Source organism: Microvirga arvi (assembly GCF_016892765.1).
Classification (GTDB): Bacteria; Pseudomonadota; Alphaproteobacteria; order Rhizobiales; family Beijerinckiaceae; genus Microvirga; species Microvirga arvi.
This window is the reverse complement of sequence record NZ_JAFEMD010000012.1, coordinates 1-57,671: the sequence shown is the minus strand read 5'-3', so window position 1 is coordinate 57,671 and position 57,671 is coordinate 1. Positions and strand designations below refer to the sequence as shown.

41 protein-coding genes are annotated in these 57,671 nt (G+C 60.1%); 17 read left to right on the top strand and 24 right to left on the bottom strand.

The features are described from left to right. Positions 1–124 precede the first annotated feature (124 nt). The gene (locus ILT44_RS09660) at positions 125–682 is read left to right on the top strand and encodes a histidine phosphatase family protein (protein WP_204239358.1); all 558 of its coding nucleotides are present in this window, start codon (positions 125–127) and stop codon (positions 680–682) included. Positions 683–750: 68 nt separating this feature from the next. Here ILT44_RS09660 and ILT44_RS09655 read toward each other — a convergent pair whose 3' ends face one another. Both ILT44_RS09655 and mfd read right to left on the bottom strand, forming a co-directional pair. After that, positions 751–978, bottom strand: coding sequence for a hypothetical protein (locus ILT44_RS09655; RefSeq protein ID WP_204239357.1), 228 nt, complete (start codon positions 976–978; stop codon positions 751–753). Positions 979–1,077: 99 nt separating this feature from the next. After that, positions 1,078–4,413, bottom strand: a complete 3,336-nt coding sequence (gene mfd, locus ILT44_RS09650; protein WP_204239356.1) for a transcription-repair coupling factor — start codon at positions 4,411–4,413, stop codon at positions 1,078–1,080. Between the two features lie 360 nt (positions 4,414–4,773). Between mfd and ILT44_RS09645 the strand changes: the two genes are divergently transcribed. Further along, on the top strand, positions 4,774–5,931 hold the full coding sequence (locus ILT44_RS09645) for a L,D-transpeptidase family protein (RefSeq protein ID WP_204239355.1): 1,158 nt from the start codon (positions 4,774–4,776) through the stop codon (positions 5,929–5,931). 28 nt (positions 5,932–5,959) lie between these two features. Here the strand turns inward: ILT44_RS09645 and ILT44_RS09640 are convergent, their stop codons facing one another. Together ILT44_RS09640 and ILT44_RS09635 are read right to left on the bottom strand one after the other, a co-directional pair. Beyond that, positions 5,960–6,334, bottom strand: coding sequence for a hypothetical protein (locus ILT44_RS09640; RefSeq protein ID WP_204239354.1), 375 nt, complete (start codon positions 6,332–6,334; stop codon positions 5,960–5,962). Positions 6,335–6,417: 83 nt separating this feature from the next. Then, positions 6,418–6,618, bottom strand: coding sequence for a hypothetical protein (locus tag ILT44_RS09635; RefSeq protein ID WP_204239353.1), 201 nt, complete (start codon positions 6,616–6,618; stop codon positions 6,418–6,420). 375 nt (positions 6,619–6,993) lie between these two features. Here ILT44_RS09635 and ILT44_RS09630 point away from each other — a divergent pair, with 375 nt between their 5' ends. Together ILT44_RS09630 and ILT44_RS09625 are read left to right on the top strand one after the other, a co-directional pair. Then, positions 6,994–8,430 (top strand): protein adenylyltransferase SelO, encoded by a 1,437-nt coding sequence (locus tag ILT44_RS09630; protein WP_204239352.1) that lies wholly within the window; start codon positions 6,994–6,996, stop codon positions 8,428–8,430. Between the two features lie 240 nt (positions 8,431–8,670). Next, the gene (locus ILT44_RS09625; RefSeq protein WP_204239351.1) at positions 8,671–9,522 is read left to right on the top strand and encodes a hypothetical protein; all 852 of its coding nucleotides are present in this window, start codon (positions 8,671–8,673) and stop codon (positions 9,520–9,522) included. A 171-nt stretch (positions 9,523–9,693) separates the two neighbouring features. Here ILT44_RS09625 and glgA (ILT44_RS09620) read toward each other — a convergent pair whose 3' ends face one another. Continuing rightward, positions 9,694–11,220: a glycogen synthase GlgA gene (gene glgA / locus ILT44_RS09620; protein WP_204239350.1), complete on the bottom strand. Its 1,527-nt coding sequence runs from the start codon at positions 11,218–11,220 to the stop codon at positions 9,694–9,696. 250 nt (positions 11,221–11,470) lie between these two features. On the opposite strand from glgA (ILT44_RS09620), the gene treZ reads away from it, so the two are divergent. From treZ to glgX, 4 genes are all read left to right on the top strand, one after another. Beyond that, on the top strand, positions 11,471–13,294 hold the full coding sequence (gene treZ, locus ILT44_RS09615; protein ID WP_204239349.1) for a malto-oligosyltrehalose trehalohydrolase: 1,824 nt from the start codon (positions 11,471–11,473) through the stop codon (positions 13,292–13,294). Continuing rightward, complete coding sequence (locus tag ILT44_RS09610; RefSeq protein WP_204239348.1) at positions 13,291–18,141, top strand: malto-oligosyltrehalose synthase; 4,851 nt, start codon at positions 13,291–13,293, stop codon at positions 18,139–18,141. The genes treZ and ILT44_RS09610 overlap by 4 nt, the downstream gene beginning before the upstream one ends. Before the next feature lie 155 nt (positions 18,142–18,296). Further along, on the top strand, positions 18,297–20,543 hold the full coding sequence (gene glgB / locus ILT44_RS09605) for a 1,4-alpha-glucan branching protein GlgB (RefSeq protein WP_204239347.1): 2,247 nt from the start codon (positions 18,297–18,299) through the stop codon (positions 20,541–20,543). An 81-nt stretch (positions 20,544–20,624) separates the two neighbouring features. Further along, complete coding sequence (gene glgX, locus ILT44_RS09600) at positions 20,625–22,832, top strand: glycogen debranching protein GlgX (RefSeq protein ID WP_204239346.1); 2,208 nt, start codon at positions 20,625–20,627, stop codon at positions 22,830–22,832. A 22-nt stretch (positions 22,833–22,854) separates the two neighbouring features. On the opposite strand, the gene glgA (ILT44_RS09595) is transcribed toward glgX, so the two are convergent. The 4 genes from glgA (ILT44_RS09595) to ILT44_RS09580 all read right to left on the bottom strand — a co-directional run bounded on the left by glgA (ILT44_RS09595) (position 22,855) and on the right by ILT44_RS09580 (position 26,869). After that, positions 22,855–24,303, bottom strand: a complete 1,449-nt coding sequence (glgA, locus tag ILT44_RS09595) for a glycogen synthase GlgA (protein ID WP_204239345.1) — start codon at positions 24,301–24,303, stop codon at positions 22,855–22,857. Next, on the bottom strand, positions 24,300–25,583 hold the full coding sequence (gene glgC / locus ILT44_RS09590) for a glucose-1-phosphate adenylyltransferase (RefSeq protein ID WP_204239344.1): 1,284 nt from the start codon (positions 25,581–25,583) through the stop codon (positions 24,300–24,302). The genes glgA (ILT44_RS09595) and glgC overlap by 4 nt, the downstream gene beginning before the upstream one ends. Before the next feature lie 149 nt (positions 25,584–25,732). Next, positions 25,733–26,059, bottom strand: a complete 327-nt coding sequence (locus ILT44_RS09585; protein ID WP_204239343.1) for a DUF2934 domain-containing protein — start codon at positions 26,057–26,059, stop codon at positions 25,733–25,735. 195 nt (positions 26,060–26,254) lie between these two features. Beyond that, positions 26,255–26,869: a DedA family protein gene (locus ILT44_RS09580; RefSeq protein WP_204239342.1), complete on the bottom strand. Its 615-nt coding sequence runs from the start codon at positions 26,867–26,869 to the stop codon at positions 26,255–26,257. Between the two features lie 255 nt (positions 26,870–27,124). On the opposite strand from ILT44_RS09580, the gene ILT44_RS09575 reads away from it, so the two are divergent. Continuing rightward, positions 27,125–28,516: a phospholipase D-like domain-containing protein gene (locus ILT44_RS09575; RefSeq protein WP_204239341.1), complete on the top strand. Its 1,392-nt coding sequence runs from the start codon at positions 27,125–27,127 to the stop codon at positions 28,514–28,516. A 3-nt stretch (positions 28,517–28,519) separates the two neighbouring features. Here the strand turns inward: ILT44_RS09575 and ILT44_RS09570 are convergent, their stop codons facing one another. Beyond that, positions 28,520–29,464: a lysylphosphatidylglycerol synthase domain-containing protein gene (locus ILT44_RS09570; protein WP_204239340.1), complete on the bottom strand. Its 945-nt coding sequence runs from the start codon at positions 29,462–29,464 to the stop codon at positions 28,520–28,522. 100 nt (positions 29,465–29,564) lie between these two features. Further along, the gene (locus ILT44_RS09565; RefSeq protein ID WP_204239339.1) at positions 29,565–30,338 is read right to left on the bottom strand and encodes an endonuclease/exonuclease/phosphatase family protein; all 774 of its coding nucleotides are present in this window, start codon (positions 30,336–30,338) and stop codon (positions 29,565–29,567) included. A 473-nt stretch (positions 30,339–30,811) separates the two neighbouring features. On the opposite strand from ILT44_RS09565, the gene serA reads away from it, so the two are divergent. The 3 genes from serA to ILT44_RS09550 all read left to right on the top strand — a co-directional run bounded on the left by serA (position 30,812) and on the right by ILT44_RS09550 (position 33,557). Beyond that, positions 30,812–32,059, top strand: a complete 1,248-nt coding sequence (gene serA, locus ILT44_RS09560) for a phosphoglycerate dehydrogenase (protein ID WP_204239338.1) — start codon at positions 30,812–30,814, stop codon at positions 32,057–32,059. Positions 32,060–32,440: 381 nt separating this feature from the next. Further along, positions 32,441–32,746 (top strand): hypothetical protein, encoded by a 306-nt coding sequence (locus ILT44_RS09555; RefSeq protein ID WP_204239337.1) that lies wholly within the window; start codon positions 32,441–32,443, stop codon positions 32,744–32,746. A gap of 199 nt (positions 32,747–32,945) precedes the next feature. Continuing rightward, positions 32,946–33,557 (top strand): hypothetical protein, encoded by a 612-nt coding sequence (locus ILT44_RS09550; RefSeq protein WP_204239336.1) that lies wholly within the window; start codon positions 32,946–32,948, stop codon positions 33,555–33,557. Here ILT44_RS09550 and ILT44_RS09545 read toward each other — a convergent pair. From ILT44_RS09545 to ILT44_RS09530, 4 genes are read right to left on the bottom strand one after another with little or no spacing between them, the layout of a single operon-like run. Next, positions 33,543–34,502, bottom strand: coding sequence for a Rossmann-fold NAD(P)-binding domain-containing protein (locus ILT44_RS09545; RefSeq protein WP_204239335.1), 960 nt, complete (start codon positions 34,500–34,502; stop codon positions 33,543–33,545). The two genes, ILT44_RS09550 and ILT44_RS09545, sit on opposite strands and share 15 nt — an antisense overlap. Positions 34,503–34,514: 12 nt before the next feature. After that, a complete protein-coding gene (locus ILT44_RS09540) occupies positions 34,515–35,477 on the bottom strand; it encodes a pyridoxal-phosphate dependent enzyme (protein ID WP_204239334.1) in 963 nt (320 codons plus the stop codon). After that, positions 35,474–36,871 (bottom strand): M20/M25/M40 family metallo-hydrolase, encoded by a 1,398-nt coding sequence (locus ILT44_RS09535; protein WP_204239333.1) that lies wholly within the window; start codon positions 36,869–36,871, stop codon positions 35,474–35,476. The genes ILT44_RS09540 and ILT44_RS09535 overlap by 4 nt, the downstream gene beginning before the upstream one ends. Before the next feature lie 15 nt (positions 36,872–36,886). Continuing rightward, the gene (locus ILT44_RS09530; protein WP_204239332.1) at positions 36,887–37,999 is read right to left on the bottom strand and encodes an aminotransferase class I/II-fold pyridoxal phosphate-dependent enzyme; all 1,113 of its coding nucleotides are present in this window, start codon (positions 37,997–37,999) and stop codon (positions 36,887–36,889) included. A gap of 152 nt (positions 38,000–38,151) precedes the next feature. On the opposite strand from ILT44_RS09530, the gene ILT44_RS09525 reads away from it, so the two are divergent. Both ILT44_RS09525 and ILT44_RS09520 read left to right on the top strand, forming a co-directional pair. Next, positions 38,152–39,267 carry an aminotransferase class I/II-fold pyridoxal phosphate-dependent enzyme gene (locus ILT44_RS09525; RefSeq protein ID WP_204239331.1) on the top strand — a complete coding sequence of 372 codons (1,116 nt, stop codon included), beginning with the start codon at positions 38,152–38,154 and terminating at the stop codon, positions 39,265–39,267. Positions 39,268–39,299: 32 nt separating this feature from the next. Further along, complete coding sequence (locus tag ILT44_RS09520; protein WP_204239330.1) at positions 39,300–39,908, top strand: helix-turn-helix transcriptional regulator; 609 nt, start codon at positions 39,300–39,302, stop codon at positions 39,906–39,908. On the opposite strand, the gene ILT44_RS09515 is transcribed toward ILT44_RS09520, so the two are convergent. The 3 genes from ILT44_RS09515 to ILT44_RS09505 form a co-directional block, all read right to left on the bottom strand. Further along, positions 39,899–40,732, bottom strand: coding sequence for an inositol monophosphatase family protein (locus ILT44_RS09515; protein ID WP_204239329.1), 834 nt, complete (start codon positions 40,730–40,732; stop codon positions 39,899–39,901). The two genes, ILT44_RS09520 and ILT44_RS09515, sit on opposite strands and share 10 nt — an antisense overlap. A gap of 47 nt (positions 40,733–40,779) precedes the next feature. Next, positions 40,780–41,616, bottom strand: coding sequence for an aldo/keto reductase (locus ILT44_RS09510; RefSeq protein ID WP_204239328.1), 837 nt, complete (start codon positions 41,614–41,616; stop codon positions 40,780–40,782). A gap of 103 nt (positions 41,617–41,719) precedes the next feature. Next, positions 41,720–42,700 carry a S1C family serine protease gene (locus ILT44_RS09505; RefSeq protein WP_204239327.1) on the bottom strand — a complete coding sequence of 327 codons (981 nt, stop codon included), beginning with the start codon at positions 42,698–42,700 and terminating at the stop codon, positions 41,720–41,722. 306 nt (positions 42,701–43,006) lie between these two features. Here ILT44_RS09505 and ILT44_RS09500 point away from each other — a divergent pair, with 306 nt between their 5' ends. Further along, positions 43,007–43,234, top strand: coding sequence for a hypothetical protein (locus ILT44_RS09500; RefSeq protein ID WP_204239326.1), 228 nt, complete (start codon positions 43,007–43,009; stop codon positions 43,232–43,234). 1,204 nt (positions 43,235–44,438) lie between these two features. Here the strand turns inward: ILT44_RS09500 and denD are convergent. From denD to ILT44_RS09480, 4 genes are all read right to left on the bottom strand, one after another. Next, a complete protein-coding gene (denD, locus tag ILT44_RS09495) occupies positions 44,439–45,419 on the bottom strand; it encodes a D-erythronate dehydrogenase (RefSeq protein ID WP_204239325.1) in 981 nt (326 codons plus the stop codon). 123 nt (positions 45,420–45,542) lie between these two features. Further along, positions 45,543–46,553, bottom strand: coding sequence for a TRAP transporter substrate-binding protein (locus tag ILT44_RS09490; protein WP_204239324.1), 1,011 nt, complete (start codon positions 46,551–46,553; stop codon positions 45,543–45,545). A 35-nt stretch (positions 46,554–46,588) separates the two neighbouring features. After that, complete coding sequence (locus ILT44_RS09485; RefSeq protein ID WP_204239323.1) at positions 46,589–47,872, bottom strand: TRAP transporter large permease subunit; 1,284 nt, start codon at positions 47,870–47,872, stop codon at positions 46,589–46,591. Continuing rightward, complete coding sequence (locus tag ILT44_RS09480; protein ID WP_204239322.1) at positions 47,869–48,411, bottom strand: TRAP transporter small permease; 543 nt, start codon at positions 48,409–48,411, stop codon at positions 47,869–47,871. Before ILT44_RS09480 ends, ILT44_RS09485 begins: the two co-directional genes overlap by 4 nt. Before the next feature lie 441 nt (positions 48,412–48,852). Here ILT44_RS09480 and ILT44_RS09475 point away from each other — a divergent pair, with 441 nt between their 5' ends. Together ILT44_RS09475 and ILT44_RS09470 are read left to right on the top strand one after the other, a co-directional pair. Next, positions 48,853–50,052 carry a mandelate racemase/muconate lactonizing enzyme family protein gene (locus tag ILT44_RS09475; protein ID WP_204239321.1) on the top strand — a complete coding sequence of 400 codons (1,200 nt, stop codon included), beginning with the start codon at positions 48,853–48,855 and terminating at the stop codon, positions 50,050–50,052. Between the two features lie 38 nt (positions 50,053–50,090). Further along, positions 50,091–51,467, top strand: a complete 1,377-nt coding sequence (locus ILT44_RS09470; RefSeq protein WP_204239320.1) for an FAD-binding oxidoreductase — start codon at positions 50,091–50,093, stop codon at positions 51,465–51,467. Positions 51,468–52,029: 562 nt separating this feature from the next. On the opposite strand, the gene ILT44_RS09465 is transcribed toward ILT44_RS09470, so the two are convergent. Both ILT44_RS09465 and ILT44_RS09460 read right to left on the bottom strand, forming a co-directional pair. Further along, positions 52,030–54,138, bottom strand: coding sequence for a PAS domain-containing hybrid sensor histidine kinase/response regulator (locus ILT44_RS09465; protein ID WP_372441146.1), 2,109 nt, complete (start codon positions 54,136–54,138; stop codon positions 52,030–52,032). After that, positions 54,135–57,671: response regulator (locus ILT44_RS09460; protein ID WP_204239318.1), on the bottom strand; the 3,537-nt coding region annotated here is incomplete at its 5' end. The genes ILT44_RS09460 and ILT44_RS09465, both read right to left, overlap by 4 nt.

Below are 57,671 nucleotides of genomic sequence, written 5' to 3'. Positions count from 1 at the left end.
CTCTGCTACTTGTCGGCGTTTCCGGGGCCGTAGATTCGCTCCGGTGCCGTTTGTCTTTGAGACCTGTAGGCCTGCTTTATGAGACAACATTGAGGCAGCTTGGCTGTCGCTTCGGAGGCTTGCCATGCCGTTAGCGGTGGCTCTTGTGATCCTTATGCTGGCAGGCTGGACGCAACCCGGCCGCGCCTCCGATGAAGCTTGGCAGGCGCTCCGGCAGGGAGGCGCGGTGGCTCTGCTTCGTCACGCCCGCGCGCCCGGAACAGGCGACCCGGCTGATTTCCGGCTCGATGATTGCGCGACCCAACGCAATCTCTCCGCAGAAGGCAGGCAGCAGGCCCAACGCACAGGAGAGCAGTTCAGAGCACGGCAAATCCCTGTCGAGCGGGTGCTCTCAAGCCGATGGTGCCGCTCCCTGGATACGGCCCGCCTGGCCTTCGGATCCATGACGGAAGCGGCGGCTCCCCTGGATTCATTCTTCTCGGGGCGCGAGCAGGAACCTGCCCAGACACATGCTCTCCGCCAGATCGTCGAGGGCTGGCGCTCAAACGGAGTTCTGGTGCTTGTGACCCATCAGGTCAACATCACGGCATTGACCGGCATCTTCCCTAGCGAGGGAGAAGTGCTGGTGCTCAAGCCGAGGACGGAGATCGGCTTCGATGTCGTCGGGAGACTGCGTCCTTGAGGCGCTCATCAAGGAATGGAGCACGAGAGTGATCCCAAAAGTGCACATCCACTTTTGGGTTTGATGCCCTAGCCTTCAGCTCGGAGCTGGTCGACGACGCCCTGGCTCATATAGGGGTGGCCCGCTTCGTTGAGGGCGCGATCCAGGACCTCGATGGCGACAAGGATCTTGGTGAGCTCTTCAGCCATTTCGACGGATGGAAGCGGCGCCTCGGAAAGCTGCCGGGCCATTTCCCGGCGCCGCTTCACGAGGCTCTCCCGCGCCGCATTCAGTTCTTTGATTTCCTCCGAGGTCATGGGCTCCTCACGCTGAGTGTCATTTTGAGGGATAAGTCCTGTGGGCTGAATCCGTTCGCAGATAATGCATATGAATCAAACTGCAGCCTACTGTCTTACTCATGGCTCCAGGCGGGCAAGCAAGTCCAGGATACGCTTCTGACGCTTCTCTGGATCCTCGTCCGACGCTGCAGAGATGAGCCTCTCTCCGCTCCAGTGCATCTCTCCTTGTGATGAGCCGATCAAATCCTCCAACGGAAGCCTTTCAGCGGCTCCCGGCCTGAAGGTCAGGGCGATTGCTTGGGGGCCAGCGTCGATTCGGGCAATTCCAAGACGATGACAGAGCTGCCTCATGCCCGTGAGAGCCAGCAGATTCTTTAGAGTTTCCGGGATCGGGCCGAAGCGATCTTCGATTTCCTCCTCCAGGTCATCAATCGCTTCAGAGGGCCCCATCCGTGCAAGCCGGGCGTAGAGGTTGATCCGAACTTCCGGCTCGTTCACATAATCGACCGGAATCGAACCTGTCAGACCGATGTTGAATTCAGGCGTCCACTCATCCTCATAGGTCTGCCCGCGCAGCGCACGCCTCAGCATGTGCTGGTAGAGATCCGCTCCAATCAGCTTCATATGTCCCGCCTGCTCCTCACCGAGGAGGGTTCCGGCCCCGCGCTGATCGAGATCCTGTGCGCTGATGGCGAAACCGGCTCCGAGGCGATCGAGAGCTTCCAATGTGCGCAGACGCTTCTCGGTTGCTTTGGGCAACTCCTGCCCTGGCTCCGTCAGCAGATAGGCAGTACCTCGAATGCGACCGCGCCCGACGCGTCCTCGCAGCTGATGGAGCTGAGACAAACCGAAACGATCGGCCCGCCACACCAGCATGGTATTGGCGCGGGGAACATCAAGACCACTCTCGATGATGTTCGTGGCGAGCAGAACATCGCCTTCGCCATCCGCAAACCGGACCATGGCCTCGTCGGTCTCTGCGGGCGGCATCTGTCCATGTGCCACGACAACCTTCAATTCAGGCACGATCCTTGCCAGTTCCTCACGCATCGGTTCGATGTCTTCCACGCGTGAGCAGACCACAAAGCTTTGTCCGCGCCGGCGTCGCTCCCGCATGAGCGCCTGACGAAGGGTCGCAGGGTCAAACGCCGTGAGGAACGTACGGATGGGCTGCCGCCGGGCCGGAGGCGTTGCGATGACGCTCAGCTCCTGCAGCCCCACCAAGGCAGCCTGCAAGGTTCGCGGAATGGGCGTCGCGGTCAGGGTCAGCACGTGCCCGCCCGACGCCATCGCCCGGAGCTTCGCCTTGTGAGCCGCACCGAACCGTTGCTCCTCGTCTATGATGACAAGACCGAGGTCATTGAAAGCAATACCCTTGGCGGCCAGTGCATGGGTTCCAATCACGATCCGCACGGACCCGTCAGCCAAGCCTTTCTTCACATGCCGAGCCTCGGCCGCCGTCACGAGCCGGGACAGATGAGCCACCTCGATGCCGAAGCCTGCAAAGCGCCTCTGGAAACTTCTCACATGCTGGCGTGCCAAGACCGTGGTAGGAGCGATTACCGCCACCTGCCTCCCTGAAAGCGCCACAACTGCAGCGGTCCTCAGGGCAACCTCGGTCTTTCCGAATCCCACATCGCCGCAGACGAGACGGTCCATGGGATGGCTCGAAGCCAGATCATCAAGAACGTCTTCAATGGCGCGCAACTGGTCCGATGTTTCCGAGTACGGGAAGCGGGCCACGAAGCGTTCATACTCGCGGGTCGGCGGCACGAGCGGTTCCATCTGCACCGCTTCGCGAGCTTTGACCAGTTTGTTCAGACGTTCCGCCGTCTCCCGTATCTCGGCCTCTATCTCAGCCCGTCGCGCCAACCACGATTCGCTTTTCAGCTTATCGAGCTGAACAGATTCGGACATTCGCCCATAGCGCCACACGCGCCTCATCTCTGTAGCAGGGATCATGAGCGTCGTATCACCGGCATAGGTGAGTCTGATCGCATCGCTCATGCCTTCGGTGCCGACGCTGATGGCTTCAGTGCCTTCAAGCAGCCCAAGTCCATGGTCGATATGAATGACCGCATCGCCGATTTGGAAATGCAAATCAGTGAACTGGTGAGCGACAGCCTTGATCTCCTGCCCCGTCCCGCTCGATGCGCGGCTTCCGAGGACATCGGAGGCGGTGATGACCGCAGTCCCGCTTCTGTCATCGATAAAACCGTTCTTGATATCGGCTTGAAGCGCAAACGAACTCTTCGATGCCCCTGCGATCACCTCGTTCCAGCTCCTGGCCGCTGCGGGGCTGACCTGCATCGATTGAACGCGGCGCTTCATACGGTTCAGATCATCCTTCGTCGCGGCAACGAGAACGATTTTACGATTGCTGCCGACCTGCGTTTCTATGAAGCTGGCAAGAGCCCGTGAAGCCTTCGTCGCCGTTGCGAAACGGGGTATGACACTTCGCTGTGAGTCTTCTCGGGACGAGGCGTGGATGAATGTCAAGCGGCGTTCAAACAGGATCTGCTGCCACTCCTCATCTCCGATGAAGAGCTTCTCGGGAGCAATTGCAGAGCCTCTTACCGCACCCGCCGGCCGAAGTGCTGTGCGGGCTTCATGTGCATCTGCAACCTGCTCCATCACAAGCTTGCGCCGCTCCGCCGCTCCTGTGCCGATCACGACGGAAGCGTCAGGCCAGTAATCGAAAACCGTTTCGAGAGACGGGTAGTATTCCGGCAGCTGATGCTCTATTCCATCGAATCGTTCGGGTGCGGCGTTGTCATCAACCTTCCTCTCGAACAAGATCTCGGATGCGGGATCCAGTTCGAGGCTCTCGACGTCGGCTTCGGTTCGCTGGGAAACCGGATCGTACGAGCGGATAGCAGTGATGACCTGCCCATCATGCTCGATGCGGTAGGGCAATGAACTGCTCGCCGGGAACAGATCGACTACTTGGCCGCGAAAAGCAGCCTCACCGGGTTCATCCACTCTCTCGTCGAGGATATAGCCTGCGCGCTCGAGATAGTTTTCAAGCTCCGCCTGCGCGAAGACCTCGCCCTTCCTGAGATGATAGCTCGCCTCTTGCCAGATATGTTGCGGCGGCACCCGCTGAACGATGGCAGCAGCACTGGCGATCACCACCTGCTGGCCTTTTGCCGGCTCGCTCAGGCGCCGTAGGACGGACATGCGTCGTCCCATCGCCTCGCGGGAAGGCGATGCGCTGCCATAAGGAAGACAATCCCATGGCGGCAGAAGACAGACGTCTAGATCCGGGGCAAGACCTGCCAGGGCTTGCGCAAGCTGCTCCGCCTGGTTCTCCCCTTCCGATACGTAGATGATTTGCCCTTGGCCTGTATTTGCGAACTGCTCGATCAGCCGGACGGCATGGAGACCGATGGATGATGGCAAGGTGAGGTCGATCCGCCGAATGTCCTCGGAGGGAGCGGGCGTCACGTGCATGGAGAAACTCGTGCGGCGAGAGGGCTGAAGCCAGGGACAACGCATATGGCCTGGACCAGTTGCAGTTTCATCGCCTTCACCCGCTGCAGCACTTTGTAAACCATCCTCGCCCATAGTCCCGATATGACCTACCGGAATGCAACAAGCCTTACTTTCGGCCTTGGATTGGCCCTTTTCTTTCACGCGCCATGGGGGAGCCCGAACGGGGCCTGGGCTGCTTCTCAGTCCACGTCCCCGGCCGCTCCGGCCCAAGCATCACCGAGCACCTCTGCACCTGTAGCAGGGATGGAGCTGCGGCAGAAAGCTGCACTTCCGGCTTCTGTAAGTTCCGAGCTGCCGGCATCACCGCCACAGATCCCCGTGGCAACCATTTCGCAGGACAACCGACCGACCCTGGATGGAAGCACCTTCATCAACACGATGCGTGCGGCATGGAACTACAAGCGCATCGCCGAAGCGGGTGGTTGGCCTTCGCTCCCGGTCGGAACGGTCTTGAAAGCAGGCGACAAGGGGCCGCTGGTCCCCATACTTCGGCAACGGCTCATCCTTGAGGGCGACCTCTCCGCCGACCTCTCGACCAGCACGGCTTTCGATGCCGCGCTCACCGGCGCTGTCAAACGGTTCCAGGCGCGCCATGGGCTATCCGAATCGGGCGCCGTACGAGCAAGGACTCTGGAGGCACTGAACGTTTCAGCGGCAACGCGTCACCGCCAGCTCACGGCTTCCGCGCAGCGGCTGGCAAGTTCCATCTTTGCCTTTGGTGATCGGTATGTCGTCGTCAACATTCCGTCCGCTGCTGTGGAAGCAATCGAGCAGGGACAGGTCGTGCGCCGCTACGTCGCGATCGTCGGCAAGGTCGATCGCCCGTCGCCTCTTGTCGAGACGCGCGTGACGGCGGTCAATCTCAATCCAACCTGGACCGTGCCGGTGTCGCTGATCAAGAAGGACATCATCCCTCATGTGCGGAAGGATCCGGATTATCTGCAGAAGATGAAGATCCGCATTCTGGACGCCAAGGGACAGGAGGTCGATCCGAAGACGATCGACTGGTCGACACAGAACGCTGTCAACTACACCCTTCGGCAGGATCCGGGTGCGATCAACTCCCTCGGACAGATCCGCATCGACATGCCGAACAAGCATGCCGTCTACATGCATGACACACCCAAGAAGCAGCTTTTTGCTCAGGACATCCGCTATCACTCCTCAGGCTGTGTTCGTGTTGCCGATGTGGGCGAGTTCGCTGAATGGCTGCTGCGCGGCACCAATGGGCCATCAGGCCAATGGACGAAAGCAGGCATCGACGCTGCCATTGCCAGCACGGCACGTCAGGATATCCGCCTCGACAGGCCTATCCCGGTCGCATGGGTCTATCTGACGGGATATGCGACGGCAGATGGCACGGTGCATTTCCGGAATGATATCTATGGACTCGACGTTCCGAAGAGCGAGCCTGTGCCTGAGCCGGAAGTCATCGACGTGCCGGCGACGGCATCCATCAAACCCAAGCGCTTGTAAGCAGCCCACACCCTCACAAGCTTGCCCGTCAAGAGCCCTGTCTGCGCAGCAGGCATCCCGAGGACGGAACGGGCATCCGGGACTTGCGTGCCTCGAACACCGCATCCTGGAGCATGTCGATGGCGGCTATGGCTTGAGCCCGTGAGGTTGCAATCGAGGCCGGATCACGCCGGGCGAAGCGATCCGTCGCCTGAGCAAGCCGTCTGCAGCGATCCTCTACCATGCGCCTTGCCTCCTGCAGGCGCGGGTGGGGAGATCCTGGGCAGTCCATCTCATCGCAAAAACGCAGGACATCGCGCGTGAGGTTTTCTCCCGAATAAAGTCCTGAATAGCTGTCGATCATGCTGCGAAGATATCCGATGGAATAACGGATTTCCTGCCGCAAAATCATATCGTCGCTCATCGCGCCCTCCCCTCCGTCAGGAGCTGCATTCCTGCCTGCATCGGCGATGAAGTGGGTATGCCCCACAGGTCTCTAAAAAGTGGTTAGCCCTGCTTTCCAGACTGCTGTTCGGAAAGAATATCGGCGGGCGGAAGAATAGGTTGTCCGGTGCGTTCCGTCACCGTCAGAGGGGAGAAGAAGATCTTCTCCAGCAGGGGACCCGCCACGATTCCTGCAACGAATGTGAATGCAGCCACGATCAAGCCGATCCGTCCACAAAGGCTCAGCACATCCTTCAATGCCATAGACCCGCCTCCCGCTTGTTTCGTTGAAGGGAAGCTTAAGAGACGATGGTGCGTCAGCCAATAGACCAGAGCGCAAGATCGTTCCGGCATCGGCTGTAGCAGCTTGAGCAACCGACCGGAACACTCGGGAACCAAAGAGATTTTGGGATGCTGATCAGAGGTTAAAAAAATTTACCGGCTTGGGACGAATACCTCCCGTCAATGCATGATTGAAACTCTGTAGCTCAAACTCACTTGAATTTTAAGTTCGTCGATTCCTCCAACGCCATGGCTTTCTATGGAGCATCCGGATTGCATACGCCGCACCGACCCGATCAGGTGAACATTTCAGCATTGTTGGCTTTATGATCAGGTGAATGGAATGGAGTTGCCCGGATGCCCTACGCTCCTGTCTTTTCTGCCTCGAAGCGCCATGAGGAGCTCGGGCCCGACTTCTACGACATCGTTCAACCGGCAAGCTTTCCGCAGCATATCCTGCGCTACCGCAACCAGCGTTGGGCAGAACGGGTTGGTCTCGGAGTTCTGACGGACCAGGAGTGGATCGAACATTTCGGTGAGTTCAAACCGCTTCCGGGAAGTTTTGAGCAGCCGCTTGCGCTGCGCTATCACGGTCACCAGTTCCGAGCTTACAACCCTCATCTCGGTGACGGACGTGGATTTCTCTTCGCCCAGCTCAAGGATGCTGAGGATGAAAGGCTTCTCGATCTCGGCACGAAAGGAAGCGGTCAGACGCCTTGGTCTCGTCATGCGGACGGCAGGCTCACGCTGAAGGGCGGTATACGGGAAATTCTTGCGACGGAAATGCTGGAAGCCCTCGGGGTCGAGACATCGAAATCCTTCAGCCTGATCGAGACAGGCGAGGAACTCGAAAGAGGCGACGAGCCCTCTCCCACACGTTCATCCGTTCTGGTCCGGCTCAGTCATTCCCACATTCGCATTGGGACATTCCAACGCCTTCTGTATCTCAATGAACCCCACAACATCCGCAAGCTGCTCGATCATACCATTCGGACCTACTTGCCCGACGCCTGGCGCGAGAATGAAGCCGCACGTGCGGAGGCCTTTCTCGAGCATGTCTGCCAGAGCGTTGCCCGGATGGGAGCACAGTGGATGACCGCCGGCTTCGTGCACGGCGTGCTGAATACTGACAACATCAATGTCACAGGAGAAAGCTTCGATTACGGCCCCTGGCGTTTCCTGCCGCACTACGATCCAGCTTTCACAGCTGCCTATTTCGACGAGACGGGCCTCTATGCTTTTGGACGTCAGCCTGACGCCCTGCTGTGGAACCTGTACCGTCTGGCGGAATGCCTTCTCCCTCTGGCTCCGCAGAATGCTCTGGAACAAGCGCTTGCCGCCTTCGAGCCTGCCCTTCATCGTGAATTCGCGCATTCAATTCTGCGCCGCCTCGGACTCGAGTCCAGAGGTTACGAATACGATGGTGCCTTGTCGAAGGCGCTATGGACTTTCCTTCACGAAACTCGCGCTCCCTTCGAACAAACCTTCTTTGATTGGTATGGCGGAAGCCTGAGCGCACGACGTGCGGAGGCAAGTCCGTCAGCGGCTCTTTATGCTCATGAATCCTTTCGAGCTGTCAGCTCAGCTCTCGCTGGCTATGAGCCGCGAACAGGGGTCAACCTTGATCATCCCTACTTTGAACGGACTGCTCCCTGCACCATGCTCATCGATGAGGTTGAGGCAATCTGGAGCCCCATCACAGCTGAGGATGACTGGTCGGCTTTCTCGGCTAAGCTCGGCAGCATTCTTGAGATGGCACAAGCCTATCAGGGGAGCCGCTTCGCTGAACCTTGATCTAAGCTCTTTGGCTGGCTTTCATAAGCCAAGCTATATACCAAGCATAACTCAATCATATTGCTAAGCATCAAGTTCATGTAAGCCAAGCAAATTATATAGCCGACAAAAGTTCCTTTGCCTAAGCGATTAGATTTTTATCAGACCTCGGGAACGTTATTCCTATACCTGCGTCTTTTAGCCAAGCAGGCTGTCTATAGGCAGCTACACATCAAAATTGGCAAACTTGTAGGTGAACACATGAAGCGTTCGCACGCTCTCGCTCTGTCTGGCGCGGCCCTTATCCTTGGTTTTGCGGCCCCGTCCTATGCACAGACTCTCAGGCCTGGCCCGGTATGCGTACCAGCCGTCGCCAACCCATCCATGTACCATGACTGCCGCCTTCGGATCGTGCAGGGGCAGGAGGTCTGCACTTGCGCCATCCGGCCTCAAGCCTTGCGCAGAACGGATCGCCTCTCGGATCAGCGCGATGCAGTGACCGGCTCGATCGGGCGCAACCCGGCGATCACACCCGGCGCCGGCAGCCCGATTGTTGGCAGCCCGATCGTCGGCTCGCCCGGGACCGTCACCGACGGACGCGCTCCGAGCCGTGGGGGCGCTGTTGCAGGCCGTGGCAACTCAGGAACCGGCAGCAACGGCAGCACGGGCGGATCGACCGGCAATGGTCAGACGCCGGGCGGCACGGGCAGCACTGGCGGAACCGGCACCAACGGTGACGACGGCAACGGCGGAACCGGTGGTACAGGTGGCAACGGTGGAACGGGTGGCCATAGCGGAGCCGGTGGTAAGGGCAACAACGGTATCGGCAATGGCCCAGACCGTGGTGAGCCCGATGGTCCGAAGGGCACCGACCCGTCCAATCCTGGCAATGCTGGCGGAAACGGCGGCGGCAAAGGTGGTGGTAAGGGATCAGACCACGGCGGCAGTAAGGGCAACAACGGCCTGGGCAACGGTGGTGAGCCGAGCCAGGGCGAACCTGATGGCCCCAAGGGTTCCGACCCGTCTAACCCCGGCAACGGTGGTGGACGCGGGCCGGGTGGAGATAAGGGCGGTGATGGCGGTCGCGGCGGAAATGGGGGCGGCAAAGACTAAAGTTTTCTAGCTGCAGAACAGAACCCGTGGCCGCTATCCGCAGCCACGGGTTCTTCATTTTCCTTCGGCATCACTGGAGCATGTGCAAGAGTGATGGCTCAGGACGACATGAGAATGAGCTGAATGTCATTCAGCTCATCACAGACATTATGCAATCAGAACTGATGGACGTTAAGCCAAGGCCGCTTGGCAGGCACGATCATAAACCTCCTGATAGCGGGACGCAGAGCGATCCCAGCCATGAGGCCTCTTCATCGCAGCACGGCGCATGGCCGTCAGACGGGATGTCGAGCGGAAGGTGTCGAGCCCTCTTCTGATGGCGTCCATAAACCGATTGAGCGAAGGCTCGCCGAAAAGGAAGCCTGTGACGCCATCCTCGATGGTGTCGGCCAACCCACCCGTCTTATGTGCGATCGGCAATGAGCCGAACCTCTGCGCGTACATCTGGCTGAGGCCGCAGGGCTCGAACCGCGAAGGCATGAGCAGGAAATCGCTGCCTGCATACATGCGGCGGGCATCTCCCTCATCATAGCCAATCTTAACACCGACGGATCCGGAATGACGGTTGGCGAGCGATTTCAATGCAGCTTCGAAGCGAGGCTCTCCCTGACCGATGACGGCAATCTGCCCGCCCTGCGAAACAATGGTTTCTGCCGCCGAGATGGCGAGATCCACGCCCTTCTGATGAACCAGACGGGACACCACCGCGAAGAGCGGTCCGGATGACAGGTTCAGCCCGAAACTTCTCCGCACGGTGTTTGCGTTAGCGCGCTTGCCTCGGCAATTCTCAGCCGAGAAACGGCTGACCAGGTAAGGGTCTGTGCTCGGGTCCCAACTTGCATCGATGCCGTTGATGATCCCGTCGAGACGTCCCTCTTCGGCTCGCGTTCTGAGAAGCCCATCGAGGCCGCAGCCGAATTCCGGACGCGTGATCTCCTTGGCATAGGTGGAGCTTACCGTCGTGATATGGGACGAGTAGTAGATGCCGGCTTTCAGGAACGAGAGCTTGCCATAGAACTCGACACCGTTGACCTGAAACGCCGCATCGGGAATGCCGAGATGGGACAGGCGCCCCCTGTCGAAGTTGCCCTGATAAGCAAGATTATGAATGGTGAGGATCGTCGGGATGCGTTGCCCACGCCAGGCAAGGTACGCCGATGCGAGGCCGGAGGGCCAATCGTTGAGGTGCAGGAGATCGGCGCGCCATAAAGGATCGCCGTAGCCGCAGGCGATGTCGGCCGCTGCAAGCCCCAGGCGTGCGAAGCGAATGTCATTGTCGCCCCAGTCCGCGCCGAAGCTGTCGACGTAGGGCGAACCGTCACGGTCATAGAGTTCCGGACATAGGAGAATATAAACCGTCAGGCCGTCCTTCGTGGTGCCGCGGCCGAGGCCGCAGGCTGGAATGCCGAATGAGGCCGGCAGGCGGGCGATCTCCTCCACGTCTTCAATCTGCGACAGAACCTGACGGTATCCGGGAATGAGAATGCGAACATCGTAGTGGTGGCGAAGCGCGCGCGGCAACGCCGCCGATACCTCACCGAGGCCGCCGGCCTTGATGTAATCGGCGATCTCAGATGTGACAAAAAGAATTGACTGACGGCGTTTGATCGAAATGGAAGCGTGGGAGCCGCTTTGCAATTCGGCATGCGCCAAGGGCAAGACAGCCGAACCGGCGTCCAGGTGAAGTGAATCCAGCATATTAGCTCAAAGGCGCGGTCCCCATCGACTCCCCCGCGCCACAGGAAGTCGGGCTTTTAACTCACTTGCCCCAGGGTTAGTTCCACAGAAAAATCAGAAAATTTTTGACTAGTCCTTCAAGCCAGCTTGGCCGCAGAATGCCAGTCGATCAGTGATGCACGATTGTGAGCTTGGCTGTTTTTCTTTTCTCTGCCGGAACATTGCTTGACCATCCTCGTTCGCAAGTGCTTCCCGTAATTCCGGAGTTTCGATGCGGCGCGTTCACTCCATGCCCTTTGGGGCTGAGATAACCCCCGATGGTGTTCGCTTTGCTCTGTGGGCCCCCACGGCTCACGAGGTAGGGCTCGTGCTGAACAATGCCGAGCTGCCGATGACATCCGATGACGAAGGCTGGTATCGCCTCGTCTCGCAAGATGCTCGCGCAGGCAGTCGTTACGGCTACAAGATCGATGGCAATCTTGTTGTGCCCGATCCGGCGTCACGATTCCAGCCTGATGACGTCCACGGCCTGAGCCTCATAGTCGATCCCGGGTCATATTCCTGGTCCGACACATCCTGGATGGGGCGTCCGTGGGAGGAAGCTGTTCTTTATGAGATCCACGTCGGAACGGCGACACCAGAGGGCACCTATGCCGGCTTGATGGCGAAGCTCGAAAATCTGCGCGACCTCGGTGTGACGGCCATCGAGCTCATGCCCATCGGCGAGTTTCCGGGGCAGCGGAACTGGGGATATGACGGTGTCCTCCCCTATGCGCCCGATGCCGCCTATGGGAGCCCGAACGATCTGAAGCGCCTCGTCGACCGTGCACATGCGCTCGGCCTGATGGTTTTCCTCGATGTGGTCTACAACCACTTCGGACCATCCGGGAACTATCTCCATGCCTATGCCAAGACCTTCTTCACGGAGCGCCACCCGACACCGTGGGGAGCGGGTATCAACGTGGACGGCGAAGGCAGCCGTATCGTGCGCGACTTCTTCTTCCACAACGCGCTTTACTGGCTGGAAGAATTTCACTTCGACGGGCTTCGCTTCGATGCGGTTCATGCCATCGTGGACGACGGCGAGCCCCACTTCATCGAGGAACTGGCAAACCGAATCCGCGAAGCCCTGCCCGGACGCCAGATTCACCTGGTGCTCGAGAACGAAGCCAACCAGGCACGCTGGCTCGGCCGTGACGGGGAGCAGCAGCCGAGGCTGCACACGGCGCAATGGGCCGATGACATCCACAATTCGTGGCATGCCCTGCTGACCGGCGAGAACGAAGGCTACTACGAGGATTACGCCAACCGTCCGCTCGAGCATCTCGGGCGGGCCCTGGCGGAAGGTTTTGCGTATCAAGGCGATCGGTCACCGCATAAGAGCGGCGTTGTCCGCGGCGAACCCTCGGGTCACCTGCACCCGACAGCGTTCGTGTCCTTCCTCCAGAACCATGATCAGGTCGGGAACCGCGCCTTCGGTGAACGCCTGTCGCATCTAATACCGCCGGAGCGTTTGTCTCTCGCGCAAGGCATCTTCCTGCTTTCGCCGCAGATTCCCTTGATCTTCATGGGTGAGGAATGGTCGGCATCGACGCCATTCCAGTTCTTTGTCGATTTCGAGAACGACCCGGATCTGGCGAAGGCGGTTCGCGACGGCCGCCGCGGCGAGTTCAAGCGGTTCAAGGCCTTCACGGATCCGGAAATGTCCCAGCGCATACCTGATCCGACGGACCGCACGACATTCGAGCGATCGCGGCTCGACTGGTCGGAGACTGAGCTACCGCCATACAGAGAGACGCTGTCGCAAACACGTCGTCTGCTCGATCTGAGGCAAACAGATATCGTACCGCTCCTGAAGAGCGAGTACCATGGTTCCCGCATTACGATTTCCTCTGAGAAAGCCCTCGATGTGACCTGGACCTTTGCCTCCGGCACGCTCCGCCTGCTCGCCAACTTCAGCGATGGCCCCGTGAGCGGGATCATGGATGAGGATGCTCGCGTGCTTTGGTCGAGTTCAACAAGCATCGTGTCGGCAGGCTCGGGACTTCAGCTTCTCCCATGGACGGCAATCATCATGAAGGGAATGTCGGCATGAGCAAGCTGGATGCTCTGCTGGAGCGGATGGCTGCGCTCGTTGGTATGTCGCCGGACTACACCGATGCTTTCGGCAAACGTGTCGAGACGACCGAGGAAACCCGGAAGGCCCTGCTCGCTGCCCTCGGGCTCGACGTCACCTCCGAACAGGGGGCACAGGAGAGCCTCTCCCGACTGGAGAGACTGAAGACGGGGCCGATCCCGGCCGTTGTTACGCTCGAAGCCGAGAGAGCCTCGACGATCAAGTTTCGTGCGCGCATCGGGCGACAGGATTGGATCCTTATCGAAGAGAACGGCGCAGTCCACGAAGGCACGATTGATAAGGGCAGCATGTCCCTCGACATTCCGGCGCTGCCGATGGGTTATCACCGCCTCCGTCTGGGGCGCAACGAGACGACGGTCATTGCTGCTCCCGCGCAATGCTGGGAGCCGGACGTCCTGAAAGGTAATGCACGGCTCTGGGGCGCATCCGCTCAGATCTACTCCCTGCGCGCGGAGCGCGACTTCGGGATCGGCGATTATTCCGATGTGGCACTTGCGGCGGAGAGCATCGGCCGGGCTGGCGGCGCTTTCCTGGGTCTTAGCCCAGTCCACGCGCTCTTCGCGTCTGATCGCTCGAAGATCTCGCCCTATTCCCCTTCCTCGCGTCTCTTCCTGGAGCCGATTTATATCGACCTGACCGATGTTGATGGCTTCACTGAAGGCGGCGCCGCGCAACTTCTCGAAGACCAGTCGGTGCAGGCGCGCCTCGCCCGTCTCCGGAACGCCCAACTCATCAATTATGCTGAGGTCTGGGCAATCAAGCGCCCTCTCCTCGATAGTCTCTGGACCTATTTCCGGACATCGGGCGACCATACCGCCTTCGAGGCCTTTCGACGTGCGGGCGGCGAGGCCCTGGAGGCGCACGCGACCTTTGAAGCGCTTTCCGAGTATTTTTACGAGCAGAGCCGGTTCTGGATCGGCGAATGGCCGGAAGATTATCGCTCGGGCCATTCCGTAGCGGTCCGGCGCTTCCGCCTGGACCAAGCGGAGCGTGTCGCCTTCCATGCCTGGCTGCAATGGCTTGCCGACCATCAGTTGGGCCAAGCAGCCGCCCGCGCCCGAGCCGCTGGTCTTCCCATCGGCCTTTACCGGGACCTCGCCGTGGGCGCCGATGGTGGCGGATCAGAGATATGGGCGACGCCAGAGCGCTATGCCCCCAGGCTTTCCATCGGTGCCCCACCCGACCCGCTCGGCCCCCAGGGCCAGGATTGGGGCCTGCCGCCCTTCAATCCTCTGACCCTGGAAGAGCAGGGTCTGGCTGCCTTCCGCGATCTCGTTGCCGCCAACATGCGCCACGCCGGTGCCATCCGCATCGACCATGCCTTTCAGCTTCAGCGCCTCTTCCTGATCCCATCCGGCGCCCCCGCCTCGCAGGGCGCCTATGTTGATTATCCGTTCGAAGCCATGCTGGCGGTTCTGCGCGTGGAGAGCCATCGCGCCCAATGCTTGGTCATCGCGGAGGACCTCGGCACTGCGCCGGAGGGCTTCTCGGACGCCATCATGGAATCGGGCGTCCTCAGCTACCGGGTGCTGCCCTTCGAGCGGGATGGGGCTGCCTTCAAGAAACCGAGCCAGTACCCTCGCTCGGCCCTTGCCGTCATCACCACCCACGACCTGCCGACCTTCATCGGCTGGTGGCGCGGTCTCGATGTCGACCTGCGCCAGACCCTCGGCATCTTCGATCCGAAGACTGCCGCCCGGGAGCGTGCTGCGCGGAAGGCGGACAAGGAGCATTTCGCCAAGGCCCTCGCGGAGGAAGGTCTCCTGTCCTCGCCGCACGTGCCTGAAGAGCCGCCATTGGATGCAACGATCCGCTATCTCGCACGCACCTCTTCCGTGCTCACAACCCTGCAGATGGAGGATGCATCGGGTGAGTTGAACCAGACCAACATGCCAGGCATGGATGTAGGGCATCCCAACTGGCGCAGACGGCTCTCGAACACGATCGAGGAGATCGCATCCCCCGGGAGTCTGATGGCGAAACTCGCCGTCGTTCTGGCGGAAGAGGGTCGGGATGTTCGCTCGCGCCGGAACATCCTCGCCGGCCCGCCGCCCCGCGCCACCTACCGGCTCCAGTTTCATAAGGACTTCACCTTCGACGATGCCGTGAAGATCGTGCCCTATCTGGCGAAGCTGGGGATCAGCCATGTCTATTCCTCACCCATCCAGGCGGCTGCCCCCGGCTCCACGCACGGTTATGACATCGTCGACCATTCCACGATCAATCCGGAGCTCGGTGGAGAGGAAGGTTTCCGCCGCTTCTCGGATGCTCTCAGGGAGCAAGGCCTCAAGCTTCTGCTCGACATCGTGCCGAACCACATGGGCGTCGGCGGCCAGTCCAACGGCTGGTGGCTTTCCGTGCTGGAATGGGGACCGCTCTCCCCTGTGGCGGAGGCGTTCGACATCGACTGGAAGCGCCCGGGCACTGAGGGCAAGCTCATTGTGCCGTCGCTGGGCGGTCTCTACGGCGAGGTTCTCGAAAGAGGTGAGCTGCAGCTGAAGTTCGATCCCGTGGAAGGATCATTCAGCGTCTGGCATTGGGAGCACCGCTTCCCGGTCTGTCCCACCACCTATCCGGCGGTGCTTGACCATGCCATAGCAGCTCTCAGCGATTCTGCGAAGGCCGGAGCCCTGCGCGCGCTGACCGAGCAGCTTCGTTTCTTGGCCAAGGCAGGTCACGGCACCGCCATACCGGAACAGGCGGAAACCCTGAAGCGCCAACTGGCCGTGGCCGTTGCAGACTCATCAGCATTGCGCAAAGCCATCGACAGCGCGATTGCGACCGTCAACGGCTCGCCGGACGATCCGAAGAGCTTCAACACTCTTCATCGTCTCCTGGAGGCACAAGCCTATCGGCTCTCCTATTGGCGGGTGGCGTCGAGCGACATCAACTACCGCCGCTTCTTCGACATCGACACCCTGGCCGGCATGCGGGTGGAGATCCCGGAGATCTTCGAAAAAACGCATGAGCTCATTGTCCGTCTGGTGGATGAGGGTCTGATCCATGGCCTGCGGATCGATCATATCGACGGCCTTGCCGATCCGGAGGGTTATGCCCGAGCGCTCCAGCACAAGGTCGGATCCGGCTTCTATGTCGTGGTCGAGAAGATCCTCGAACCCGGCGAGGAGCTGCCTCCCTGGCCCGTCGCCGGAACATCAGGCTACGATGCGCTCAACGTGATCGACGGCGTGCTGATCGATTCCAATGCAGGCGATACATTCGAGCAGATCTACCGGGATGCATCCGGTCTTCAGGGCAGCTATGAGGAGCTTCTGAGGCAGGCCAAGGTCGAAATCACCGAAAAGAACTTCGCCAGTGAACTTGAGGCCCTTGTCTCTGACATCAAGCTCGTCACCGATGCCAGCCGCCGCACGCGCGACTACACGAGCTTCGCCCTGCGCCAGGCTCTGGTCGAGATCGTCGCCGCCTTCCCGGTCTACCGCAGCTATATCCAGGACGATGAACCGGCGCAGGAAGATGTGCGTCTGATCGAAGAGACGATCGGTGCGGCCAAGCAGTCGAGCGAGCTTCCTGACACCAGCGTTCATGACTTCGTTGCCTCAGCGATTCTCGGTCGGGCAGAGTGCGGCGATCCTGGCGACGTCCGCCGGTTCCGCCGGCGCTTCCAGCAGCTCACAGGCCCTGTCATGGCCAAGAGCCTGGAGGATACGCTCTTCTATCGCTACGGGCGCCTGATCGCGCTCAACGAGGTCGGCGGCGATCCCGGTCATTTTGGCTTGTCCGCAGCGGACTTCCATCGGGCGAATGCGGATCGAGCCCGGAATTGGCCGCACGCCATGCTCGCCACTGCCACGCACGACACCAAGCGCGGCGAAGATGCGCGGATCAGGCTTCTCGCGCTCTCCGAGATCCCGGAGGAATGGGCGAAAGCTCTCGATCTCTGGCGGGAGGTGGCGGCTCCCCACCTGACCGAAATCGGCGGTTTGCCCGCGCCGGACGCGAACGACCAAGTCATTCTATTCCAAGCCCTCCTCGGCGCCTGGCCATTGGAGCTTCTGGAGAAGTTGGATCGCAGGACGCTCGACTCATTCCGCGAACGGATGGAGGGCTACTTCACGAAGGCGCTTCGAGAGGCCAAACGGCACACAAGCTGGATCGATCCGGACGAAGCCTATGAGGAGGCTTCTCTCAAGCTCCTGAGAGCCATGCTCGACCCGAAAGGCTCATTCCTTGAGCACTTCGGCCCTCTGGTTTGGCGCCTCTCCACTCTGGGAATGTTGAGCGGATTGTCCCGCACGATCCTCAAGATGACACTGCCGGGAGTACCAGACATCTATCAGGGTACGGAGTTCTGGGATTTCTCGCTGGTCGATCCGGACAACCGGCGCCCGGTCGACTACGCCGCCCGCGCCAAGGCTTTGGAGATGCGGGAGTCGCTCAAAACTCTCATGAAGAGCTGGACGGACGGACGGATCAAGCAGCGGATCATCTCCGATTTGCTTCGCGACCGGGCGGAGGCCCCTGAATTGTATGCCGAAGGCGGCTACCAAGCTTTGAATGCCGAGGGCGCTCAGGCCTTCCGTCTTCTCGGCTATATCAGATGGAACGGCAGCGATGCCCTTGCTGTGGTCGTTCCCCGTCTCTGGAACGGCATGGACGGAAATGCCATTGGTGCGGAGAGCTGGGAGGACACGAGCCTTGCTCTGCCTCAAGGGCGCTGGCTGAACGTAATAACGGGAGAGATGATCTCCATCGGAACGGATCGAATGAAGGTTGCGGATCTTATGGAGGAAATCCCTTTCCTGGTGCTCAGGCTGGCTGCAGCCGATGTTACTTCCCGTTAGGCAGGAAGCTCGCGGCCTTTATTGGCCTGCCGACTTCTGGTCTGCGCCAAGGCTTGCCCCATAATGAAGTTCTTCTGAAAAGGATCACATAGAAGCATCGGGGCCACGGCCCCGCTCATGTCTTAAGAGACCGGACCATGAAAGGGGATGCTAGAATGGATCAGCACCGAGGTGGATCGCAGAGCGCAACGACGCGCCCCGCCGAGCCGCACTCGGTTGCCGACATCGTCAATTCGGGCGATCCCTTCTCCATTCTCGGCCCCCATGAGATCGCACCCGGACGATGGGAGATCCGCGCGATCCTGCCAGATGCCGAAACAGCTGCGGTGGTGGGCCGCGATGGGGAAACGGTTCTCGCCTCCATGGAACGGCGACTTCCCGAAGGCCTCTTCGTTGGCACGGTTAGCGCCTCTGAGCGTCCCGATTACAGGCTGCGGATTGAGCGCCAGGGCCGCGCCGAGCTTCTTCACGATCCCTACAGTTTCGGCACGTTCCTCTCCCATGACGATCTCATGCAGATCGGCGATCCGACGAGCGATGCCGTCTACACGAAGCTCGGCGCCCATCACCTTGATCTCGGCGGAATTGAGGGCTTTCTCTTCACGGTCTGGGCCCCCAATGCCCGCCGCGTCAGCGTCGTCGGGGATTTCAACTCGTGGGATGGACGATGCCACCCCATGCGGCGACGCCACGAAGGCGGCATCTGGGAATTATTCATTCCGGATGTGACGCCTGACCAGCGCTACAAATTCGAAATCATCGGCCTGCAGGGAAATCTCCTTGCGCTCAAGGCGGACCCGATCGCCTTTGCCGCTGAGCATCCGCCGGCAACGGCCTCCATTCTCAAAAAGCCGCCGCAATTCGAGTGGCGGGATGCGGAGTGGATGGCAGCAAGATCGACCCGGAACCACCGCAAAGAACCGATGTCGATCTACGAGTGTCATCTCGGCTCCTGGGCGCGGGTGCCGGAGGAAGGAAACCGGTATCTCACCTATCGCGAACTGGCCGTACGGCTCATTCCCTATGTGAAGAACCTCGGCTTCACCCATATCGAGCTGCTGCCGATCACGGAATTCCCGTTCGATGGATCATGGGGCTACCAGCCCATCTCGCTCTATGCCCCCACCAGCCGCTTCGGCACCCCGGAGGATTTTTCCGCTTTCGTCGAGGCGGCGCATGCCGCAGGGATCGGCATCATCCTCGACTGGGTGCCTGCGCATTTCCCCAACGATCCGCACGGGCTTTCCTATTTCGACGGGACGCATCTCTACGAGCATGCCGATCCGCGGCTCGGCTTCCATCAGGATTGGGGCACTTACATCTACAATTTCGAGCGCCAGGAGGTGATGAGCTTCCTGGTGGCGAATGCCCGCTTCTGGCTGGAGCGCTACCATCTCGATGGGTTGCGCGTCGATGCGGTGGCATCCATGCTCTATCTCGACTACTCGCGAAAGCCCGGCGAGTGGATTCCCAACCGCTACGGCGGCAACGAGAACCTCAGTGCCATCGACTTCATCCGCAAGATGAACGAGGTCGCCTATGCAGCGTCTCCGGGCGCCGTCACCATTGCGGAGGAATCGACCGCTTGGCCCGGCGTCTCGCAGCCAACCTACACGGGGGGCCTCGGCTTCGGCTTCAAGTGGAACATGGGCTGGATGCACGACACCTTGCGTTACATCAGCAAGGATCCGGTCTTCCGGCGCTACCATCATCACGATCTGACATTCGGTCTTCTCTACGCCTTCTCGGAGAACTTCATCCTGCCCCTCAGCCATGACGAGGTCGTTCACGGCAAGGGCTCCCTCATCGGCAAGATGCCGGGTGACGAGTGGCAGCGCTTCGCCAATCTTCGCGCCTATTTCGGCTTCATGTGGGGGCATCCCGGTAAGAAGCTCCTGTTCATGGGCGGCGAGTTCGCGCAGGAGCGGGAGTGGGATCACGATACCAGTCTCGATTGGCATCTTCTTGATAACTCCTACCACAAGGGCGTCCAGAACCTTATCAAGGACCTGAACGAGGCCTACGGCTCCATTCCCGCCTTGCATGAGCGGGATTGTGAGACGAAGGGTTTTGAATGGATCGTTTCGGACGATCGGGACAACAGCGTCATCGCCTGGCTTCGGCGGGGCGAGGATGAGAATTCCCTCGCCGTCGTCGTCTCGAACTTCACTCCTGTTTCACGTGAAACCTATCGCATCGGTGTTCCATCACCGGGGTTTTACCGCGAGGCCGTCAATACGGATGCCGCTCTTTATGGCGGCGCCAATGTGGGCAACCTCGGAGGGGTGATGGCGGTGGACACGCCGAGCCACGGACAACCCTGCTCGCTCACCCTGACGATTCCGCCCCTTGCGACGCTGATCCTTGTTCTCGACCCGGAGGCCCTGGAAGCGAAGATATAGTTGAGCTTGGCTGGGACCTCCACAAAGCTTGTGCGTTGATAGAAAGTACCTTTTGCTCCGCTTGGATTTTTGAGATTTTCAATGAACGACAAGGTCGACATCCGCGAAGCTCCACCATCTCAGGTCGTCGCTCCGAATGTGAGGCGCACATCGCGTGTCAGAGAAGGACTGCCCTATCCTCTCGGTGCCACATGGGATGGCTTGGGCGTCAACTTCGCGCTCTTCTCCGCCAACGCCACGAAGGTGGAGCTCTGCCTGTTCGACCTGGAGGGCCGTCAGGAACTGGAGAGGATCGAACTTCCGGAATACACGGACGAGGTCTGGCATGGTTATCTGCCGGATGCCCGGCCCGGCACGACCTATGGCTATCGTGTCTACGGCCCCTATGAGCCCACAGCGGGCCACCGCTTCAACCCGAACAAGCTCCTGCTCGATCCTTACGCGAAGCAGCTTATCGGCGATCTGACCTGGAACCCCGCCCTCTTCGGATACACGATCGGATCGCCCGATGCGGATCTGTCCTTCGACAAGCGGGATAGCGCGCGGTTCATGCCGAAATGCCGGGTCGTCGAGTCGGCTTTCACCTGGGGGCGTGTGCGCCGGCCGCAGATCCCCTGGGAGCGCACGATCATCTATGAGACCCATCTGCGCGGCTTCACCATGCAGCACCCGGCTGTTCCAAAAGAGCTGCGCGGCACCTTCTCGGGCCTCATGCAGCATGAGGTGATCGAGTACATCAAGAACCTCGGCGTCACAGCCGTCGAGTTGCTGCCTATCCATGCCTTCGTAGATGACAGCTACCTCATCGAGAAGGGATTGCGGAACTACTGGGGCTACAACACGATCGGTTTCTTCGCGCCTCAACCGCGCTATCTCGCAACGCCCTTCGTCAATGAAGTGAAGGAGATGGTGAGCCATCTCCATGACGCGGGCATCGAGGTGATCCTGGATGTGGTCTACAACCACACGGCCGAAGGCAATGAGCTGGGACCGACCCTGTCGTTCAAGGGCATCGACAATGCCTCCTATTACAGGCTGGCCCCCGACAAGCGCTACTACATCAACGACACGGGCACGGGAAACACGGTCAATCTCAGCCATTCCCGCGTGCTCCAGATGGTCACGGACTCCTTGCGTTACTGGGCGCAGGAGGTGCAGATCGACGGCTTCCGCTTCGATCTCGCGACGATCCTAGGGCGGGAGCCGCATGGCTTCGAGGAGGACGGCCGCTTTCTCGACACCTGCCGGCAGGATCCAGCCCTCAGCCAGGTCAAGCTCATCGCGGAGCCCTGGGATTGCGGCCCCGGCGGCTACCAGGTCGGGCGTTTCTCTCCCGGATGGGCGGAGTGGAACGACCGCTACCGCGACACGGTCCGCGCCTATTGGAAAGGTGAGGACGGCAAGTTGCCGGAACTCGCTTCCCGCATCACCGCGTCGGCCGACATCTTCAACAAGCGCGGGCGCCGGCCCTGGGCCTCGGTGAACTTCATCACGGCCCATGACGGCTTCACGCTCAACGATCTCGTCTCCTACAACGAGAAGCACAACGAGGCGAACGGAGAGGACAACAAGGACGGACACGCCCATAACCTCTCTTTCAACCATGGCGTCGAAGGTCCGACCGACGATCCCGAGATCCGCGCGGTGCGGCAGCGCCAGATCCGCAACATGCTGGCCACCCTGCTCTTCTCGCAAGGCACGCCCATGCTGCTGGCCGGCGACGAGTTCGCCCGGACGCAGCAGGGCAACAACAATGCCTATGCCCAGGACAACGAGATCTCCTGGATCAACTGGGAGAGAATCGACGAGGACGGAGTCGAACTTCTTGAATTCACCCGCAAGCTGATCCAGCTGCGCCAGAACCTGCCGATCCTGCGGCGCGGGCGTTTCCTGTCAGGTGTCTACAACGAGGAACTCGACGTCAAGGACATAACCTGGCTCACGCCCTCCGGCGATGAGATGACCCCCGAGCACTGGGAGGATGCGAATGCCCGGTGCATCAGCATCCTGCTGGATGGCCGCGCCCAGCCGACCGGCATCCGCAGGCGCGGTACGGACGTGACGCTTCTTTTGATCCTGAACGCCTATCACGACGTGGTGAAATGCACGTTGCCGGAGGTGGTGGGCGGCGAGGCATGGATGTGCCACATCGATACGAACCAGCCGGATCTGGAAACCCCGACGGAATTCGGCTTCGGCAAGGTCTACACGGTCACGGCTCACTCTCTGCTGTTGTTCCAGCTGAAGCCCGCCAAGCAGCCGAAGCCTGAAAAGAGGAGGAGCGCCTGATAAGGCGCTCTACCGGTTGGCTTCACGTTGGACGGCAGGAGCGATAGAGGCCGGCATATTGCTTTGCAGGACGGCGCCAGCTCACGTCGGCGCTCATGCCGTTCGTCTGCAGGCGCTGCCAGGTGCTCCTGTCGCGCCACAGGGCTTTCGCTCGCTCGAAGGCATCGATCGCAGGACTGAGTGCGACAGGGCCGAACTGGAATCCCGTTGCGGCACCGATGGCGATGGCCATCTCGTTGGCATCGATGATCGTGTCCGCCAGTCCGCCGACTCGAGAGACGATGGGGACGCTGCCATAACGCATGGCGCAAAGCTGCGTCAGGCCACAGGGCTCGAACCGCGACGGTACGAGCAGGGCGTCGCTGCCGCCCTGGATCAGGTGAGCCAGCGCTTCGTCATAGCCGAAGAAGCACCCGACCTGACCGGGATAGACGATGCCGGCGGTCTTGAAGCTGTCCTCGAGGGTTTTGTCTCCAGCGCCCAGCAGAGCCAACTGCGCGCCGTCGGCAAGAAGTCTCGCAAGGCTTCCGAGCACAAGATCAAGACCCTTCTGTTCGGATAACCGGCTCACGACGCCGAAGAGCATCGACTCCGGGTCCTGCTTCAATCCCAGGCGCTTCTGCAAGGCGGCCTTGTTGACCGCCCGGACCTCAAGATGGTCACGGCTGTAAGTCCGCGCGAGATGGGCATCCGTGGCGGGATCCCAGGCCTTATCGTCGATGCCGTTGAGAATACCGGAGACGACATGCGAGCGCGCGCGCAGCAACCCGTCGAGTCCCATCCCCCCTTCGGGCGTCTGGATTTCCTTGGCGTAAGTCGGAGAAACCGTGGTGATGTGATCTGCGAGTTGAAGGCCCGCTTTCAGGAAACCGATCTGACCATAATACTCCACCCCGTCGACCGTGAACGTGCTCGCCGGCAATCCCAGCTCGAACAGCAGATCCGCTGGAAAGATGCCTTGGAAGGCGATGTTGTGGATCGTGATGATCGTTCCAGGGCGTGGGCTGTCGGTGAGGCTCAGGTAGGCTGGAACGAGGCCTGCCTGCCAGTCATGGGCATGAATGATGTCCGGCATGAAACCTGGCGCCAGCCCCTGTCCGATATCGGCGGCGGCTCGGGAAAGCGCCGCAAAGCGCCGGGCATTGTCCGGCCAGTCCTTGCCGTTCGGCGCGAGATAAGGAGAACCTGGCCTCTCGAAAAGATGGGCGGCATCGATGACGAACAGGTCGAGGCCCCCAGCCCTCCCGGACAGCAGATTGGCCGTTCCGCCGAAGAAGCTCGGATAGTGATGCACGACCTCTGAGCGTTGCAGAGCCTTCAGCACCGCCGGATAGCCTGGGACGAGCGTGACGACCGTCACGTCCTCGCGGGCCAGTGCAGCCGGCAGGGCTCCGGCGACGTCGGCCAGTCCGCCTGTCTTGATGATGGGAAAGACCTCTGACGCTACTGACAGAACGTTCAGAGGCTTCATTCCGCCAATCTCTCGATCATCGGTTTCGTGATGAGGCAGATGCCCCTCTCGGTACGGCGGAAGCGCTTGGCATCCTCCTCGGGATCCTCGCCCACGACCAGCCCGTCCGGGATACGCACACCGCGATCGATCACGACATCCTTCAGCCTCGCCCCCTTTCCGATGTCGACGTAGGGGAGAATCACGGCTCCCTCGACGGAGGCATGGGAATGGAGATGCACGCCCGTGAACACGAGCGACTGGCGCAGGGCTGCGCCCGACACGATGCAGCCGCTGGAGACGAGCGAGTTGATGGCATGCCCGCGCCGTCCTTCTTCGTCATGAACGAATTTCGCCGGCGGCCAGGTCTCCGAAAACGTGGAGATCGGCCAGTCCCGGTCATAAAGGTCGAGAGACGGAACGATCGCCGTGAGGTCGATATTGGCCTCCCAATACGCATCGACCGTTCCCACGTCCCGCCAATAGGCCTCTGCTTCACTCCCGCCCGCTTCGGCACCCGACCGTACACAGGATGTCGTGAAGCGATGCGCCACGGCTTTGCCGTGCTGAACCAGATAGGGGATGATATCCTTGCCGAAATCCCGGTTCGAGCCGGGCGTCTCCGCATCGCGCCGCAGCTGGTCGAAGAGGAACCTGGTGTTGAAGACGTAGATGCCCATGCTGGCCAGGGCTTTGTCCGGATTGTCGGGCATGCCCGGAGGATCGGCGGGCTTTTCGAGGAAGGAGATGATGCGGTCCGTCTCGTCGATCGCCATGACGCCGAAACCAACGGCCTCCATGCGCGGCACCTCGAGGCAGCCGACGGTCACGTCGGCTCCTGTGTCGACGTGCTGCCGCAACATGATCTCGTAATCCATCTTGTACACGTGATCACCGGCAAGGATGATGATGTATTCGGGATCGATGCTCGAGATGATGTCGATGTTCTGATACACCGCATCGGCCGTGCCTTCGTACCACATGGTCTCGGAGACACGCTGGCTGGCCGGGAGGATATCGAAGCTTTCATTCCGCTCTGCGCGAAAGTAGTTCCAGCCCCTCTGGAGATGGCGGATGAGACTATGGGCCTTGTACTGGGTTGCAACACCGATGCGCCTGATACCGGAGTTCAAGGCATTCGACAGGGCAAAATCGATGATCCGCGTGTTACCGCCGAAATAGACGGCGGGCTTGGCACGGATATCAGTCAGCTCCATCAAGCGACTGCCGCGCCCGCCAGCGAGAATGTAGGCCATGGCATGGCGGGCGAGAGGTGCGTAGGCGACGCTGGAATTCGGCAAGACCGGGTCCTCACTCAAAGGCAGCCACCTGCCCTGCTCTATAGACGCTGAAAACGGCCGCAGGTTCTTGGTGCGTGCTCGGCTTCAGTAGAGTTCCTGCCCCGCAGCCTTCGATCCTCAAGATCGAAGGCTTACCTCGTGAGTCTTGTTCAGGTCGTACGGGTCGTCCGCCTGCGTTTGGGCGCTGCGACGGGAGAGTCACCGCCGCCCTCATCCGTGGGAGCGGGGACCGGGCTGCGCTTCCTGCGTGTCTTGGGAACGGATGGGAGAACCTCATCAGCCGTCATGCTCGTCATGCCTAAGGGAGCGGGATCGATGAGCGGCAGAGGCTCATGATCCGACGATTGTTCACTCTCACCGAGGATCTCACGCTCGGCCTGGTACCAATATTCATCTGCCTGGCCAGGGAGGCTCCCGTGCCGCATCCAAAGTTCATAGGCCCGTTCGCGGATTCTTTGTTCAATCTGCTTGTCCATGGTCGCCCTTCAGTCCTGATGTCATGCCCCAGCCGATGAAACGCAAAAGAAGGCCAACGGGCCATCCTGCCGCCAGCGGCGCGCTCACCGATGCGAACTTGTGTAAATTATTAGGCGCGTCTCAGGATTGACAACGGCAGCAATCCGAATCCGATGCAAATCCCGCCCAGATTCCGGACGGGCCTCGCTAAAGTTTTAGGCGCCTTGTGACGTCTCGGGTGCCCTGAAGCAGATGACCCTGTACAGATACCACAGCGCCAAACCTCCAAAGACGACGTTCGATACAGGGTTCAGCCATTCCGAGACCTTCTCATATTGGCTCTCGAGGAGATATCCGGCGCCTGCGAGAAGAGCCGTCCAGAGTGCCGTTCCGAGAGAACTCCAGAGTAGGAATGTGGAGATGGGAATGCAGTTCACGCCGGCCGGGACCGAAATCAGGGAGCGGATCGCCGGGATCAGCCGGCCGAGGAAAAGAGCGAGCGCCTGATGGCGCGAAAAGAAAGCCCTGGCCTGATCGATCCCGTCGGGATGCATGGTCAGCCATCGTCCATGCTTGGCAGCGAAGCGCTTAAGCCGCTTCGGACCGATCCAGCGGCCGATCAGGAACCAGAAATAGGCTCCGGCGAGCGAACCGACCGTCCCTGACAGAACCACCCCGGCGAAGCTGAACGTTCCCTTGGCTGCGGAGAAACCGGCCAGAGGCATGATGACCTCCGACGGGATCGGCGGGAAGACATTCTCCAGCAGCATGAGCAGGGCGATGCCGAGGTAACCGGCCTTGTCGATGAGGCTGACGATCCAGTCGAACACGCTAATTCACCAAGATTGGAGAGAACAAAGCCTGCGATGCAGGTTCGGGCGTTCACGGGCAACGCTTTGGCGCCGCCCTGTTTCCCACCCGGAACCTTGGCCTCGGTCCCGGAGTTGGCAAGTAACTCTGTTGGGATTGTAGTGGACGTGCAGCTTCTGGAAGAATCGACGAGCCGGCAAGCACTTGAGCTCACCCGGGCAGCTGCGCGGCTGCCTGCGGGTCCCATTCTGCGTGCAGGACAGAATTGCTGGCGCGTGGCACAGGCCGAAAGGGCTTCGATCCTGGTCGACGGCGCGCCCTATTTCGCCTTCCTGGAAGCGGCCCTGCGCAAGGCGCGGCGTTCGATCCTCATCATCGGCTGGGACTTCGACGGGAGCATACGCCTGCGCCCGGGCGTGAGCGCCGAAGAATCGCCGCCTCTCGGCCCCCTGCTCCGCTCGCTCGTCGAGGCCAAGCCCGAACTCGAAGTCAGGATCCTGGTGTGGAGCGTTGCCGTCGTGCACGCCCCTGGTGCTCCTGGTCCGCTGATCTTCGGCGCCGATTGGCAGAACCACCCGCGGCTTCAGCTCAAGCTCGACACCCATCACCCGCTTTATGCCGCCCACCACCAAAAGATCGTCTGCATCGACGATGCGCTGGCCTTTGTCGGCGGCATGGATCTGACGGTCGAGCGCTGGGACACCGATCGTCACGCCTGCGATGATCCATGCCGCTCGCGGGACGATGGAAGCATCTACGAGCCCGTCCACGATCTTCAGATGGCGGTCGACGGCGAGGCTGCACGATCCGTTGCCGAGGTCGGCTATGGCCGCTGGAAATTCGCGACGGGCGAAGAGCTGAGCCCCACTGCGCCGGAGGGAGCCGATCCTTGGCCGGAGGACCTTGCTCCCAACTTCACCGACGTGCCCGTCGCCATCGCCCGCACCTATCCGGCCTGGGGCGACCAGCCGGCCGCACAAGAGGTGGCGGCGCTGACGCTGGATGCGCTCTCCGCTGCGAGGAATAGCATCTACATCGAAGCGCAGTACATGACGGCTCCGCAGATCGGCGACGCTCTCGAGCGCCACTTGGCTGATCCCGATGGACCCGAGATCGTCGTGATCCAAACCCACGAATCCCATGGCTGGGCCGAAGAACTGGTCATGGGCAGCAACCGGGACCGGTTGATCCGGCGCCTGCGCAAATGCGACCGGCACAACCGCCTGCGCGTCTATTATCCGGTCATTCCCAATGGCGAAGGCAGGGAATGCCAAGTCCTGATCCATTCCAAGCTCATCATCGTTGATGACGTGTTCCTGCGCATCGGCTCCTCGAACCTGAACAACCGTTCGATGGGTCTCGACAGCGAATGCGACCTCGCCATCGAGGCCGCAACCGAGGAAGAGCGCCGGACCATCGCCCGCCTGAGAGAGCGCCTCATTGCCGAGCATCTGGAGACGCGACCGGATACGTTCGCCGAAGCTCTGACGCGTGCAGACGGATCCATCATTCGGGCCATCGACGAGCTCAATACCGGAACACGGGGGCTGCGCCCCTTCCAGGCCATGTCGGATGAGGGGCCGGATGTGCCGGCACCGGGAACAGGACTCCTGGACCCGCCTGAACCCTTCGAGCCTCTTGCGCTGTTCCGGCGCCGCAGAGATTGAAGCCTAGGCCTTCGCGGCAAACTGATCGTCTCTGCCGTAAGACGTTTCCCTGCGTCGGTAGACCAGCTCCGTCACGGCAAGAAGAATGCCGCCCAGGCCAAGGGGCACGAGGAAATAGACGAAGCGGAAAACCAGGAGTGGGCCGATCAGGTCGCTTTGCGGCAGAAGATACATGACGACGCTCTCGATCACGCCAAGACCTCCCGGCACATGGCTGACAAGCGCTGTCGCGTTGGCGATCACATAAACCGACGCCACGCCGAGATAGGCGACGTCGGCGACCGCCGCGAGCGCCTGATGAAGGCAGGCAGCCACGAAGGCGAAGTTGATGGATCCGATCAGGACTTGGCCGATCGCGAGGCGAAAGGCTGGAATTTCGAGCGACCAGCGACGGATTCGCAAAGGCCTGCGCACGAAGAGGGATAGGGCCAGATAGATCGTCGGAACGGCGAGGCAGCCCAGACCCAGGGCGATGACGGCAGGTTCCGTCAGGCCCGTGATCTCCACGGCAAGGCGGGACCGCAGCAGCAGGGCTGCGCCGCCCAGGGTCAGCAGGCCGAGACCTACGGTCACCCCACAGAAGACAATGACCTTCGCAACCTCGCCGGCTCCGAGGCCCCAGCGGCTGTAGAAGCGATAGCGCACCGCGCCGCTGCTTAGAGCGGCCAAACCGATGTTGTGGCCGAGGGAGAGAGCCGTGAACGAAGCCAAGGCCGCCTTCGGATAAGGAAGCGCCCTGCCGACATAGCGCAGGGCCAGATAGTCGAAGAACGTCAGAGACAGATAGCTTGCAGCCGCAAAGCCGGCGGCGGCCAGGAGCCGTGGAGCAGGAACCGCAGAGACGGCAGCGACGAGTTGCTCCAGGCTGTAGCGGCTCAGCGTGCGGTAGAGAAGAAAGGCCGCAAGGCCAATGGCAGCCGCAGCGATCAGATACTTCCAGTTCCGCATTCCCTCTCCTCATCCGCGTCGCAGCCGCTCGAAGCAGCGCTTCGTAGAACACAACGCCGTGAGAGGGCCTGCGATCCGCCAAGTTGTTACACAATTCTCCTCAATCCTGTGCAAAGGCCATGCTGGTCTTCTGCGCTCGGCCAAGAACGATCTGGAAGTCGACCAGAAGCGGCAGATGATCGGAGGCGATGCGGGCCAGAGGAGTCTTTACGGTTTCGACCCGCAGGACCCGGATCTCGCGGCTGACGAAGACATGGTCGATGCGCAGCATCGGCAGACGAGACGGAAAGGTCGCCTTGGGGCGGGCAAGACGAGCGTGTGCCTGCGCATCCCCAAGGTGCGAGGCCAGGCGCTGATAGGCGCGCGACCGCGGCGTGGCGTTGAGATCGCCCACCAGGATCACCGGTTTCCGGCAGGCTTGATGACCGAGCCAGTGCGGGCCCAGCAGAGTATTGACCTGAGCAAGCCGCTCATGCCGGCGCAGGCCCAGATGGGTGTTGATGATCTGGACGTCGATGCCCCCGAAGTTGACGCAGGCCCACAGGGCGCCCCTTGGCTCGAGGCGTGGCTTGCCCGGCAACCCCGGCAGCGCCTCCGCCTTGACGAGCTCTGAGGGTCTATGGGTCAGGATGGCGTTGCCGTACTCTTCTTCGAGCACGCGCATGCTGGCATGAAAGTGCACATGCATCCCGAGTGCCTGGGCAATCGCATGGGCTTGGTCGATCCCCCCGGAGCGGGCCCGTCCGACGTCGAGCTCCTGAAGCGCCACCGCGTCAGGCTCATAGGCTGCAATCACATCGGCAATGCGCGCGGGGGATAATCGACCGTCCGTCCCGAGGCAGCGGTGCACGTTGTAGGTCAGGATCCGTGGCACTGCGCCCCCTGTTGACACACCTCCAGGCGGAGCATCCTGCCCCACCGGCTCGTTCTCATGCGGTTGGAGCCAGAACTCTTTTCAGCGGGGGTTGGATCCATCCAAGCTCGGCTTTTTTGTCCTGGGACACATCCGGAGGTCTGGGCATTCCATAGCGAAGTCAAAGGCTTGGAGAGGGATAATCGGTCAGAAGCCAGCGGCTTGGCAGACAAGGAACGGGAGCCGTGCGTACATCCGGCAACGGCTCCCGCTTTCTGGACCGGCTACAGCTGCAACCGGATTCAGCCATCATAGGCCAAGTGCCGTTCCACAGGGCAGAGCATAGGAGGTAGGGGACCTCACCCGGACGAGGGCGCTGCTGTCAGGGACGCTGAAGGAGCCCGCACTCGCCGAAGCGGAGGGGTGCAAGAAAAAGGATTCCCGCTCCGGCTCGGGCGCGCTATGGCATGCCGGTGGAAGGCAATGGAGCTTGCATGTCCGAAATGTTCTCCCTTCAGAAAGACAAGATTCGCGTTCTCCTGCTCGAAGGAGTGAACGACAGCGCGGTCGATCTGATCAAGGCAGCCGGCTACACCAACCTGACCTCTCTCAAGACCGCTCTGGATGAGGATCATCTGATCGAAGCCTTGCAGGGTGTCTATCTCCTCGGCATTCGCTCCCGCACCCAGTTGACCAGCAAAGTCCTGGAGGCCACCAACCGCCTGATCGCCGTCGGCTGCTTCAGCGTCGGCACGAACCAGGTCGATCTGGAGGCTGCCCGGCATGCAGGCATCCCCGTCTTCAATGCTCCTTTCTCCAACACGAGAAGCGTGGCGGAACTTGTGATCGGAGAGATCGTCATGCTCCTGCGACGCACCTTCCCCAAATCCGCGGCCGCCCATGCGGGCCAATGGGACAAGTCCGCCACCGACAGCCACGAGGTTCGCGGCAAGACCCTTGGAATAGTCGGCTATGGCAATATCGGCTCGCAGCTCTCCTACTTGGCGGAAGCCATGGGCATGCGCGTCATCTTCTTCGATCAGACCGACAAGCTTCGGCATGGCAACACGGAGCCTGCCGACAGCCTGCACGAGCTGCTGAGCCAGAGCGACGTTGTCAGCCTGCACGTTCCCGAGACGCCGGCGACCCATGGAATGATCGGCAAGGCCGAGATCGCCGTCATGAAGAAAGGCTCCTACCTCATCAACAACAGCCGCGGCACGGTCGTCGATCTTGAGGCTCTGGCCGTAGCCTTGAGAAGCGGCCACCTACGGGGTGCCGCCGTGGATGTGTTTCCCGTGGAGCCGGCCTCCAACAAGGACCCCTTCCTCAGCCCGCTCCAGGGGCTCGACAACGTTATCCTGACACCTCACATCGGTGGATCGACGGAGGAAGCACAGGAGCGCATCGGGGCCGAAGTGGCGAAGAAGCTCATTGAGTATTCCGATGTAGGCACGACCGTTGGCGCCGTGAACTTTCCTCAGGTTCAGCTGCCGTCGCGGACTGTCGGAACGCGCTACATCCATGTGCACAGGAACGTCCCCGGCATGCTTGGACGCCTCAACAACGCCTTCTCGCAGCGCGGGCTCAACATCACGGCTCAGCATCTGCAGACGGATGGCGAACTCGGCTATGTGGTGATCGAGGCGGAAGGGCTACCCGAACAGAGCAGGGAAACCCTTGAGGAGATCCGCGCCTTGGAGGGAACCATCCGCGCCCGCCTGCTGTATGCGCGTGGATAAGCCGTCTGGCGGTCTTCCTGAAGTCATCTTGCTCAAGGCATGGTACCGTTGATCGCACCTTCCTGTGAGGTGCAGAATAGGTCCACCGTTCGGAGCGAGACTGGAAACGTGATTGGCAATGTTCAGGTGCAGCTACGTCATCTCCTGCAGAAGGCAGTGACTACGCTTACCCGTGCCATAGGGTTTCCTCGTATCGTTGCAGATGGATCGGAGCCTACCCTGGGACAGACCTCATCACCGACAGCAGCCTTGGCGTCGGATGAGGACCATAAGGTTTCATCCGTGTCACCCGTGATGAGACAAACCCTAAGCAGCCAATCGAGTGCCGATCCGGACGGTGCCCGCCCCTCAATCCATGATCAACTGGGACGCTTCAGCGACATGAACACCTCTATGGACACCTTGGCCGAGCAGATGCTGACCTTGGTGGAAATCGTCTCGGCCCAGGAGAGGGACATCAAGGCGCTCAAGGAGCAGTGCCGCAAGCTTGAGGAGCACGATCAGGCGATCGCCGTTGCGTTCTCGACCTTCTTTCACGTTCTCTCGGCAGGGCGCGTCGCCAAGCTGAGCGAGATTGCCGCGATCCTGAACAACATCATCAAGATCGCCGAGCAGGAAGGCCGCCCTGCCGCCTCCATCAAGTTCCTTCAGGATCTTGCCGACATGCTTCCCGAGGAACAGCGCTGATCTGCTCCCAGCCCCTTTGTTCCTCGACTGTCTGATCAGGATGCCGGAGAGTTACACCTCGTTTAAGCATCCGTTAACCGCACTGCCTCAATCTGCACAAAGCGCCATATCGGATTCGCCGAGTGCCTCGGCTTGAAGAATGGGTCCATCGCCTTGCTGTCTCTGACTGCTGGCGGACCAAAGGCGAAGGAAGCTGTAGATGTCGACGGACAGGGCTGAGTCTGGGGTCGAGGCTGCGATTAAGAGACATCTTGCCAAGTCTTATCAGCAGAGAACGACCGCAGCTTATATCCGCGACCGCATCACGGACAGCTTCCAGCCTGACGAACTTCGGATCGAGCAAGACAATCAGCCCCCGGCCCTCGCCGCCCTTCAGCGAAGGATCATCGCCGCCTTCTCGCCCATCGAGCGGGAAGGCGACATCCCGGACCGATCTGCGGATCTAGCCGCTCTCAAGCGGACTCTTGAGCGCCAGCGCAGTGCTCCTTCCAGGCCGGATCAGAAGCATCTGCTCGCACATGCCAAGAGTCAGTTGCTCATCGAACGGCAGCAGCTTTTTCTCAAGAACGAATTCACCGAAGGCTTCGGTCGGCTCGAAATCTGGGCCCTGTCGATCGCAATCCTGACCCTTTTACTGCTGAATGTCGTCAGTGTCTTCTGGGGGCTGCCACTCTTTGCACTCAGCATTGGGAGGGCCTGGCATCTCGACAGGCAATGCAAGCGCCGCCTTGCGAAGATCTCGGAGATCGATGCCTTGCTCGAGCGGATCGAGCATGCACCTTGCGAAGGCGCTGATCTAAGACTGGCCTAAGACAGCCGAGGCAATCGCGATATCCTGGATAGCCAGTCCCGAGAACGTCGAGACGGTCACCTGTCCCGCTGCCGTGCGGCCCTTGGCCGTTCCCTGGACGATCTCTCCGATCTCCGCGATGCGGCCCATGGCCGTGTCATCCCCGCCATAGGCATGCCAGAGCTCGCCCCGCGATCGGCCCTGGATCCTGCTGTCCGTCACGACGAGATCGGCTCGCGTGATGATGGCTGGGTCCAGCTCCTGCTTGTCGGCACTGTCAGCGCCGATGGCCGTGATGTGCGTGCCGGGGTGAAGATCGGACCATTGCAGAAGAGGATTCTGGCTCGCCGTCGCGGTAATGATCAGGCGACAGCGGGAGGCAACCTCCGCAGGTGAATGCACCGCCTCGATGATGAAGCCTTCATCCCGCATCCTCTGAGAATAGGCTGAAGCCCGCTCGGGATTGCGCCCCCAGATCACGATGCGCCGGCATGGCCGGACCGACTGAAGCAGCCGCACCTGAAGTTCGGCCTGGATGCCGGTCCCAAGCACGCCAATCGCGTCGATCCGCTCAGGAGCGAGGTATTTGGCGGCAACCGCCCCTGCCGCCGCCGTGCGCAGATCCGTCAGGTGCCCTCGGTCGTTGAGAACGGCCGCCAGCTCTCCGGTCTCCTTTCTGAAGACCAGCAGGAGACCATCGCTGCTGCTCAGGCCGCGTTCGGGATTATGCCAGAAGCCTGACGCGATTTTGACCACATAAGTGTCGCCGCCTTTCAGGTAGCCGTACTTGATGTGAACCTCTCCGGGCGGGCTCTCGAACAGCAGTTCGCCCGGAGGCGGGACGACAGCCTCGCCCCGGGAGAAGGCTGCAAAAGCTTCCTCCATCAGCCGGACCAGATCGAGCCCTCTCAGGCGCTGCTCGATTTGCGATCGATCGAGAAAGGTGATCGGGCTCGGCGCAATCATCGTCGTTTGGTCCTAACCGCCGAGAACAGAAAAGATCTTGTCACGGTCGAAGTTCGCTCCACAGAGCACGACCACATTCCTCTGTCCCCTGCAACGCTCCGCAACCTTGAGGAGCCCGGCCAGGGCAAGAGCGGCCGCACCCTCCACGATCTGGTTCTCCTTGAACGCGAGATCCCTGAGAGCATCGGCAATCTCGGTTTCCGTGCAGGTGACGACCTCGTCGACAACGGAAACGGCAAGCGGCAGCGTGATGCTGTCCTCGTCCATGCCTCCTGCGACGCCATCCGCGAGCGTATCGTGATGCTCCGTCTCGACGATACGCCCGGCGATCATGGAGGCTGCAAGCGTAGCCGAACTCTGAGCCGCCACACCGTAGACCCGCGTGTTGGGGCTGAAAGCCTTCAGCACGGAGCCGATGCCGCCGATCAGTCCGCCACCGCCCATGGCGATGAAGATGTTGTCGATGCCCTCTGCCTGTTCGAGCAGTTCCAACCCGATGGTCCCCTGCCCTGCGACGATCTCGGGATCGTTGTAGGGAGACACGTAGACGAGGCCTCTGGCCTCCGCTTCCTTCTGCGCGTGAAGCTCGGCCAAGCCACTTTCCGCGCCGTGCAGGACAACATCCACGTTGAAGGAGCGGATGCGGTCGAGCTTAGCCCGAGCCACGGTTTCTGGCAGAACGACAGTCAACGCCTGACCGATCGATGCGGCCGCTTGCGCCGAGGCGATCCCGTGGTTGCCCGACGATGCGGTGATGACACCGCGGTCGATGCCGAGCGATGTCATCTTGCTCGCAGCACCTCGGATCTTGAAGGAGCCGGTGAGCTGAAAGTTCTCTGCCTTGAAGAAGACCGATGAACCGGCCTCGCGACCGATCTGACGGGAAGGAAGCAAGGGCGTTTCATAGATGTGACTGCGGATGCGCCGGCGCGCCTGCACCGAGCGCGCGGCAGCCTCGAGAACGATGCTGATCATGGCCTCTCTCCGTTCGATGCTTGCGCCGCTTTCGATTGCAGACTGTACTCCATCCGGGATGCTTGCTCCGAGAATTTTTGGAAGAGAGCGGCAGAGCATTCGATCATGGTCTCGAACTGATCGACGATGATGTTCTCGTTCGGCGAGTGGAGCATTGCCCCATGGTGTGTGATGCCGATGCCGACGATCTCTGCGCCGAGCTGCTCGACGAAAGGATGGGCCGTGCCTGACGCCGGCGAGCTCGGCTGCACGATCGCTGGCAACCCGAAATGCGCTTCCAGGACTTCCTTGGCGTCCTGAACGAACCAATGATCGGTTGCCGATCTGACCGGCTTCACATTCGCATCGTGGACGATGAGTTCGATGTCATCGAAGCCGTGCCGGTCGAGATGCGCGCGTAGAAGCGCAACAATCTGCTGTGGCTGCTGGTCGGGCACGAGGCGGAAATCAATCTTGACGGAGCCCTCCGCCGGCAGGACGGTTTTCGCGCCTTCGCCCGCATAGCCGCCGGAGAAGCCATTGACGTTCATGCATGGCTCGAAATTGATCGCATGATAAAAACCTGTCGCGTCGATGCCGTTCAGAAGCCGCTGCGCGCCCGTCGTCTCTACCAAGCTCTCAAAAGAGAACGGAGGGGTGCCGGCGAGTTCCTTTTCCCTGCTCGCAAGCGGTCTGACGGCATCATAAAAGCCCTCGATCTGGACGCGTCCTGACCCGTCGCGCAAGGAAGCCGTTGCGGCCGCAAGCCTCCACAGAGGATTGTCGAAAACGGCCCCAAGGCTCGAATGCAAATCCGCTCTGGCCGTCTTGGCGCGAAGCTCGACCGCCATCACGCCCTTGAAGCCGCAGAGGATGATGGGGCGGCCGGTTGCATCGATCTCGCCATATTCCCACCAGCAGACATCGACTGTCTCGCCCTGAAAGCGCCGTTTCAGGAAGGCTTCGAGCGACGGACTGCCGATCTCTTCCTCACCATCGACGAGCCAGATGAGCCGGAACGGCAAGGGGCCAGGCTGCCGCTCCCGGAACAATCGCCAACCCGCAAGACGGCTGACGAACTCTCCCTTGTCGTCTGCCGCCCCGCGTCCATACCAGCGGCCATCGCGCTCGGACAGCTCGAAGGGAGGGCTGTGCCACAGGGGCAGCGGATCCTCGGGCTGCACGTCGTAATGATTGTAGACCATGACGGTCAGAGGACCGCTGCCGATCTCCCCCACCACGAAGGGGCCGATCTCGCCGGGATGAATCTCCGTGCTGAACCCAGCCTCGGCCAGTAGAGCCCGAACGGCATGGGCGCACTCGGAGAGCTTCTCTCCGCGTGCGCTGACGGATGGAATGGTGACGAGGCTGCGGAGTTCTTGCCTTGCCTGCAGGAGATGATCCTTGGACGGCATTGCCTTGAACCCGCTTCAAGCCAAGCCACGGCGGACGAGAAACCTGTCTAGACGGGCTAAGCCTTCCAGCAGATGCTCGGCCTTCACGCCAATGCCGATGCGGATGTGGTTCTCGATCCCGAACCAGCTACCGGCAACGACGAAGACACTTTCTTCTTCTCGTAACTCGTTGGACAGTGCCTCGGACGGCATGTCGAAATCGTAGCGGAGAAATGCCATTCCTCCTGCAGCCGGACGCTGCCAGGACCAACGATTTTGCTTTCCGACCCAGCGCTCAACGATATCCGCATTTTCGCGCAGCAGGGCCCTTCCTCTCGCAAGGATGCGTTCACGGTTCTTCGGCTCCATCACGGCGGCACCCACGATCTGGCTCAAGATGCCGCTGCCGATGGTGGTATAGTCCTGCCGCTTGGCAGCCTCCCCGACCACTTCCTCAGGGCCGACAATCCATCCGAGACGCAACCCAGGGCAGGCAAAGGATTTCGACAGGCTGCTGGTGACGATGACGCGCGCGTATCGACCGTAGAACGTTTCCGTCTCCGCTCCGTCGATCTCCCCACCGCGATAGATCTCATCGACCAGCAGCCAGGCCCCTGTCCTGCCCGCCACCTCCAGCAATGCCTCGCGGCTCCGGGGCGAGAGAACGGCACCCGTCGGATTGCCGGGATTGGTCACGGCGATCAGCTTCATGTCGCTCGCAGCCTTCGCGAGCGCATCCGGATCGATCTGCCATCCCTGATCGGGCATGAGAGACAGCCGTTGAACATCCATTCCCAGGGCCCGTCCGAGGCCATCGACCTGCATGAAGTTCGGAACCGCGAAGAGTACCTTGTCGCCGGGATCGACCATCGCCATCAGCGCGATCATCGTCGCCTCCGAGGAGCCGTTGGTCACCAGCACGTTGGAGGCCGAAGCACCCGGATACCAGCCTGCAATCGCCGATCTCAGATCCGGCCGTCCATCCGTCCAGCCATAGCCGAGCGGCAGTTGCAGGAGTGCCTGCGCCGCATCCGCAGGCATGATCTCCTCGATGGTGCAGGGATGCACCCCGCTCTCCGTGAGATTGATCTCGACGCCGTTCTCGAAGAGCGTCTGGTTCCGTTCCATGAGGAAGGTATCGAACTGCACGATTGCTCCAATGCGGGATGACAGCGCTCCGGCGCCGAACGGATCCGGACCATGGCAGGAGAGGTTTTGAACCGTCAAGTCCAATTTGGACTTTGAAGTCTAATTTTCCAGTGTTACAGATCCTGCATCTTGCTCACTCACACGGAGTTCCCATGAAAATCGAAGAGTTCACGCTCGAGCGCATTCAGTCGCTCTATGAGAATACGGTCGAGTACAACCTGTCCGACAGCGGCGTGCATCCCTATTCCCTGCGTGAACTCCTCACACCCAAGCAGCAGAACCAGCTGCTCGATGTGGAGCTCGGGTATGGCTGGACGAACGGACGTGTGGAACTGCGGGAGGCCATTGCTAGGCTGTACAGCGAGCGCACTGCAGACGAGGTGATTGTCACCAATGGTTCGGCGGAGGCCAACTTCCTGCTCGTGATGTCGCTGCTCGAGCCAGGTGACGAACTACTCGTCTTCGTGCCGAACTATCTTCAGATCTGGGGCTGGGCCCGCGCCATCGGCGTGACCGTGAAGGAAGTTCTCCTTCGGGAGGAGCTTGGGTGGACGCCCGATCTCGACGACGTGCGCAAGGCCGTGTCGACCCGCACCAAGATGATGACGATCTGCAACCCGAACAACCCGACCGGCAGCATCCTGTCGCGCGAGACGATGGACAGGCTCGTGGCGATTGCGCGCGAGCATGGGATCTATCTTCATGCGGACGAGGTCTACAAGGGAGCGGAACTGGACCAGGACGAACCGCCGAGCTTTGCAGACCTTTATGAGAAGGCCATCATCACGAGCGGCTTGTCGAAGGCGATGGCGCTTCCCGGCCTGCGCATCGGCTGGCTCGTCGGACCGGCCCAGGAGATTTATGCCTCCTGGCAGCGCAAGGACTATACCTCGATCACCACGGGAGCCGTCAGTGAGTTCGTGGCGGAGATCGTCGTGGAGCCTGCCAAGCGGCAGGAGATCCTTTCGCGCAGCAAGCGCATCCTGCGGGAGAACCTCGCTCTTCTGCAGCGCTGGGTCGATGCGAACAGCGACCTGTTCTCGTTCGTGCCGCCCAAGGCCGGCGGCATGGCGTTCCTCCGCTATGTCATGCCCATGAACTCCACCGAGCTGGTGCACCGCCTGCGTGAGGAGCGCGGCATCATGCTGCTGCCGGGCGATGTCTACGGCATGGACCGTTACATCAGGATCGGCATCGGCGCCCCTGCCCACCACCTGGAGGCCAGCCTCGAACGCCTTGCGGCTTTCGTACGCGCGGAACTGGCATGACACAGGCGCAGAAGGCATCTCAGGAAACGAACTTGCCACCGGAGCTGGCGGCCTATGCTCCGGTGTGCGATGCCATCGCCCTGCTCTTCCAGCCTTATGCGGAGGTGGTCCTGCACGATCTCTCGACGGAGACGGTGGTCTATCTGTCCAGTCCCTTCTCCAAGCGGGAGCTCGGCGAACCGTCGCTCCTGCATGAGATCGATTTCAAGCCGTCCGACACCATCATCGGCCCCTACGAGAAGGTGAACTGGGATGGACGGCGCATCAAGTCTGTCAGTGCCGTCCTTCGTTCAGGCCTCAAGGCTGCCGGCATTCTCTGCATCAACGTCGATGTTTCTCATTTTCATGCCGTGATGCAGACGTTGAGCGCTCTCGTCGCCGTTCCTCAATCGTCCGAGAAGCCGGCCTCCCTCTTCAAGGAGGATTGGCACGAACGCATCAACGAATACATCCAGAGCTGGACGCGCCAGCGTGGGCTCTCCATCGCGGAGATGACGCGCATACAAAAGCAGCAGCTCGTCGCCGATCTGGCGGGTGACGGCGCCTTCGGCGGGCGCAACGCGGCCGCCTACATCTCCCGCGTACTCGGCCTGGGCCGCGCCACCGTCTACAATTACCTCCGCAGGAAGGATCACACCTGAGAAGGGAGCAGCGCGTCGCGCACAGCCTGCCAGCTCTTTTGATCGGGCGCGCTGATCAGGCCTCCGCTCCGGTTAGCCGGACGATAGGGTGAGCCATCGAAATGCGCCGTGTAGCCGCCGGCCTCACGATGGATCAGCCAGCCGGCCGCATGATCCCACGGCATTACGCTGGATGAGAATGCGAAGTGCAGGTGACCAGACGCAATCAGCCGATAGGTATGCGCTGCGCATCGCAGATCGGCAGCCATGGCAACCTTCGGCAGGTTTCCCGTCACTGTAGGACGGAGCTGCTCCGGAAGGTAGCGCCATGAGACATTGCCGGCCATCTCCTCCAGCGGAACCGCAGAGGCGACCCGCAGCGGAGAAGTGCTGCCGTCGGGGCGCTGGATCCAGGCTCCCTCCCCGCGGATGGCGATGGCCCAATCGTCGGAGATCGGGTCCAGAATGATGCCGCAGACAACCTCGCCCCTCATCACCACGGCAGCCATGACGCCGAACAAGGGGAGACCGGATGCGAAGTTGAGCGTGCCATCGACAGGATCGAGGATGAAGGCGAGATCGGCCCTGTCCAGGCCCTCGAGAATGCCGGGATTGCGGCTCACCCCTTCCTCGCCGATGACGATCGCCTTGGGAAACAGGCGCAGAAGCTCTGCCTCGATCACCCGCTCAGCTGCCTCATCCGCATCCGTCACGAGATCGAGCTGCGAAGTCTTCGTGCGGACGGCACCGGCAGACAGATTCCGGAACCGTGGCAGGATCTCCGCCCGCGCTGCATTCCTGAGAACTTCCGCAACGGTGACGGCATCGGATCGGGAGAAACTCATGAGGCTCAACGTGTCCTGTCTTTGGGGGTTTGATCGCTAGGAAGAAGCTAAATCATCTCGAGCGGATGCTTGCGCCTCGGCATTGGAAACTCGGAATCGATCAACGCCAGCTCCTCCGGAGTCAAACGGATTTCCAAGGCCCTGTGGTTTTCCCTCACATGATGAACGCTGGAGGCTTTCGGGATCGAAATCACACCCGGCCTGTTCAGGAGCCACGCCAGTGCAATCTGGAACGGGCTTGCTTCATGCGTCTGCGCAATCGCCTTGAGCGCGCCTCCACGGGGAAGCCTTCCCTGTTCGATGGGGCTGTAAGCCATCAGCGGCATGCCGCGCGCTTCCATCCACGGCATAAGATCGAATTCAGGGCCTCGACGCGTCACGTTGTAGAGCACCTGATTGGTCGCGCAGTGACCTTCCTCCGGCACGCGAAGCAGTTCCTCCATGTCATCGACGTCGAAATTGCTGACGCCCCAATGGCGGATCTTTCCAGCGCGGCGAAGCTCTTCGAAGCCAGCGATCGTCTCCTCCAGCGGAATGCTTCCCCGCCAGTGCAGAAGGTAGAGATCGAGCCGGTCGGTCTTCAGGCGTCGAAGGCTGCGCTCGCAGGCCTGAACCACGCCTTGGCGGCCTGCATTGTGAGGGTAGACCTTGCTCACCAGGAAAAGGCGCTCGCGCTCTCCGGCAAGAGCCTCGGCCACGAGCTCCTCGGCGGCTCCCTCCCCGTACATCTCAGCCGTATCGATGAGCGTCATTCCGAGTTCGACCCCGAGGCGCAAGGCTTCGATCTCCTGCGCTCGGCGGCTGGCATTCTCGGCCATCTGCCAGGTTCCCTGCCCGAGAGCGGGAACACTTTCGCCATTCGGCAGGGTGGCGGTGAGGCTCATGGTCAAATCTCCACGTCCGATGTCTTTCACGATCCGCTCTGCGGCTCAGGTGGCTTAAGAACGGCTGGGGGGTTCCGTGGAATGTTCTCAACCCTCTTGCGTGCTATTGCAGCCGGGGCGTTTTCATGTAGCGGCCTCTATCAGCCGATCTCACCGTGACATCGAACCTGTCGCCCTCCCGTTCGAGAGTCAGCGGCACATCGACACCGGCGGGCCCGAGTGCCCAGATAGCCCTGTAGAACTCCGCCAGCGATGTCACGCTCTGCCCGGCGACCGCATGAATCTGATCTCCGGCCCGCAAGCCTGCCCGCTGTGCCGGGGCATCTCCAGCAAGGCCGATGATCGTGAGCTCGTCATCCTCCGCCTCCGCAACATAGAAGCCGAGCCAGGGCCGCGGCTGGCTCTTGACGCGCCCGGACGTCAGGAGATCATCCAGGATGGCCTTCAGGAGGTCTATGGGCACACTCATGTTGAGGGGTACAACGGCGCCGCCTGAGGCTTGATGCTGAAGTTGGAGCGAGCCGATGCCGACGAGATCACCGCGCGGCCCGATCAAGGCCGTTCCGCCCCAGTTGGGATGAGCCGGAGCGGTAAAGATGGCCCCGTCGATCAGATACTCCCAGTAACCTGCAAATTCCTGGCAGGCGACGACCTGCGCAGCAAGAGAATGGATCGCTCCACCGCTCCCGCCGATGACAACATGATCTCCAGCGTCAAGGCGGCGCGAGTCTCCAAGCGCCAGAACCGGCACGCCCAAAGGCTCGAGCGCCTGCACCAGGCCGAATCCGCTCTCGTAGTCGTAGGCGATCACATGCGCCTCCACGACCCGGCCTCTGTTGGTGGTGAGCCAGACCTCTTCCGCTTCGGCGATGAGATATCCGATGGTCACCACCAGGCCATCATCCCTGATAACGACACCCTGACCCGCCCGCTCGACGCCGAGCGTCTCCGCGGTGAAGGCATCATCGGGCACCCGCGCGCGCAGAGATACAATAGCGGCCAAGGCGCTCTTCAGATCATAATCGAGAAGCCTCGGATCTGGTTGGAACTCAGGAGGGATTTCCCATTCGTCGGGTGGCTGCATGAATAGCTCCCCAGTCTCTCTGCCGAGAGGCTGCACCCTTTCAAGATGGCAGGAAAAACCATCCCTTCAACAGGGCTCCCCCTTTTGACGCACAAAAAGCCGTGATTTCTGAACAGCCAGCTTGGCGTTCTAGATCAGCCCATGCCCCGTCGTCTCTGCAGGATTGGTCATGCTTGGACCACGAGCAGGGGTCGGCCAGACATTTTCCGGAACCCTGGGGGACAACCTTTCCCGCTCGTTCCGGTCCGCCTGTTCCTGACGTCTCTCCAGCATTCTGATGGCCTGTTTGGCATAGAGGCGGAACTCGTGCTTCAGCGCTTGCGATGCATTTTCCCAAACGGCGGCTTCGTGCCGAGCGAGAAAGAACGTTCGGGCAATCTGCTCGATCTCCAAGTCCGCCTGATCCACTTGTGCCCCCAAAGAGAAACCTATGCGTCTCTCCTCACCGGCCATGAAAATGCCGGTGATATTTCTGCCAAGGTGTCTGATTTGCGGGAAAGTGTCTGTATCAAAAAGGACACGCCTGGGCGGTAAAACCTGCCGCCTTCATGCGCGGCTGGCTACATCATCGCTGCAGCCGTCCCTCCGGTCACAGATTCATGGCTCCGGGTCGTTTGTCAGGTATGGAGAGGTGGATTGTCGATCTTGGTATGGACGTCATCATTGATGCCGACGAACCTGAGACGCTCTTCCAGTGATATATCGTTATTCAAGTCTCTTCCCTCAAGCAACGAGAGAAGTTCTAACCTGCATTGGCTTGACTCAAACTTGCTGATTTTCCTTCAGGATATGGACAATTGATCAATCGTTCTCACGCGATCTAGCTCAACACTTACAATCTGCAACCAAGACTTAATTAGCGCGTTAACCTGAGCAGTCGTGGGGGCACCTATGCTTAGAAATGTTACGAAATATCTTCGACCGTCCCAAGCGAATCGTGCCGCATCTCGGATTGGCAGCAACGTGCCGTCGCTTCCTTCCGACGTTCGAAACCATCTCGGACAGATCCTGAGAGCCGAGTATTACGAGCGTGGCGACAAACCGCGCTTTCTTGGCGACACCGCTCTCCCCCTTGAGTTTGACCCTTACCTGGACAGGATTGAGCAGCAAGAGCGGTCTCTGAGAGCTTTGCAGATCAGAGAACAGGGAACGAAGGCCATAGCTGCTGCCCTTTTGGATTCTCGGTCTTAATCTGTTCCGATCAAGCTGCAATTTTCCGGGCTACTCTCGATCGGTAAGGTTTGGCCAGTCCTGCCGGTCTTGCTGGAGCGCATCTGTGGTCAGGACGCTGGTCTCACTCCAAGAATTTTGGAACTCTTCTCTGGAGCGAGCACTTCAGAGAGCATGAAGAAAATGTCCGGTAGAGCTGTTCTGAGGCAGGCATTCAGGCATCTGGAACATGAGGTGCCTGGCAAGGTCGCTCAAGTTCTTCGCAGCCTCCGCCACCCACAGGCAAAGTGGATCAGAATGCCTGTAGGCATACTCTTTGTCCTAGGAGGAATTTTCTCGATACTGCCTGTCTTTGGATTGTGGATGCTGCCTCTAGGCCTTCTCCTGATGGCCTATGACATCCCCCTACTCCGTAAGCCCGTGGGGCACTTCACAATCTGGGCCATTCGCAAATGGGCTTCGCTCAAACAGCGGCTCTTTCCAGCAGGCCCCAGCAAATAGCAGGATCTTGATACCGGCTGTTGCAACCCCCAGGGCCTGTCGTGTCGAGTTTGCCTGAAAGCATCACCTAACCTGGAAGCTCCCCTCCGAGCTCGTCCTCGATGTAGATGGAGATGATCTCGTCGAAACTGCTCTCGGCACGGAAGCCGAGGCTCTCTGCTCTTCGAGCATCAAAACGACGGGGCCATCCCTCGACGAATCGTATGATCTCAGGATCAAGCTCCTGACGAATGCGAGCCACGTAGCGCTCACCTGCGATGCGTCTCAATGCCTCGATCTGCTCTGCGACGGTCACCGACACGCTCGGCATTGTCAGATTACGCCGGGGCCCGACTAGGGACACGTCGAGGGTTGCTGCATGGACGAGGAAATTAACGGCGGACCGTGGTGAGGCATGGGAATGACGCACATCCATACTCACCGGCAGGACAGCCTCCTGCCCATTCAATGGCTCACGGATAATGCCTGAGAAGAAGCCCGAGGCAGCCTTATTGGGCTTGCCGGGCCTTACACAGATTGTCGGAAGCCTGATCCCAATCCCTTCGAAGAATCCGCGCCGTGAATAATCGGCCAGCAGCAATTCGCCTATGGCCTTTTGAGTGCCATAGCTTGTGAGCGGCGTCAGGAAGAAATCATCGCCGATCGCCTCCGGAAACGGGGCACCGAAAACGGCAATGGACGATGTAAAGACCAGCCTCGGTCGATACCCATCTCCAATGTGGCGGATGGCATCGAAAAGGAATCTGGTCCCGTCCAGGTTGATACGATACCCTTTGTCCAGATCGGCCTCGGCTTCGCCGGACACGATCGCCGCCAGATGAAAGATGACGTCTGGGCGGCTTGCCACCAGACGTTCGGCTTCTCCGGGGATGGAGAAGTCGGATGTCAGGCTGTCAATCTTGAACGAAACGTCAGGACGTTGAGGCTCGATCACATCATGCAAGATCAGGCGTGTGATTGTCTGCCCGCCAAGTTGCCCGTCCCTCACCAATCGCTCAGCGAGCTTGCGGCCAACCATCCCGGCCGCCCCGAGAATGAGGATCTGCATGGATCGAAATCCTTTCTTCAGGAATGCCGCAACCGGGTCGCCAGACCTGCAGGGCGGATGGCATCATAGGTGACGCCGTTCGAAGCTGCCCTCGAACGGCGTCAGGTCGATATGCACAGAAGCTTACTGCTTCCGGATCTTGTTCAGCTCGTCCTGCATCATCTTCACGGTTTCCGGACCGATCGTGGCAGCATGCTTTTCCCAAACAGCCTTGGCCTGCTCGCGCATGCGCTCCGACTCCTGAGCATTCAGCTCATTGACGATGGTGCCCTCACCCTTGATCTTGTTGAGAGAGGCCTGCGACAGCTCGCGGGACACTTTGCGCTGCTCATCCCGAGCCGTCATGGCGCAATCGCGCAGGGCCGCCTGCTCATCCTTCGACAACCCGTCCCAAAGCTTCTTGGAATAGAGCACGAGGAAGGGCGTGTAGGCATGGCGGGTGACCGAAAGGTACTTCTGCACCTCGTAGAACTTGGAGGTGTCGATGGTCACGAATGGGTTTTCCTGACCGTCGATGGCCTTGGTTTCCAGTGCCGTGAACACTTCACCGAAAGCCATCGGGACCGCGTTGGCTCCAAGGGTCTTGAAAGTGTCGAGGAACACGTTGTTCTGCATGACGCGGACCTTGAGGCCCTTGAAGTCCTCCCATTTCTCCACCGGGCGGCGCGAGTTGGTGAGGTTGCGGAATCCGTTCTCCCAATAAGCGAGATTAACGAGCCCCACGGATTCAAGCTTTGCATCGACGTGCTTGCCGAAGTTGCCGTCTAGAACTGCATCGGCCTCCTTCTCATTGGAGAATAGGAATGGCAGGTCAAACACGCCAAGGTCCGGCAGGATGCCGATCAGCGGCGAGCTTGAGGTCACGACCATCTCCTGGGTGCCCGAGCGAAGAGCCTGAGTGGCCTGGAGATCTCCTCCCAGGGCGTTGCCCCAGAAGCCTTGCACCTTCAGCTTTCCGCCGGACTTGTCGGTAAGGCATGCCCTGAACTTCTCAACACCTTTACCATTGGGGTGATCCTCGTTCACGCCGTTGGAAATGCGAATGTTGCGTTCCGTGAACTGCGCATAGGCAGGAACAGCCGCAAGGATGGTTGCCGCAACACCTGCAGCAAGGGTGAATTTGAATGCCTTCATGGTTGTTTCCTCTCTTTTGTTTAACTTCAACCGCCTCATCGTCCCCGTAACCAGGCAAGAGGCACCATGACCAGCTCGGGAATGAGAATGAGTAGAACGAGTACGATGAGCTGGGCGATCAGGAACGGGTTGACGCCGCGGATCACAGCCCCCATCGGAACACGAGCGACGCCGCTGACCACATTCAGCACAATGCCGACCGGAGGCGTGATCAGGCCGATCGCGTTGTTGATGATGAACAGAACGCCGAAATAAACCGGGTCGATGCCAGCCTGTTTGACGATAGGCATGAGAACTGGGGTTAGGATCAGAACCGTTGGGGAGAAATCCAACGCCGTTCCGACAATGACAACCAGGAACATCATCGCAAACATGAGCAGAGTCTTGTTGCCCATCAGAGGTTCTATCAGCCCGCTGATCTCACCCGGAATATTGGCTTGAGTAATGAGCCAGGCCGAAACAAGTGCTGCGGCAACGAGGAACATCACCACGGCCGTCGTCTTAGCGGCTGTGAGGAACACGCCGTAGAGCATCGAGGGTTTAAGTTCGCGATAGACGAACATGCCGATCAGGAGAGCATAGACCGCAGCCAGAACTGCCGCCTCCGTCGGCGTGACGATACCCCATTTGATACCTCCGAGGATCATGACAGGCATCAAAAGCGCATAGAAGCCATCCACAAAAGCCTTCCCACGCTCCCGCATCGTGGCGCGTGGGGCTGTCTGCATCTTGTCCTTTCTGCTGACGATTGCCCAGGCGACGACCAGGGACAGGCCCATCATCAGACCGGGAACGACACCGGCAAGAAACAGCTGGGAGATCGAGACATTAGCCGCCACCCCAAAGATGATGAACCCAATGGAAGGCGGAATCACTGGAGCGATGATGCCGCCTGCTGCGATGAGGCCTGCAGCTCGCGGAATATTGTACCCCGCATCGCGCATCATCGGAATGAGGATGGCAGCCAGAGCGGCCGTATCGGCCGCTGCGGAGCCTGACAGGGCTGCAAGGATTAGCGCTGCAACGATCGTGACATAGCCCAATCCGCCGTGGATATGTCCCAGACACGCCAAGGCAAAGTTGACGATGCGCTTCGACAGCCCTCCTACATTCATCAACTCCCCGGCCAGAAGAAAGAACGGAACGGCCAGGAGCTGGAAGTTGTCTGCTCCGATGATCATGTTCTGGGCTACGATCTGGCTGTCGAAGTTTCCGAGCCAGAGCATGAGCGCCAGCGCGCACACGATGAGCGCAAAGGCGATCGGCATTCCAAGTGCCATAGCGCCGAGAAGCGACGTGAGGAATACGACGATGGTCACTCGAGGTGCTCCCTCAGGGTATGGGCCTCGTCATCGCTGTAGTCTCCAGCGAAAGCCCGAAGCTCGTGATCGGTCAAGCGACCAGTGACGACCCGCAGGATGCGAAGCGCAGCCATGAGTCCTAGTCCGATGCTCGCGAAGAAGCCGACACCATAGACCCAAAGCATGGAGATCTCCGTGATCGGCGCATAATTAGTGGCATTGATCTCCGCCTGCTGCCACGTTCCCCAGAAGAAGACGACGCAGCAGCCGATCACGAAAAGGTCCGATAGAACCATGCAGAGCTTACGACCTCGGTCCCCCAGGCGGGAGACAAGGGTCTCCACGCCAAGATGGGCGTTCTGCCGTCCTACCACGACGGCTCCGATGAATGTCAGCCATACGAAAAAGTACCGGGAGAGTTCTTCCGATACATCGATGCCCGTATCAAAGAGGTAGCGCAGGACGACATTGCCGAAGACCATGGCGACCATAGCGGCGAGCAGGAGAACCAGGAGCCCCTCCAGGCCCTTGAAGAAGAAGGATATGACTCTGTCCACCGTCGCTCCCTGTCCTAGGCCCCATCCGCCCATTTATTCTGTTCGCCCGGGAGAAGTGTTCAAGATCGTCCAAGGGCAAAGTTTTGCCGATCTAAGGCTCTGTTTTATGGAGTGTCAATTCGGAGGCGGAACGTGTTCTCGACGTCACCTCTCTCAAGCGACAACAGAAGCTCGTCAGATATGCCCCATAAGCGGCCTGTCTTTCGAACTTTGCCTATACAAAGCGTATGGATGAGGCCTCATGTTCGCCAGACCGGACGTTATCGCGGCAGACGCTGTTTATGAAACATTGTATCTCATTATACTTATGAATAGCGCCTCGCATCTCCATTCCGGTGGATATCGCAACGGGCTGACCAATACCTGGACCAAGCCACCGAACTGTTGTTCTTTTTATCTTCACGTGCCCAGATGCATGGGTGCGGTCATGGCGAGGTCCAAATGAAAATCACTGGCATCGAAACGATCCGCCTGCAGGAATTCGCGAACATCATCTGGGTCCGGATCCACACAGATGAGGGTCTTTACGGCCTGGGTGAAACCTTCATGGGCGCGGCAGCTGTCGAAGCCTATATTCACGAGACCGTCGCGGCCAAGCTGATCGGGCGAGACCCGTTACAGATCGAAGGCATCAACCGGGATCTTCAAAACTATCTGGGCTGGCGCTCGGCAGGCGTTGAAACACGCGGCAACTCGGCCGTGGACATCGCTCTGTGGGATCTGTTCGGCAAGGTTCACGGCAAGCCCATTTGCGAGATGCTGGGAGGGCGGTCGCGGGATAAGATCCGGGTCTACAACACCTGTGCCGGATACAGGTATATCCGTGACAGCCGTGCTCAGAAGGTGTCGAACTGGGGCATCGGCAATGCCGAGGGAGCATACGAGGACCTGGAGGCATTCCTTCATTCAGCTGACGAACTGGCGCATTCTCTGCTGGAGCAGGGCATCACCGGCATGAAGATCTGGCCGTTCGACGTCGCAGCCGAACGCAGCCACGGCTACGACATCTCTCCTGACGAGCTCAGGACGGCTCTCGAGCCTTTTTCCAAGATCCGAAAGGCCGTCGGCGACAAGATGGATATCATGGTCGAGTTCCACTCTTTGTGGAGTCTGCCCATGGCTAAGAAACTTGCAGCGGCCCTTGCGGAGTTCGATACCTACTGGCACGAGGACCCGTTTCGCCTCGATAACGTCGGCGACCTGAAAGACTATGCGCGGCACTCGAAGGCCTGGGTCTGCGCGTCGGAGACCCTCTCCTATACTCACGCCTTCCGAGAATATCTTGAAACCGGCGTTGCAGGCGTCGCCATGCTCGACCTGTCCTGGTGCGGCGGACTGACGGAGGCACGCAAGATCGCGGCTCTCGCCGAGGCTTGGCATGTGCCGGTTGCGCCGCATGACTGCACGGGACCTGTGGTTTATGCTGCATCCTGCCATTTCTCGCTGCACGCGAGGAATGCCCTTATTCAGGAAAGTGTCCGCGCGTTCTATACAGGCTGGTACACGGAGCTTGTAACAGAATTGCCGACTGTCACAGGCGGAGAGGTCACCGTCAACATGAAGCCGGGTCTTGGTCTGGAGCTGCTGCCGGATCTCTGCAAACGAGCAGACGCCATTGTGAGGGTGTCTCAAGGATCTTAACCCGGAACTGCGAAGCCAAAGCTTGAACATGGTATGCAATGAGCGACGTAATTGAGGCCCTGAGGGCGATGCTGGGATCCCAGATCCGAACGGCTTCCGATATTCCTGCACGGAATTGTGCCGACGCCAGCGGGCTTCAGCCCACTCCTCCCCGAGCGTTGATCCTGCCGCGGACGACAGAAGAGGTTTCCGCGGCTCTTAGGATCTGCCACGACCATGGTCAGCCTGTGGTCACCCAAGGAGGCCTGACAGGATTGGCTGGTGGCGCTCACCCTCAAGCAGGAGAAGTCGCCCTCTCCCTAGAGCACATGAACGGGATCGAAGAGGTCGATGCAGCCAGCGCGACACTTACGGCTCTTGCCGGCACACCCCTCATGCTCGTTCAACAGGCCGCCGATGAAGCAGGATTTCTGTGTGGGATCGATCTCGGCGCACGCGGCAGCTGCACGATCGGTGGCAATGCCGCCACCAACGCTGGCGGCAATCAGGTGCTGCGCTACGGGATGGCCCGGCGCAACATTCTCGGCATGGAAGTCGTTCTTGCGGACGGCACCATCGTCCGCTCGCTCAACAAGATGCTGAAGAACAATGCAGGGTATGATTGGCCTCAGCTGTTTATCGGCAGCGAGGGCACTCTCGGTGTCATCACGCGAGTTGTGATCGGGCTGCACCCGAAGCCTCAGGGCGTTCAGACGGCCCTCTGCGCCGTCAGCAGCTTTGAGGACGCCCTGCTCGTGCTGCGGCAATTCCAGCAAACCCATCCGGGGCGCCTGCTCGTTTTCGAAGCGATGTGGCAGGAGTTCATGACGGTTGCCACTCAAATCTGCGGCCTCTCGCCCGCCTTCGAGGCCGATCACGATATCACGCTTCTCATCGAAGCAGATATGGGAGCGGACCCGGCGGGAACGGAAGCGTTCTCGCTCTTCCTCAGCGACCTCTATGAGCAGGATCTGATCAAGGACGCTGTGGTTGCGCAATCAAGCGCCGACAGGAATCGATTCTGGGCCTATCGGGAAACGCCCTATGAGTATGGGCGCTTCCTGCCCGAGGAGATCCGCTTCGATGTGAGCGTTCCTTTGGACCGGATGACAGAGGCGGTCGCCCATCTGCGCCAGGAAATGCCGAAGCATTGGCCAGAGGCAGTCTATGTTGTCTACGGCCATGTTGCCGACAGCAACATCCATATCAATGCCGCTATTCAGGACATGTCTGACGAGATCAAGAAGGGAGTTCAAAACCTCGTCTATGATCTCGTATCGCGACTTGGCGGTTCGGTATCCGCCGAACACGGCATAGGCCGCATCAAACGACCATACCTCTCATTGAGCCGAACCGAACCCGAACTTGCCCTGATGGCCAAGATGAAGCAGGTCCTCGACCCCACTGGCATTCTCAATCCGGGCCGTATCCTCTAGGAAAGGATTTCAAGGTTTCTCTAATCTCGCCCGGCGGCCTCATCTACTCCGCCTAGTGAATGGCGGCTCCAGCCATGGGCTCAAAATGGGGCCACGTGAAACCCGCCATTAACGCTTGCCCCATACAAGACCATTGGTGGTTGCCTTCTCCCTCAAGGATGGCTAGCAACTGCACCTGTGATTTGCCGGAAAAGCTGCTTGGGAGGTTGCTCGATGCCCCACGGAGCGTACTGCGTTGCATTTAAGCATAATCGCTGGACTGTTTCCCAGTTCGGAAGGGACCTCGGGTCGTTTTACTTTCGTGCCAAAGCCCTGAAGTTTGCCGTCGAGTCGGCGTACTGGTCTGCCATGTCGAGCTGTCCCACCGTGTTCGTTCTTGATCGTACGGGCGACTTCTACACTGCGTGGCAAGGGAATAGAGACGCACTCACTGCCGAACTATAAGAATTCTGTCTCACCTCTACACGGCAATTCAATATTGATCTTGAAAAAGACAAGGGCTTGGTGAGCCCAAGAGTAATCCACTTGAACTCTCTGTACCGATTAGACGGTCCGAATGAGGTTATGCAACTGCGGCAGTCGGTTGCCGAGAAATGCTATCGACGTCTATAGTCTGCGACAGCTTCATCAGCGCTTGTATTTTCTCCGCGAGATCTGTTGCCCTATAGGGCTTGTAGAGGAGATTGAGGTCCTCGAGCGCTCCTTCGTTATCGAAGTAGCCGGTTGTCAGGAGAACTTGGATCTTTGGATGCTCACGCTGGATGAGGCGGGCGAGATCAACGCCGCTGAGCTCTCCTGGCATACGGACATCCGACAGGACAAGGTGTATCTCCTTGCTTCCTTTCAGCAGTCGAGCGGCTTCGTCGCCGTTCTCGGCCTCCTGCACCTTGAATCCGAGCGAGCGAAGGGTCGAGATGGCGACCTGGCGCACGGCAGGATTGTCCTCGACCACCAGTACGGTACGGCCCTCGCCGAAGGGATGGGCGACACCTGCATGACTCTGGGAAATATCCTCAGCCGCCGCATGTGACCGAGGGAGGTAGATGCGGATCGTCGTGCCGACATTCGGCGTACTCTCAACCTCGACCCGACCATGGCACTGCTGGACAAAACCATAGACCATGCTGAGTCCGAGGCCGGTGCCCTTGCCGCTCTCCTTGGTGGTGAAGAAGGGCTCAAAAATCTTTTCCAGCACTTCAGGCGGCATTCCAGTCCCGGTATCGCCGACTGCAATCATCACGTACTCGCCGCTGGGAACGGACTGCCCATCCTCGACGACATGGTTCTCGATCGCAATTGTCAGATCCCCGCCGTCCGGCATGGCGTCGCGGGCATTCACTGCGAGATTCAGGAGAGCCGCTTCAAACTGCGCACGATCCACTTGGATCGGCCAGATAGGCTCACAGGCTTGGAAGCTCGCGTTGATGTTTTCACCAAGGGTCCTGCGCATGAGTTCCAACAGGCTCGGCATCAGGCTTGTGACATCGATTGTTGAAACCTGCAGAGCCTGGCGTCGGGAGAAGGTTAGAAGCCTATAGGTGAGATCTGCGCAATGCTGCGCACTCTCCATAGCCATCCGAACCCGCCTCTCCGCCTTCCCATTCCCCTGAATGGACTTCTTGAGAAGGTCGAGATTGCCGATGACCACGCTGAGCATGTTGTTGAAGTCGTGGGCGATGCCGCCCGTCAAGCGTCCAACGGCCTCCAGCTTGCTTGCGTGGAGCAGGTTCTGCTCCATCTGCTTGCGCTCGGTGATGTCAAACCACATGCCGAAGAACTCACGTGGGTGGCCATCGTCATCCTTCATGAGGACTGTCTGATCGAGGAAGTATCGCTCGACGCCGTCGGCGCAAAGCCAACGATACTCAAGACTGACGGACCCTTCATCCTCCAATCGCTTAAGCTGAACGAGCGCCCGGTCGCGATCTTCGTCGTTGATCCGAGACGACCAGAAATCCGGGCGTTCGAGAAAGGCCTCAGGTTTGAAACCGGTAATCCGTTCAATGCTCTCATTGGTAAAGCGAAGCTGACGATGGTCCTCTTGAATGGACGCCGTGTAGAGCGCGATTGGCAGCGATTGCAGGACGATTGACTGATGCTCCTCGCGGCGGCGAAGGGCCTGCTCGGCGGCCAGCTTCTCGCTGCGGACCCGCAGGTTGTCCATCAGGAGATGTCGCTCCTGCTCTGCCTGCCGGCGGATCTCCTCGGTCTTGCGATAGAGATCAACGAAAATGTCGACCTTCGACTTGAGGATCAGGGGCTCAATCGGCTTGAAGACGTAATCGACCGCACCGGCCGAATACCCCTTGAAGACGTGCATGTCGTCCTTATTGAAAGCCGTTAGGAACAGGATCGGCACACGGGATGAGCGAGGTCGGCTTCGGATCAAGCCGGCCACCTCGTAGCCGTCGAGACGCGGCATCTGCACATCGAGAAGAATGACCGCGAAGTCACTCTGGAGAACATGGCGCAGAGCCGCCTCGCCGGAATCGGCGGTGACGATCTCCACGCCAGGAGATTGCAGGACCTCTTTGACAGCAACCAGGTTCCTGGGATCATCATCGACCACAAGGATCTTGGCCGAGATCAAATCTACCGGGGAGCGAGCCGAGATCAGATGAAAATCATCTGGTCTCGGGCCCGTATCCGCCCGACTAGCCTCGTCCATCATGCGCTCAACCCGGTCTCTGCCGCACCGTTGGGAGCAGCCTTTCCATCAGGGATATACGTGCTCCGACCGAGTTGAACGCGCAAGACGGCGAGAAGCTGATCGATGTCCACAGGTTTCGACACATAGTCCGTCGCCCCTGCTTCAAGGCACTTCTCCCGGTCACCCTTCATCGCCTTGGCGGTTACCGCAACCAGCGGCAGATCGCGGTAGCGTGGAATGTTCCGGATCGCCTGCATGGTCTCATACCCATCCATCTCCGGCATCATGATGTCGACCAGAGCCACATCAACGTCCGGATTGGCTTGAAGCTTTTCGATGCCCTCCAGGCCATTCTCAGCGAAGATAACGGAAATCCCCTGCTGTTCGAGCGCACTCGTCAGCGAGAAGATGTTGCGCATGTCGTCATCGATGATGAGCACCTTGCGGCCCTCGAGAGAGCCGTCGGCTCGCCTCTCGACGATGATATGCTTGTCTTCGGGAATGGCGCTGATCGCCCGGTGCAGGAACAAGGCCGTATCGTTCAGGAGCCGTTCGGACGACCCCTCGCCTTTGACGATGAGAGTCGCCGCGCTGTTCTGCAACCGGCGCTCCTCGGCCTTCGTCAAATCCTGACCGGTGTAGATGACGATCGGCAACTCCTCGCCGCCTGTCGTCTTGCGGATGCGCTCGATCAGCTCGGCTCCGGGCAGATCCGGCAGACCAAGATCGATGATAGCACAATCGAACTGCCGTGCCTGAATCACCTCCAGGGCGCTTTCAGCTGTTCCCACAGCGGTGACATCGACCTGCTCGTTCTTCATGAGTTCCGAGAGGCTCATGCGCTGGTTGTCGTCATCCTCGACCAGAAGAAGTTTCTTCACGGGTCGATCGATGAACTCCTTCGTGCGATTGAGCGCCCCCATGAGAGCCTCGCGATCGACAGGCTTCTCAAGGAATCCGAAAGCACCAGCCTTGAGACCCCGCTTTTTCTGGTCATCGACCGAAATCACGTGGATGGGGACATGCCTTGTCCTTGGATCGTGTTTCAGAAGATCGAGGAGCGCCCAACCGTCCATGTCGGGAAGCCCGATATCGAGGGTGATGGCATGGGGCTTGTAGCGATGCGCCAGGGCAAGCGCCGAGGCGCCATCCATGGCGATAAGCCCCTTGAAGCCTTCCTCACGCGCAAGCTCCAGCAGAACCGACGCGAACATGGCGTCGTCCTCGATGATCAGGACGATGCGATCACCCGTCGTGATCGCGTGCCGATCGTCGAGAGATGCCGAGAGCGCCATAGCTGCCGAAGGCTGCCGGATCATTGTTCCCGACGTATCCTCAGAAGGGGTGTAGGAACCGGTCCCATCCCCATTCGGTCTTACAATGGCACCTGTTCCTGCCGTCCCGTGGCTTGCGGGAGGTTCGACAGGGACGAACAGCGTGAAGGTGGAGCCGCTGTTCGGGTTGCTCGACACCACAATCTCGCCGCCGAGAAGGCGCGCGATCTCACGGCTGATGGACAGCCCAAGACCTGTTCCGCCGTACTTACGGCTCGTAGTGCCGTCCGCCTGCTGGAAGGCCTCGAAGATGATCCGCTGCTTGTCCTCCGGGATGCCGATGCCGGTATCGATGACAGACATGGCGATCCACTGGCTTCCGGCCCGAAGCGGCGAGCCTTCCGCCGATCCGATCTGAAGCGTCACACCTCCACGTTCCGTGAACTTGAAGGCGTTCGACAGAAGGTTGCGGAGAACCTGCTGCAGGCGCTTCGAATCCGTCCTGATCGCGACCGGGAGCTTGGGGTCGACCTCGACATGGAAGTCGAGCTTTCTCTCTTCCGCCACCTGGCGGAACGTCCGCTCCATGTTCTCGACGAGATCCCTGAAGGAGACGCTCGACACCTCCAGGCTGACCGTGCCGGATTCGATCTTGGACAGGTCGAGGATGTCGTTGATGAGCGACAGCAGATCGGAGCCGGCTGCATGGATCGTCTTGGCAAATTCCTTCTGCTTATCCGTAAGGTTCCCTTCCGAATTCTCCGTCAGAAGTTTCGAGAGGATAAGGAGCGAGTTGAGCGGCGTCCTCAGTTCGTGGCTCATATTGGCCAGGAACTGCGACTTGTACCGCGAGGTCAGAGACAGCTGCTCGGCTTTTTCCTCGAGCGCAGTCTTGGCAATGGAGACCTCCTGGTTCTTCGTCTCGACCTCCCGCTTCTGGAGCTCGAGCAGGCGCGCCTTGTCCTCCAATTCCTCATTGGTCTTCTGGAGGGCCTCCTGCTGCTGTCGCAGCAGCTCTTCCGACTGACGCAGCGTGGCAGCCTGCTGCTCAAGCCGATCGTTCGTATTCCTCAGCTCCTCCTGCTGGCTCTGCAGCTCGGTGGTCAGAAGCTGGGACTGCTTCAAGAGGCCTTCCGTCCGCATATTCGCCGCGATCGTGTTGAGAACGATGCCGATCGATTCGGTCAGCTGGTCCAGGAAGGATTGGTGGGTTTCGGAGAACCGGTTGAACGAAGCAAGCTCAATGACCGCTTTGACGTCCTGCTCGAACAGAACCGGCAGAACGATGATGTTGAGCGGCGGCGCCTCGCCAAGAGCCGATCCGATCTTGATATAATCGTTCGGAGCATTGGTGAGAAGAATACGCTTCTTCTCATAGGCAACCTGTCCGACGAGGCCTTCCCTGAGACGGAAGCGGTTCCCAAGTTGCTTCCTCTCGGTGAAGGCATAGGACGCAACGAGCTCCAGCGTCGGCTCGCCGCTGTTGTTCTCCACGGTATAGAAGACGCCCTGCTGCGCGTTCACGAGCGGTGCGATCTCCGACAGGATCATGTTCGAGACGGTAGCGAGATCGCGCTCGCCCTGCAGCATCCGAGTGAACTTGGCGAGATTGGTCTTCAGCCAATCCTGCTCCGCATTCTTGAGCGTCGTGTCGCGCAAGTTGCGGATCATCTCGTTGATGTTGTCTTTCAGCGCCGCAAGCTCGCCGAGAGCCTCGGCGGTGATCGACCGGGTCAGGTCGCCTCGCGTCACTGCCGTAGCGACCTCGGCAATGGCTCGCACCTGATTGGTCAGGTTGGCTGCAAGCTGGTTCACGTTGTCTGTCAGATCACGCCAGAGGCCAGACACGCCTTCCACGCGGGCCTGGCCACCGAGCTTGCCCTCGGTGCCCACCTCTTTCGCGACGCGCGTCACTTCCGAGGCGAAGGAGTTCAGCTGATCCACCATGGTGTTGATGGTGTTCTTCAGCTCCAGCATCTCACCCTTAACGTCGACGGTGATCTTCTTCGACAGATTGCCGTTCGCCACCGCGGTGGTCACGTCGGCGATGTTACGCACCTGACCCGTGAGGTTGGCCGCCATCATATTCACGTTGTCGGTCAGGTCCTTCCAGGTGCCGCCGACACCGCGAACCTGCGCCTGTCCGCCGAGCTTGCCTTCCGTACCCACCTCGCGCGCCACGCGGGTCACCTCGGAGGCGAACGAGTTCAGCTGATCCACCATGGTGTTGATGGTGTTCTTCAGCTCCAGCATCTCACCCTTAACGTCGACGGTGATCTT

Bases quoted from the DNA above. Each gene is read 5' to 3' on its own strand.
- serA (WP_204239338.1), top strand. From the start codon at position 30,812: ATGTCCGAAATGTTCTCCCTTCAGAAAGACAAGATTCGCGTTCTCCTG.
- ILT44_RS09525 (WP_204239331.1), top strand. From the start codon at position 38,152: ATGAAAATCGAAGAGTTCACGCTCGAGCGCATTCAGTCGCTCTATGAG.
- ILT44_RS09540 (WP_204239334.1), bottom strand. From the start codon at position 35,477: ATGATCAGCATCGTTCTCGAGGCTGCCGCGCGCTCGGTGCAGGCGCGC.
- ILT44_RS09515 (WP_204239329.1), bottom strand. From the start codon at position 40,732: ATGAGTTTCTCCCGATCCGATGCCGTCACCGTTGCGGAAGTTCTCAGG.
- ILT44_RS09630 (WP_204239352.1), top strand. From the start codon at position 6,994: ATGCCCTACGCTCCTGTCTTTTCTGCCTCGAAGCGCCATGAGGAGCTC.
- mfd (WP_204239356.1), bottom strand. From the start codon at position 4,413: ATGCACGTGACGCCCGCTCCCTCCGAGGACATTCGGCGGATCGACCTC.
- ILT44_RS09505 (WP_204239327.1), bottom strand. From the start codon at position 42,700: ATGCAGCCACCCGACGAATGGGAAATCCCTCCTGAGTTCCAACCAGAT.
- glgA (WP_204239350.1), bottom strand. From the start codon at position 11,220: ATGCTGGATTCACTTCACCTGGACGCCGGTTCGGCTGTCTTGCCCTTG.
- ILT44_RS09655 (WP_204239357.1), bottom strand. From the start codon at position 978: ATGACCTCGGAGGAAATCAAAGAACTGAATGCGGCGCGGGAGAGCCTC.
- denD (WP_204239325.1), bottom strand. From the start codon at position 45,419: ATGCAGATCCTCATTCTCGGGGCGGCCGGGATGGTTGGCCGCAAGCTC.
- ILT44_RS09475 (WP_204239321.1), top strand. From the start codon at position 48,853: ATGAAAATCACTGGCATCGAAACGATCCGCCTGCAGGAATTCGCGAAC.
- ILT44_RS09535 (WP_204239333.1), bottom strand. From the start codon at position 36,871: ATGCCGTCCAAGGATCATCTCCTGCAGGCAAGGCAAGAACTCCGCAGC.
- treZ (WP_204239349.1), top strand. From the start codon at position 11,471: ATGCGGCGCGTTCACTCCATGCCCTTTGGGGCTGAGATAACCCCCGAT.
- glgA (WP_204239345.1), bottom strand. From the start codon at position 24,303: ATGAAGCCTCTGAACGTTCTGTCAGTAGCGTCAGAGGTCTTTCCCATC.
- ILT44_RS09470 (WP_204239320.1), top strand. From the start codon at position 50,091: ATGAGCGACGTAATTGAGGCCCTGAGGGCGATGCTGGGATCCCAGATC.
- ILT44_RS09570 (WP_204239340.1), bottom strand. From the start codon at position 29,464: ATGCGGAACTGGAAGTATCTGATCGCTGCGGCTGCCATTGGCCTTGCG.
- ILT44_RS09550 (WP_204239336.1), top strand. From the start codon at position 32,946: ATGTCGACGGACAGGGCTGAGTCTGGGGTCGAGGCTGCGATTAAGAGA.
- ILT44_RS09585 (WP_204239343.1), bottom strand. From the start codon at position 26,059: ATGGACAAGCAGATTGAACAAAGAATCCGCGAACGGGCCTATGAACTT.
- ILT44_RS09660 (WP_204239358.1), top strand. From the start codon at position 125: ATGCCGTTAGCGGTGGCTCTTGTGATCCTTATGCTGGCAGGCTGGACG.
- ILT44_RS09545 (WP_204239335.1), bottom strand. From the start codon at position 34,502: ATGATTGCGCCGAGCCCGATCACCTTTCTCGATCGATCGCAAATCGAG.
- ILT44_RS09555 (WP_204239337.1), top strand. From the start codon at position 32,441: ATGAACACCTCTATGGACACCTTGGCCGAGCAGATGCTGACCTTGGTG.
- ILT44_RS09465 (WP_372441146.1), bottom strand. From the start codon at position 54,138: ATGATGGACGAGGCTAGTCGGGCGGATACGGGCCCGAGACCAGATGAT.
- ILT44_RS09635 (WP_204239353.1), bottom strand. From the start codon at position 6,618: ATGGCATTGAAGGATGTGCTGAGCCTTTGTGGACGGATCGGCTTGATC.
- glgB (WP_204239347.1), top strand. From the start codon at position 18,297: ATGGATCAGCACCGAGGTGGATCGCAGAGCGCAACGACGCGCCCCGCC.
- ILT44_RS09490 (WP_204239324.1), bottom strand. From the start codon at position 46,553: ATGAAGGCATTCAAATTCACCCTTGCTGCAGGTGTTGCGGCAACCATC.
- glgX (WP_204239346.1), top strand. From the start codon at position 20,625: ATGAACGACAAGGTCGACATCCGCGAAGCTCCACCATCTCAGGTCGTC.
- ILT44_RS09610 (WP_204239348.1), top strand. From the start codon at position 13,291: ATGAGCAAGCTGGATGCTCTGCTGGAGCGGATGGCTGCGCTCGTTGGT.
- ILT44_RS09510 (WP_204239328.1), bottom strand. From the start codon at position 41,616: ATGAGCCTCACCGCCACCCTGCCGAATGGCGAAAGTGTTCCCGCTCTC.
- ILT44_RS09640 (WP_204239354.1), bottom strand. From the start codon at position 6,334: ATGAGCGACGATATGATTTTGCGGCAGGAAATCCGTTATTCCATCGGA.
- ILT44_RS09625 (WP_204239351.1), top strand. From the start codon at position 8,671: ATGAAGCGTTCGCACGCTCTCGCTCTGTCTGGCGCGGCCCTTATCCTT.